Origin of the sequence: Bacteroides oleiciplenus YIT 12058 (assembly GCF_000315485.1) — a bacterium.
Taxonomy (GTDB): Bacteria; Bacteroidota; Bacteroidia; order Bacteroidales; family Bacteroidaceae; genus Bacteroides; species Bacteroides oleiciplenus.
Genome location: NZ_JH992944.1, coordinates 1 through 57671 on the forward strand (window position 1 = coordinate 1; position 57671 = coordinate 57671).

At 50.2% G+C, this 57671-nt stretch carries 58 protein-coding genes and 2 pseudogenes (1 of these 60 running past the window's edge); 44 read left to right on the plus strand and 16 right to left on the minus strand.

All coding sequences use genetic code 11. The features are described from left to right. Positions 1-73: 73 nt before the first annotated feature. The 3 genes and pseudogenes from HMPREF9447_RS19615 to mobA form a co-directional block, all read right to left on the minus strand. Positions 74-994, minus strand: a pseudogene (locus HMPREF9447_RS19615) (YWFCY domain-containing protein); the annotation flags it as partial. A gap of 37 nt (positions 995-1031) precedes the next feature. Next, a complete protein-coding gene (mobB, locus tag HMPREF9447_RS19620) occupies positions 1032-2336 on the minus strand; it encodes a conjugal transfer protein MobB (RefSeq protein WP_009131525.1) in 1305 nt (434 codons plus the stop codon). After that, on the minus strand, positions 2333-2761 hold the full coding sequence (gene mobA / locus HMPREF9447_RS19625) for a conjugal transfer protein MobA (protein ID WP_009131526.1): 429 nt from the start codon (positions 2759-2761) through the stop codon (positions 2333-2335). Before mobA ends, mobB begins: the two co-directional genes overlap by 4 nt. A 44-nt stretch (positions 2762-2805) precedes the next feature. On the opposite strand from mobA, the gene HMPREF9447_RS28935 reads away from it, so the two are divergent. The 19 genes from HMPREF9447_RS28935 (at position 2806) to HMPREF9447_RS19720 (ending at position 17597) form a co-directional block, all read left to right on the plus strand. Further along, positions 2806-3060 carry a hypothetical protein gene (locus HMPREF9447_RS28935; protein ID WP_044138479.1) on the plus strand — a complete coding sequence of 85 codons (255 nt, stop codon included), beginning with the start codon at positions 2806-2808 and terminating at the stop codon, positions 3058-3060. A 475-nt stretch (positions 3061-3535) separates the two neighbouring features. Further along, the gene (locus HMPREF9447_RS19635; protein ID WP_009131527.1) at positions 3536-4318 is read left to right on the plus strand and encodes a ParA family protein; all 783 of its coding nucleotides are present in this window, start codon (positions 3536-3538) and stop codon (positions 4316-4318) included. Next, on the plus strand, positions 4296-4772 hold the full coding sequence (locus tag HMPREF9447_RS19640; RefSeq protein ID WP_009131528.1) for a DUF3408 domain-containing protein: 477 nt from the start codon (positions 4296-4298) through the stop codon (positions 4770-4772). The genes HMPREF9447_RS19635 and HMPREF9447_RS19640 overlap by 23 nt, the downstream gene beginning before the upstream one ends. 20 nt (positions 4773-4792) lie before the next feature. Continuing rightward, a complete protein-coding gene (locus HMPREF9447_RS19645; protein ID WP_009131529.1) occupies positions 4793-5464 on the plus strand; it encodes a hypothetical protein in 672 nt (223 codons plus the stop codon). 17 nt (positions 5465-5481) lie between these two features. Next, a complete protein-coding gene (locus HMPREF9447_RS19650) occupies positions 5482-5781 on the plus strand; it encodes a DUF4134 domain-containing protein (protein ID WP_009131530.1) in 300 nt (99 codons plus the stop codon). Positions 5782-5793: 12 nt separating this feature from the next. Then, the gene (locus HMPREF9447_RS19655) at positions 5794-6114 is read left to right on the plus strand and encodes a DUF4133 domain-containing protein (RefSeq protein ID WP_009131531.1); all 321 of its coding nucleotides are present in this window, start codon (positions 5794-5796) and stop codon (positions 6112-6114) included. Then, complete coding sequence (locus HMPREF9447_RS19660; RefSeq protein ID WP_009131532.1) at positions 6111-8612, plus strand: TraG family conjugative transposon ATPase; 2502 nt, start codon at positions 6111-6113, stop codon at positions 8610-8612. The genes HMPREF9447_RS19655 and HMPREF9447_RS19660 overlap by 4 nt, the downstream gene beginning before the upstream one ends. 188 nt (positions 8613-8800) lie before the next feature. Continuing rightward, positions 8801-9160, plus strand: a complete 360-nt coding sequence (locus HMPREF9447_RS19665) for a DUF3876 domain-containing protein (RefSeq protein ID WP_009131533.1) — start codon at positions 8801-8803, stop codon at positions 9158-9160. 4 nt (positions 9161-9164) lie between these two features. Beyond that, positions 9165-9797 carry a DUF4141 domain-containing protein gene (locus HMPREF9447_RS19670; RefSeq protein WP_009131534.1) on the plus strand — a complete coding sequence of 211 codons (633 nt, stop codon included), beginning with the start codon at positions 9165-9167 and terminating at the stop codon, positions 9795-9797. 39 nt (positions 9798-9836) lie between these two features. After that, on the plus strand, positions 9837-10841 hold the full coding sequence (gene traJ, locus HMPREF9447_RS19675; protein ID WP_009131535.1) for a conjugative transposon protein TraJ: 1005 nt from the start codon (positions 9837-9839) through the stop codon (positions 10839-10841). A 20-nt stretch (positions 10842-10861) separates the two neighbouring features. Beyond that, a complete protein-coding gene (traK, locus tag HMPREF9447_RS19680) occupies positions 10862-11485 on the plus strand; it encodes a conjugative transposon protein TraK (protein WP_009131536.1) in 624 nt (207 codons plus the stop codon). Positions 11486-11490: 5 nt separating this feature from the next. Continuing rightward, positions 11491-11760 (plus strand): TraL conjugative transposon family protein, encoded by a 270-nt coding sequence (locus HMPREF9447_RS19685; protein WP_009131537.1) that lies wholly within the window; start codon positions 11491-11493, stop codon positions 11758-11760. 3 nt (positions 11761-11763) lie between these two features. Continuing rightward, a complete protein-coding gene (gene traM / locus HMPREF9447_RS19690; protein ID WP_009131538.1) occupies positions 11764-13170 on the plus strand; it encodes a conjugative transposon protein TraM in 1407 nt (468 codons plus the stop codon). Between the two features lie 39 nt (positions 13171-13209). Next, positions 13210-14148, plus strand: a complete 939-nt coding sequence (gene traN / locus HMPREF9447_RS19695; RefSeq protein WP_009131539.1) for a conjugative transposon protein TraN — start codon at positions 13210-13212, stop codon at positions 14146-14148. Positions 14149-14151: 3 nt separating this feature from the next. Continuing rightward, positions 14152-14733: a conjugal transfer protein TraO gene (locus HMPREF9447_RS19700; protein WP_044138534.1), complete on the plus strand. Its 582-nt coding sequence runs from the start codon at positions 14152-14154 to the stop codon at positions 14731-14733. Between the two features lie 22 nt (positions 14734-14755). Next, positions 14756-15202 carry a DUF3872 domain-containing protein gene (locus tag HMPREF9447_RS19705; RefSeq protein ID WP_009131541.1) on the plus strand — a complete coding sequence of 149 codons (447 nt, stop codon included), beginning with the start codon at positions 14756-14758 and terminating at the stop codon, positions 15200-15202. Continuing rightward, positions 15202-15789, plus strand: coding sequence for a hypothetical protein (locus HMPREF9447_RS19710; protein WP_009131542.1), 588 nt, complete (start codon positions 15202-15204; stop codon positions 15787-15789). Before HMPREF9447_RS19705 ends, HMPREF9447_RS19710 begins: the two co-directional genes overlap by 1 nt. Next, on the plus strand, positions 15774-16613 hold the full coding sequence (locus tag HMPREF9447_RS19715) for a hypothetical protein (protein WP_009131543.1): 840 nt from the start codon (positions 15774-15776) through the stop codon (positions 16611-16613). The genes HMPREF9447_RS19710 and HMPREF9447_RS19715 overlap by 16 nt, the downstream gene beginning before the upstream one ends. Positions 16614-16835: 222 nt before the next feature. Continuing rightward, the gene (locus HMPREF9447_RS19720) at positions 16836-17597 is read left to right on the plus strand and encodes a response regulator transcription factor (protein WP_009131544.1); all 762 of its coding nucleotides are present in this window, start codon (positions 16836-16838) and stop codon (positions 17595-17597) included. On the opposite strand, the gene HMPREF9447_RS27900 is transcribed toward HMPREF9447_RS19720, so the two are convergent. Beyond that, positions 17538-17888: a hypothetical protein gene (locus HMPREF9447_RS27900; protein WP_009131545.1), complete on the minus strand. Its 351-nt coding sequence runs from the start codon at positions 17886-17888 to the stop codon at positions 17538-17540. The two genes, HMPREF9447_RS19720 and HMPREF9447_RS27900, sit on opposite strands and share 60 nt — an antisense overlap. Before the next feature lie 9 nt (positions 17889-17897). Beyond that, positions 17898-20192, minus strand: coding sequence for a TonB-dependent receptor domain-containing protein (locus tag HMPREF9447_RS19725; RefSeq protein ID WP_009131546.1), 2295 nt, complete (start codon positions 20190-20192; stop codon positions 17898-17900). 208 nt (positions 20193-20400) lie between these two features. On the opposite strand from HMPREF9447_RS19725, the gene HMPREF9447_RS19730 reads away from it, so the two are divergent. Further along, entirely contained in the window at positions 20401-20649 is a 249-nt protein-coding gene (locus HMPREF9447_RS19730; RefSeq protein ID WP_009131547.1) for a hypothetical protein, read from the plus strand. Between the two features lie 258 nt (positions 20650-20907). On the opposite strand, the gene HMPREF9447_RS19735 is transcribed toward HMPREF9447_RS19730, so the two are convergent. The 8 genes from HMPREF9447_RS19735 to HMPREF9447_RS19770 all read right to left on the minus strand — a co-directional run bounded on the left by HMPREF9447_RS19735 (position 20908) and on the right by HMPREF9447_RS19770 (position 26566). Further along, a complete protein-coding gene (locus tag HMPREF9447_RS19735; protein ID WP_009131548.1) occupies positions 20908-21129 on the minus strand; it encodes a DUF7688 family protein in 222 nt (73 codons plus the stop codon). Then, positions 21126-21728: a hypothetical protein gene (locus HMPREF9447_RS19740; protein WP_009131549.1), complete on the minus strand. Its 603-nt coding sequence runs from the start codon at positions 21726-21728 to the stop codon at positions 21126-21128. The genes HMPREF9447_RS19735 and HMPREF9447_RS19740 overlap by 4 nt, the downstream gene beginning before the upstream one ends. Before the next feature lie 113 nt (positions 21729-21841). Then, complete coding sequence (locus HMPREF9447_RS19745; RefSeq protein WP_009131550.1) at positions 21842-23554, minus strand: ParB/RepB/Spo0J family partition protein; 1713 nt, start codon at positions 23552-23554, stop codon at positions 21842-21844. Between the two features lie 124 nt (positions 23555-23678). Then, positions 23679-24380 (minus strand): SLOG family protein, encoded by a 702-nt coding sequence (locus tag HMPREF9447_RS19750; RefSeq protein WP_009131551.1) that lies wholly within the window; start codon positions 24378-24380, stop codon positions 23679-23681. Positions 24381-24403: 23 nt separating this feature from the next. Continuing rightward, positions 24404-24598 (minus strand): hypothetical protein, encoded by a 195-nt coding sequence (locus tag HMPREF9447_RS19755; RefSeq protein WP_009131552.1) that lies wholly within the window; start codon positions 24596-24598, stop codon positions 24404-24406. Between the two features lie 3 nt (positions 24599-24601). Beyond that, positions 24602-24811, minus strand: coding sequence for a hypothetical protein (locus tag HMPREF9447_RS19760; RefSeq protein ID WP_044138483.1), 210 nt, complete (start codon positions 24809-24811; stop codon positions 24602-24604). Between the two features lie 43 nt (positions 24812-24854). Continuing rightward, positions 24855-25523, minus strand: a complete 669-nt coding sequence (locus tag HMPREF9447_RS19765) for a hypothetical protein (protein ID WP_009131553.1) — start codon at positions 25521-25523, stop codon at positions 24855-24857. Positions 25524-25588: 65 nt separating this feature from the next. Then, complete coding sequence (locus HMPREF9447_RS19770) at positions 25589-26566, minus strand: ArdC family protein (RefSeq protein ID WP_009131554.1); 978 nt, start codon at positions 26564-26566, stop codon at positions 25589-25591. Between the two features lie 266 nt (positions 26567-26832). On the opposite strand from HMPREF9447_RS19770, the gene HMPREF9447_RS19775 reads away from it, so the two are divergent. The 4 genes from HMPREF9447_RS19775 (at position 26833) to HMPREF9447_RS19785 (ending at position 28365) form a co-directional block, all read left to right on the plus strand. Further along, on the plus strand, positions 26833-27189 hold the full coding sequence (locus HMPREF9447_RS19775) for a hypothetical protein (RefSeq protein ID WP_009131555.1): 357 nt from the start codon (positions 26833-26835) through the stop codon (positions 27187-27189). Between the two features lie 89 nt (positions 27190-27278). Continuing rightward, positions 27279-27416, plus strand: coding sequence for a hypothetical protein (locus HMPREF9447_RS28555; RefSeq protein ID WP_157225284.1), 138 nt, complete (start codon positions 27279-27281; stop codon positions 27414-27416). A gap of 336 nt (positions 27417-27752) precedes the next feature. Further along, positions 27753-28046, plus strand: a complete 294-nt coding sequence (locus HMPREF9447_RS19780) for a helix-turn-helix domain-containing protein (protein WP_009131556.1) — start codon at positions 27753-27755, stop codon at positions 28044-28046. Between the two features lies 1 nt (position 28047). Next, positions 28048-28365: a helix-turn-helix domain-containing protein gene (locus tag HMPREF9447_RS19785; protein WP_044138538.1), complete on the plus strand. Its 318-nt coding sequence runs from the start codon at positions 28048-28050 to the stop codon at positions 28363-28365. A 93-nt stretch (positions 28366-28458) separates the two neighbouring features. Here HMPREF9447_RS19785 and HMPREF9447_RS27910 read toward each other — a convergent pair. Continuing rightward, a pseudogene (locus HMPREF9447_RS27910) lies at positions 28459-28707 on the minus strand (tyrosine-type recombinase/integrase); the annotation flags it as partial. A 289-nt stretch (positions 28708-28996) separates the two neighbouring features. On the opposite strand from HMPREF9447_RS27910, the gene HMPREF9447_RS19795 reads away from it, so the two are divergent. The 3 genes from HMPREF9447_RS19795 to HMPREF9447_RS19805 are packed head-to-tail and all read left to right on the plus strand — an operon-like array spanning position 28997 to position 31837. Next, complete coding sequence (locus HMPREF9447_RS19795; protein ID WP_009131559.1) at positions 28997-30226, plus strand: site-specific integrase; 1230 nt, start codon at positions 28997-28999, stop codon at positions 30224-30226. 11 nt (positions 30227-30237) lie between these two features. After that, a complete protein-coding gene (locus HMPREF9447_RS19800) occupies positions 30238-31452 on the plus strand; it encodes a site-specific integrase (RefSeq protein ID WP_009131560.1) in 1215 nt (404 codons plus the stop codon). Positions 31453-31459: 7 nt separating this feature from the next. Then, positions 31460-31837 (plus strand): hypothetical protein, encoded by a 378-nt coding sequence (locus HMPREF9447_RS19805; protein WP_044138540.1) that lies wholly within the window; start codon positions 31460-31462, stop codon positions 31835-31837. 82 nt (positions 31838-31919) lie between these two features. Here the strand turns inward: HMPREF9447_RS19805 and HMPREF9447_RS19810 are convergent, their stop codons facing one another. Continuing rightward, entirely contained in the window at positions 31920-32213 is a 294-nt protein-coding gene (locus HMPREF9447_RS19810) for a helix-turn-helix domain-containing protein (protein WP_009131562.1), read from the minus strand. Then, complete coding sequence (locus HMPREF9447_RS19815) at positions 32210-32494, minus strand: helix-turn-helix domain-containing protein (RefSeq protein WP_009131563.1); 285 nt, start codon at positions 32492-32494, stop codon at positions 32210-32212. The genes HMPREF9447_RS19810 and HMPREF9447_RS19815 overlap by 4 nt, the downstream gene beginning before the upstream one ends. 217 nt (positions 32495-32711) lie before the next feature. Here HMPREF9447_RS19815 and HMPREF9447_RS19820 point away from each other — a divergent pair, with 217 nt between their 5' ends. The 17 genes from HMPREF9447_RS19820 to HMPREF9447_RS19905 all read left to right on the plus strand — a co-directional run. Then, on the plus strand, positions 32712-33068 hold the full coding sequence (locus tag HMPREF9447_RS19820) for a helix-turn-helix domain-containing protein (RefSeq protein ID WP_009131564.1): 357 nt from the start codon (positions 32712-32714) through the stop codon (positions 33066-33068). 25 nt (positions 33069-33093) lie between these two features. Then, positions 33094-34926, plus strand: a complete 1833-nt coding sequence (locus HMPREF9447_RS19825; RefSeq protein WP_009131565.1) for a DUF4099 domain-containing protein — start codon at positions 33094-33096, stop codon at positions 34924-34926. A 41-nt stretch (positions 34927-34967) separates the two neighbouring features. Then, entirely contained in the window at positions 34968-37124 is a 2157-nt protein-coding gene (locus HMPREF9447_RS19830) for a type IA DNA topoisomerase (RefSeq protein ID WP_009131566.1), read from the plus strand. 185 nt (positions 37125-37309) lie between these two features. After that, positions 37310-37750, plus strand: a complete 441-nt coding sequence (locus tag HMPREF9447_RS19835; RefSeq protein WP_009131567.1) for a DUF1896 family protein — start codon at positions 37310-37312, stop codon at positions 37748-37750. Next, positions 37740-43613 (plus strand): N-6 DNA methylase, encoded by a 5874-nt coding sequence (locus HMPREF9447_RS19840; protein ID WP_009131568.1) that lies wholly within the window; start codon positions 37740-37742, stop codon positions 43611-43613. Before HMPREF9447_RS19835 ends, HMPREF9447_RS19840 begins: the two co-directional genes overlap by 11 nt. Positions 43614-43823: 210 nt before the next feature. Further along, a complete protein-coding gene (locus tag HMPREF9447_RS19845) occupies positions 43824-44936 on the plus strand; it encodes a tyrosine-type recombinase/integrase (RefSeq protein WP_009131569.1) in 1113 nt (370 codons plus the stop codon). Between the two features lie 410 nt (positions 44937-45346). Then, a complete protein-coding gene (locus HMPREF9447_RS19850) occupies positions 45347-45718 on the plus strand; it encodes a hypothetical protein (RefSeq protein ID WP_009131570.1) in 372 nt (123 codons plus the stop codon). A 21-nt stretch (positions 45719-45739) separates the two neighbouring features. Continuing rightward, positions 45740-47047: a DUF3575 domain-containing protein gene (locus HMPREF9447_RS19855; RefSeq protein WP_009131571.1), complete on the plus strand. Its 1308-nt coding sequence runs from the start codon at positions 45740-45742 to the stop codon at positions 47045-47047. Then, positions 47044-48144: a DUF5119 domain-containing protein gene (locus HMPREF9447_RS19860; RefSeq protein WP_009131572.1), complete on the plus strand. Its 1101-nt coding sequence runs from the start codon at positions 47044-47046 to the stop codon at positions 48142-48144. The genes HMPREF9447_RS19855 and HMPREF9447_RS19860 overlap by 4 nt, the downstream gene beginning before the upstream one ends. An 87-nt stretch (positions 48145-48231) precedes the next feature. Then, positions 48232-49530: a fimbrillin family protein gene (locus HMPREF9447_RS19865; RefSeq protein ID WP_009131573.1), complete on the plus strand. Its 1299-nt coding sequence runs from the start codon at positions 48232-48234 to the stop codon at positions 49528-49530. Between the two features lie 3 nt (positions 49531-49533). Further along, entirely contained in the window at positions 49534-49905 is a 372-nt protein-coding gene (locus HMPREF9447_RS28840; protein ID WP_052315217.1) for an HU family DNA-binding protein, read from the plus strand. 172 nt (positions 49906-50077) lie between these two features. Then, complete coding sequence (locus HMPREF9447_RS19875) at positions 50078-51979, plus strand: fimbrillin family protein (RefSeq protein ID WP_081589797.1); 1902 nt, start codon at positions 50078-50080, stop codon at positions 51977-51979. A gap of 264 nt (positions 51980-52243) precedes the next feature. After that, entirely contained in the window at positions 52244-54673 is a 2430-nt protein-coding gene (locus tag HMPREF9447_RS19885; RefSeq protein WP_009131575.1) for an ATP-binding response regulator, read from the plus strand. Further along, positions 54670-55965 carry a sigma-54-dependent transcriptional regulator gene (locus tag HMPREF9447_RS19890; RefSeq protein ID WP_009131576.1) on the plus strand — a complete coding sequence of 432 codons (1296 nt, stop codon included), beginning with the start codon at positions 54670-54672 and terminating at the stop codon, positions 55963-55965. Before HMPREF9447_RS19885 ends, HMPREF9447_RS19890 begins: the two co-directional genes overlap by 4 nt. Before the next feature lie 324 nt (positions 55966-56289). Continuing rightward, positions 56290-56691: a hypothetical protein gene (locus HMPREF9447_RS19895; RefSeq protein WP_009131577.1), complete on the plus strand. Its 402-nt coding sequence runs from the start codon at positions 56290-56292 to the stop codon at positions 56689-56691. Positions 56692-56908: 217 nt separating this feature from the next. Beyond that, complete coding sequence (locus HMPREF9447_RS19900) at positions 56909-57529, plus strand: RteC domain-containing protein (protein ID WP_044138487.1); 621 nt, start codon at positions 56909-56911, stop codon at positions 57527-57529. A gap of 85 nt (positions 57530-57614) precedes the next feature. Then, a protein-coding gene (locus tag HMPREF9447_RS19905) for a Panacea domain-containing protein (protein ID WP_009131579.1) crosses the window boundary here: on the plus strand, positions 57615-57671 show its beginning. It continues 423 nt past the right edge of the window; 57 of the gene's 480 nt are visible here — the first part of the coding sequence; its start codon is at positions 57615-57617; its stop codon lies off the right edge, out of view.

Below are 57671 nucleotides of genomic sequence, written 5' to 3' on the forward strand. Positions count from 1 at the left end.
CTGACGGAACAGCGGGTTAAATCTTGCAATATACATTGCTGTTTAACAATCAATTACGTGACTTTTCAGGTCACACCCACGTGCGGTTCAAATTCAACATGATGGTGTACGCACTTTCGTAAGCATCGGATATGTCCGTCATAAAGTCCGGGTGAATGGGATTGCAACGGTGGCTACCTGCCGGATCATCGAAATTTATCACGTAGAATTTCGGTTTGACCTTGTAACCGTCCAGATTGTTAATCAGATGGTTGTAAGCAATCTCGGAAAGGTCGGGATATTTGAAATCATACAAAAAAACGGAAAATCCTTTTTCGATAACCTGCTTAATATACTGATTGATAATCGCATAGGACTTCCCGCTGCCCGGAGTTCCCAATACCATTGTCGCACGAAAAATATTAACGAGGTTAATCCATCCGTCATATGTCTTTCCCCTGAACCAGAAACGGGTGCGGAGATTGACGGAATACTCGTTCTCCTTCAGTTCGGTTTCCTGCATAAAGGATTCGTTCTCCACGTTGAACATGTCTTCAAGCAAGTTGGTTTTGAGCAGGCGGGACATCCATAGTCCTGCCATGAGTAGAAAGATATATCCGGCTGTAAGGGTGGCGATGTAGAACACCGTGTTTGCCGACAAGGGCAAAGGGAGTGCCAAGAGCCACCAGTTGAAAAAGAACAGCAACAAGCCCGTCACGCCGTAAAGGATTATTTTGCGCCAAGTGATTTTCTGCTCTTTCACGCCCTTTGTCCCCAAACAGGAAAGGGCGAGGAACAGCACGGCAAAGAGCTTCGTCCAAAAGATACTGGAAAACAGCCCGGCGGTACGCTGGAAACCGAGCAGGATTCTATCGACTACGCCGATATTGATGCCCCACTCCTGAATAGATTGGAAACAGAACCAATAAATATTGATTACTACAAATAAAATGCTGATAGCACGCATGAACTCCATTACTTTGGCAAGTCCACGCAAATCATCTTCGTTTTGCATATTGATATACTTTTAAAATTGTGAATACTGCGGAAGGTTACTGCTGCCTGCCGTACCTGCGCCTTTTCTTCTTTTTCCGCTGCTGCGGTGCGGGCTGGTCGCCGGATGCGCCGCCCTGTACGGGTGCGAACAGGCTGAAAGCGTCCGCCACGTTTTGGGTGGTGCTGTCCTTATGGTCGGGGTGGTACTCGGTATCATGCCCGTTCCCGTTCCACTGGGATGCGCCCGTATGCCCTTGCTGCTGTGCGGGACGTTCCACTTCGGCGGATTGCTGCGGCGGGTGAATACCGTCCTGTCCGGCGAAAAGGTCGTTGAATACATTGGCGGAAAACTCCTTACCCAGACGGGAACCGTTGAAAACGGTCTTGTCGGCATGGTCGATGAAGGTCGCCCCATAGATGCGCCCCGCATCGTTGGTGCGGAATACCACGCCGATACCCTGCCGCATGAGTTCACGCTCGAAAAGTGCCCGGTCACGCCCTGCGGTCTGCATGGCGGACGCTATGCGGGCGGCGGTATCGGTGGCAATGTCCTTGTGGTTCTTCACCCATGCGTTGGCAGAGAGCATACGCTTTTCCAGTGCGGCAATGCCCGCTTCCTTACCGAACACGGAAGACTTGAAGGGTTTGCCGACCTTGTTGCCGTCCTTGTCCGTCGCCGAATAGGACAAGCCGTGATACTCCCGTCCGCCATATTCCCCTTTGACTTCATCCACCGTTATGCCGTAGAGCGAAAGTACCGCACGGTATTCGCCGAGCGACTGGAAACGCCACTCACGGGCTATCGGTCGGATCACTCCCGCCAACTGCCCTTTGAGGTTGCCGCCCTCGTAATCGACGGGCGATAAGGGCAGCCCTTCCTTCCACTCCTTTTGGGTAGCCGGGGTAAGGTCGAACTGCTGTTCCAGTTCCCGGCAGACCTTCATCGAACGCTCGTGTTCGTAGCTGTCGGAAATCGCCCGCCCGGTTTCGTCCACACGGACGGAAACGATATGCAGGTGTTCCCTACCGATGTCGTTGTGGCGGTAAACGATATAGGGCTGGTCGCCGAAGCCCATGCGCTGCATATACTGCTCCGCCAATTTTATGAACTGTTCCTCGGTCACGCAATCCTTCGGATCGGGATTGAGCGAGATATGCAGGATGGGTTTCTCGGTCTTGCGGTTGGCGGTCAGGTAGTCCACGAACGAACGGGAAATATGCTCTATCGTATAAGGGGTGTCGCCCGGCGGTTCGATAATCCGGTTACCGAAAAGCACGTCCGCATGAAGTTCGTCCACCTTGATCTGGTTGTAGGCAAGCACCCCGTACAGGCTGCTGCCGTGTGAAATCTTGGCTATCATCGCACCGGGTATTTGGTTTGAAACTCCTCCGCCAGTGCGGAAATCTGTTTGCTAAGTTCCACCAATTCGAGGGTGTGCTGTTCCAGTTTGTAGAGGAAAGCGAGTGCCTTCTTCTCCGAAAAATTGGATTTGAGCGCACGCACGCATTGGTTGTAATTCACGCCGATGCTGCGGAACTGGGAATGAAAAGAGGTCAGGCGCATGTAGAAATCCTGCGTGCCCTTATCGAGTTTGACGACCTTTATCTCCCTGCCGAAGAGTGCGGAAACGATAAACTCGGCACGGGTTGCCTTGCCGGATTCATCGAAAAGGGCAAGGAAACGGGCGTTGTCTTCATCGTCCAGACGGAACACGTAGCGGTGGCGCATCTTGTCGGGTTTGGGCTTTCGCCCGTGGTTGTTGGAATACTTCTTCTGACTATCCATAGTCCTATCAAATTTTAAGTGAAACATGGGTTGAAAACTGCCGTATGCTTACGGCTCTCCCCCGCAAAGGAAAATCCAACTCCGGCGGATTTTTCACCAGCGGGGCAAGGTGGTGGTGTGGCACGGAAAGCGAAGCGAGTGCCGCAGCACACAACTTGCTAATTTCGGTTGAAATTAAAATCCGTCCTACCGGACAGATTGGGGATGCCCTTGTCTGTTGCCGACTGCCGGGGCAGTCCTTCGGGCGGTTACTATTCTTGTTCATTCTCACGGAATTTTGGTTCATGGCTGCAAAGTAACAGCCCTTTTCCCGTCCGGTCATTATGCCCGGATGCGACAAACCTACGGGTGGAAAGACAAGGTGCGACACGCTGATAATCAAACGAATAATCTACCGATATTTTGATATTCCTTTGCGCCGTGGAAGCGGTAAAACGGCTGTTCAACCGGACGGATAAACGGACGCTCAAACGAGTGGATGATTGACTGAATGTACAGCCGGACGGATGATGATTTTGCCGGATGAACGAACGGATGGACGAACGGCTAAACGGTTAGCCGGATGAATGACTAAACAGCTAAACGGTTAAACGGCTAAACAGCCGGATGAACGGTCGGATGAATGAGCGAACGGACAAACGGATGATGAACTGACCGGATGAACAAATGGCTGGCTATACGGCTGACCGATTGAATGACCGATTGGCTGATTGATTGAATGAACAGATAACCGATTGCTTAGGCAACCGAATGAATAACTAATTGATTGACGATATGGATAAACAGACTTTGAACGTGGCTTTCGCCACACAAAAGGGCGGTAGCGGGAAAACGGCTATCACGGTGCTGGTGGCGAGTTACCTGCACTACAACTGCGGGTGTCCGCTGGCGGTGATCGATTGTGACTTTCCGCAACACAGCCTGTATGAAATGCGGGAACGGGACAGCCGGGCGGTACTGGAAAACGAGTACCTGAAACGGATGGCATACGAGCAGATGCGTGAACCGGGACGTGCCGCCTATCCGGTGCAGAAGTGCCGGGTGGAACGTGCGCCGGACATGGCGGCGGAACTGGCGGGCAATGGAAACTATGACCTGCTGTTCTTCGACCTGCCCGGAACGGTGAACTCGTCGGGTATATTGCGCACCATTGCGCAAATGGATTACATCTTCGCTCCGGTGAGTGCCGACCAAACGGTACTGGAAAGCACGCTCGCCTTTCTGGACGTGTTGCAACGGATGATGTTAGGAAAGGAAACAAGCCGACTGAAAGGGCTTTACCTCTTCTGGAATCTGGTGGATAAACGGGAAAAGAGCGAACTGTACGGACGGTATGAAAAAGTAATCGCCGGAATGGGGCTGCCGATGCTCACCACACAGATACCGGACACGAAACGCTTCCGCAAGGAACTGGATGCGGAGAACCGGACGGTGTTCCGTTCCACGCTGTTCGCTCCCGACAAGCGGATGGTTGCGGGCAGCGGAATCCCCGAACTGGCACATGAAATAATATCCATCCTCAAACTATCAGGCTATGAAGAAACAGCAAACAGATAAGCCCATCGACGAAGAACTGCTTATGCGGATGATGGCGGGCGAAACGGAAAAGCCGCAAGGCAACGGTGATGCACCGGAAACAGAAGAAACAGGACAAGAGGCGGAAGAACCGGAACAGGAAACAGAGAAAAGGGAAACTGCCGTGCCAATGGAAAACAGGGTTGCCGGGAAGGTGGCTGACGGGAAAGTGCAAGACGGGAAGCGGCGCAAGGTGAAGCAGGCGGCGGACTACGACACGACCTTCCTCAAAGGGATGGATATACCCGCCCGTTACGGGAAGCCCGTGTATGTGCGGCGTGAATACCACGAGCGGATCGCCAAAATCTCCATGATGCTGACGGGCGGCAAGGTGTCGCTATCCGCCTACATAGACAACGTGCTGGAGCAACACTTCGAGCAGTACCGGGAAGAAATCGAAGCGGCATACGCCGGAAAGATGGAAAAACTCTTCTAAAGCGGAAAGGAGAAAGGGACATGATACTGAAACTGATACTCTCCGTCCTGCTGCTGTACTACCTCTGTGTACTGTGGAAATATTACCGCACCGACATAGCCGGACTGCTGAGAAAAACGGATGCGGAAGAAAGGACGGACGAACCGGACGAAGAAGCGGAAAAGCCGGGCGAACCGTACACGGTTATCGGCAAAAGCACCTACCGGAGCGGACAAACCTACGAGCCGAAAGACAAGCAAGGACACACTGAAAATCAAGCAGATAAAACAGATAATTTCGCACCCGGAACGCCGGAGAGTACCCCGGAAACGGCTACGGGTAACGGCACGGAACAGGCGGAAGAATCCGCTGCGGACGAGGATGCGGACTACTCCGACATTGAGGTAGAACCGGAAGAGGACGAGCCGGAAGAAGAGGGATATGTACCCACGGCGGAAGAGTTGGAAGAGGAAGAGGAACTGGGGGCGTACTATCCCGACAGCAATCCCGACTTTGCCACCGGGTACACCTTCGAGGACTTGAAGATGGTACACAAAGTTATCGCCACGGACGAAGTGGACGAGGAAGAGAAAAGGCAAGCCCGTGAGGTGCTGCCTGCCGTGATGGGATCGGACGTGTGGGACGAGATGCTGGATGAATTTGAAGGGGCACGGCAGCGTGTCGCCCGACTGATGAATAATAGTAATGTTTAATTTAATCTTAAAAGACAATGACAAAAAAGAGATTCTTTTTGATGGCAGCCTGTGTGATGGCTGCTGCTGGTGCGATGGCACAAGGTAACGGACAAGCGGGTATCACCGAGGCTACGCAGATGGTGACTTCGTATTTCGATCCGGGAACGAAATTGATTTACGCCATCGGTGCGGTGGTCGGGTTGATTGGCGGGGTAAAAGTTTATGGAAAATTCAGTAGCGGCGATCCCGATACGAGCAAGACAGCGGCTTCGTGGTTCGGAGCTTGTATTTTCCTGATTGTCGCCGCTACTATCCTGCGCTCTTTCTTCCTGTAAAAGAAGCGGGTTATGAACTTTGAAATTAACAAGGGGATTGGCAGGAACGTAGAGTTCAAGGGCTTGGAAAGCCAGTACCTTTTTGTGTTCGCCGCCGGGTTGCTTGCCGTGTTCGTGGTGTTCGTTATCCTGTACATGGCGGGCGTGAACCAGTGGGTGTGCATCGGCTTCGGCGTGACTGCGGCTACGCTGCTGGTATGGCTGACGTTCCGGCTCAATGCCAAATACGGCACGCACGGGCTGATGAAAGCTGCCGCCCGGAAACGGCATCCGAGGTATGTATTGAACCGACTGAAAATTCCCCGATTATTTACCAAAAACAAGAAAGAATGAGAAATGTAATGAAAGCGGCGACGCTGGAAAGCAAATTCCCGCTATTGGCAGTAGAGAACGGCTGCATCGTGTCAAAAGATGCGGACGTGACGGTAGCCTTCAAGGTGGAACTGCCGGAACTGTTCACCGTTACCAGTAACGAGTACGAGGCGATACATTCGGCATGGCACAAGGCGGTGAAGGTATTGCCGGACTTCTCCATCGTGCATAAACAGGACTTCTTCATCGAAGAGAAGTACCAGCCGGAGATCGACAGGGACGAGCTTAGTTTCTTGTCCCGCTCGTTTGAACGGCATTTTAACGAACGCCCGTTCCTGAATCACTTCTGCTACCTGTTCCTCACCAAGACCACGAAGATGCGCAGCCGTCAGGAAAGCACGTTCAGCACGCTGTGCAAGGGCAAGATTATCCCGAAGGAGATCGAGGACAAGGAAACGGTAACGAAGTTCCTCGAAGCGGTCGGGCAGTTCGAGCGGATCATGAACGACTGCGGGTTTATCACGCTCCGCCGCCTGACAACAGACGAGATTGTCGGGACGGAAACGTCGGCGGGTATCGTGGAGAAATATTTCGCCCTCTCGCAAACCGATACCACTGTCCTGAAGGATATTTCACTGAACCCCGAAGAGATGCGGATAGGTGACGACTTCCTTTGCCTGCACACCCTTTCGGACGTAGAGGATTTGCCGGGAAACGTGGGTACGGACAGCCGCTATGAACGGTTATCGACCGACCGTTCGGATTGCAGGCTATCGTTCGCCGCCCCGGTGGGCGTGCTGCTGACGTGTAACCATTGTTACAACCAGTACATCTTTATTGACGACCATGCGGAAAACCTGAAACGGTTCGAGCAGACCGCAAGGAATATGCAGTCGCTATCCCGCTACTCACGCTCGAACCAGATCAACCAGGAATGGATAGAGGAATACCTGAACGAAGCGCACAGCAAGGGGCTGGTTTCGGTACGCTGCCACTGTAACGTGATGGCATGGTCGGACGACCGGGAAGAACTGAAACACATAAAGAATGACGTGGGCAGCCAGCTTGCCCTTATGGAGTGCAAGCCACGGCATAACACTACGGACGTGCCTACGCTTTTCTGGGCGGGCATACCGGGGAACGAGGGGGATTTTCCTTTCGAGGAAAGTTTCTACACGTTCATCCCGCAAGCCCTGTGCTTCTTCACGGAAGAAACGAATTACAAAAGTTCGCTCTCGCCCTTCGGCATCAAGATGGTGGATCGGGTGACAGGCAGACCGTTGCATCTGGATATATCGGACTTGCCGATGAAGAAGGGAGTAATTACCAATCGCAACAAGTTCGTACTTGGGCCGAGTGGTAGCGGGAAATCGTTCTTTATGAACCATTTAGTCCGGCAATATTACGAACAGAACAGCCATATCGTACTGGTCGATACGGGAAACTCGTATCAAGGTCTGTGCGAAATGATACACCGGAAAACAAAGGGGGCGGACGGGATTTATTACACGTATTCGGAAGAGAAGCCGATCAGTTTCAATCCTTTCTTTACAGACGATTACAAGTTCAACGTGGAGAAAAAGGACAGCATAAAAACGCTGTTGCTCACCCTCTGGAAGAGTGAGGACGACAAGATCACGAAAACGGAAAGCGGCGAGTTGGGAAGTGCGGTATCGGCTTATATCAAGAAGATACAGCAAGACCGGGGCATCGTTCCCTGCTTCGATACCTTCTACGAATATATGCTGAATGATTACCGGGCGGAACTGGAGAAAAGGGACATCAAGGTAAGCCGGGAAGATTTCAATATCGACAACTTCCTGACTACGCTACGGCAGTATTACAAGGGCGGACGGTTCGACTTCCTGCTGAACTCCCGTGAGAATATCGACCTGCTGCATAAACGGTTCATAGTATTTGAAATTGACAGTATAAAGGATAATGCCGAACTTTTTCCGGTGGTGGTCATCATCATCATGGAAGCCTTTATCAACAAGATGCGGCGGTTGAAAGGGATTCGCAAGCTCCTGATTGTGGAAGAAGCGTGGAAGGCTCTTACCACGGAGAATATGGCAAATTATTTAAAATATATGTATAAAACGGTCAGGAAGTATTTCGGTGAGGCGATTGTCGTCACGCAGGAAGTGGACGATATAATATCGTCCCCCGTGGTGAAGGAAAGTATCATCAATAACTCGGACTGCAAAATCCTTTTAGACCAGAAAAAGTACATGAACAAGTTTGACGGCATACAGGCGATGCTCGGACTGACGGAGAAGGAGAAAGCGCAGATACTATCCATCAACCTTGCCAACCATCCCGGACGAAAATACAAAGAGGTCTGGATCGGACTGAACGGGGTGCAGTCAGCGGTATATGCAACGGAAGTTTCGCCCGCCGAATACCTGACGTACACCACCGAAGAGAGCGAGAAAACGGAAGTGTTCAACCTTGCGGAAGAGTTGGGCGGTGACTTGGAGCTTGCCATCAGGCGGCTGGCGGAAACGAAGTACAAGTAGTTGCGCCGGAAAGAATATGTGAAAATGAATGGCTGAATGTACGGATAGCCGGATGGTTGATTGGCTGGCTAATCGACTGAACGGTTGAGCAGTCAAACGGCTGGCTAAACGGTTGGTTGGCTAAATGACTAAACGGCTAAACGTACAAACGGCTGGTTGTACAAATCATCATTAAAAACGAAATCAGTATGAAACGATTGAAACAGATTATACTACTGCTGGTGGCAGTGGTATCGGTGGCGGTACTGTCTTCCTGCAAGGAAACGAACGCCGACCGACTGGAAAAGATGCGGGGCGACTGGGTAAGCACGGGCAGCAAGCCGCCCTTCACCCTTTCGGAAGAGAACGGGCAATACCGGGTAACGGTGATAAAGAAAAGCCATGCGGGAAGTACCCGGATGGAAACGTATCTGATACGGGAAACGGACGGCTACCTCTTTATCGAAACGGGGCTGGCGGTAATGCTGACCTACGACAAGGAGAAAGACCGCATACACCTGTCGCCCGGCGGAGAATATAAACGGAGTAACCATCAATTAAACAAGTAAGAACATGAAACAGATAAAAGCAATGGTCATGGGGTTGGCGTGCCTGCTGGCAGCGGGTACGGCTAACGCACAATGGGTTGTGAGCGATCCGGGAAACTTGGCGCAAGGGATTATCAATACCGTCAAACAGATTGCACAGACCTCTACAACGGCGAAAAACACATTGGACGGTTTTAAAGAAACCGCCAAAGTTTTTGAACAAGGAAAGCGGTACTATGATGCGCTAAAGGATGTACACGACGTGATAAAGGGCGGCGTAAAGGTGAAGAAGAGCATCGAGATGGTGGCGGATATTTCGGAAATCTACGTGCGGAACTATCAGAAGATGTTAGGCGATCCGAACTATACGCCGGATGAATTGAGTACTATCTCGTTCGGGTACGCAAAGTTGTTAAGCGAGAGTGCGGACGTATTGCAGGATTTGAAAAATGTGGTGAATATCACCGGAATGTCGCTATCGGATGCGGAACGGCTGGCAATCATCGACCAGAGCTATAAGCGGTTACTGGAATACCGTAATCTGGTGCAGTACTACACGAACAAGAATATCTCGGTAAGTTACCTGCGGGCGAAAAAGAAGAACGATACCGACCGGGTGATGGCGTTGTACGGTTCGGCGGACGAACGCTATTGGTGAGAACGGATTCCTATACATATATATAAATAAGGTAAGACGATGTTATTATCAATAGACTTTGAAAACCTGCATCAGATATTGCACACGCTATATCAGGAAATGATGCCGCTATGCTCGAATTTGACGGGCGTAGCCAAAGGGATAGCCGGGTTGGGTGCGCTGTTCTATGTTGCCGCCAAAGTGTGGCAAGCCCTTGCCCGTGCCGAACCTATCGACGTGTACCCGCTGCTCCGCCCCTTTGCTGTCGGGTTGTGCATCATGTTCTTCCCGACCTTCGTACTGGGTACGATCAACACGGTTCTCTCCCCCGTGGTGAAAGGCTGCCACGGGATGCTGGAAACACAGACCTTCGACATGAACAAGTACCGGGAACAGAAGGACAAGCTGGAATATGAGGCGAACAAACGGAATCCGGAAACGGCGTACCTCGTGGATAAGGAAGAGTTCGACAAGAAACTGGATGAACTCGGATGGTCGGCGGGCGACCTGATTACGATGGGCGGGATGTACATAGACCGGGCGGAGTACCGGATGAAACAGAATATCCGCAGGTGGTTTCAGGAACTCTTGGAACTGCTGTTCCAGTCCGCCGGGCTGGTGATAGACACGATACGGACGTTCTTTCTGATCGTCCTCTCCATCTTAGGGCCTATCGCCTTTGCGATAAGCGTCTATGATGGATTCCAAAGCACCCTGACGCAGTGGATCACCCGGTATATCTCCGTCTATATGTGGCTGCCCGTGAGCGACCTGTTCAGCTCGGTGCTGGCAAGGATTCAGGTGTTGATGCTCACCAAGGACATAGAGGCAATGAGTGATCCCACCTTTATACCGGACAGCAGCAATACGGTGTACATGGTATTCCTTATCATCGGGATATTCGGGTACTTCACGATACCGACCGTTGCGAACTGGATCATCATGGCGGGCGGCGTAAGCGGTGCGAACCGTGCGATGAACACGACTGCCGCCAAAGCGGGGAATGTAGCCGCTGCCGGGGCGGGTGCTGCCGTGGGGAATGTTGCCGGAAAACTTATCAAGTAACTAAAAAATCAAGAAAAGAAATGGAATTTAAGTCATTAAAGAATATCGAAACGAGTTTCAGGCAGATACGTTTGTTTGCGCTGGTGTTCATCTGCCTGTGTGCGGTGGTGACGGGCTTTGCCCTCTGGAAGTCGTACAGCTTTGCCGAAGCGCAACGGCAGAAGATTTATGTGCTGGATAACGGGAAGTCGCTGATGCTGGCACTCTCGCAGGACGTGCAGCAGAACCGCCCGGTAGAAGCACGGGAACACGTGCGCAGGTTTCACGAGCTGTTTTTCACGCTCTCGCCGGACAAGTCGGCTATCGAGGGCAATATCAAACGCTCGCTGATGCTGGCGGACAAGAGCGCATTTAACTACTACAAAGACCTTTCGGAAAAGGGGTACTATAACCGGGTGATCAGCGGGAACATCAACCAGATGGTACAGATTGACAGCGTGCGGTGCGACTTTGACAAGTACCCGTACAACGTGCGGACGTTCGCCCGCCAGATTATCCTCCGTGAAAGTTCGGTGACGGAAAGAAGCCTTGTCACCCGTTGCCGGTTGTTGGATGCCGTCAGGAGTGACAACAACCCGCAGGGGTTCATCATCGAGGGCTTCGAGATTACCGAAAACAAGGACTTGCAAACCATCAAACGCTAACGGGTATGGTCGGAAAATTAATGGCGAAGGTCATTGCTGAAATACAGGACTGGGCGGACGTAAAGCTCCGCCGCCTGTGCGGGCGTATCACGCCGGATCAGCGGGTGGTGGTTATCCTTGTGATGTTCGTGGTATTCGGCGGGTTGTCGGTGTACATGACCGTCGCAGCCATCTACAACATCGGCAAAAGTGACGGTCGGGAACTGGGGATAGAACATATTGATCCCATCCGGCTAAAGAATGACAGTATAATCAATCCTTTTAACAACGAGTAAATCATGGAAGAACAGAATCAGGAAAAAGAAACGGTAACGCAGCACGTAACGGTGACGGATGCCGCAGCCCCGGACACGGGGAAAGGGGACAAAGGAAAGAAAGGTGGCGGGAAGGACAAGAAACCTGCCAGAGAGCTGACACCGAAACAGATGCAGCAGCGGAAAAAGCTGTTGGTGTACCCGTTGATGGGGTTGCTGTTCCTCGGCTCGATGTGGCTGATCTTCGCACCTTCGGACAAGAAGGACGAAGGCGGGGAAACGGTCGGGGCGTTCAACGCCGATATTCCCCTGCCGGAGAATGACGGGATTATCGGCGACAAGCGGAAAGCCTACGAGCAGGCGCAGGTAGAAAAGAAACAGGCGGACAAGGTTCGCTCGTTGCAGGACTTCACTTTTGCGGCTGATAACGGGACGGACGAGGTGGAAATGGAACTGCCGGACAGCGAGCCGGAACGGGAGCCGTTCAGGGATTATTCGGGTTCGTCACGGGGAAAGGGCGTGAACTCTTCGGCGGTTGCCTACCGGGACATCAACCGACAACTCGGCACGTTCTACGAAACGCCGAAGGTGGATGCCGAAAAGGAAGAACTGAAACGTCAGGTGGAAGAACTGACCGCCCGGCTGGATGCGCAGCAGGGACAGGCGGGCGGCATAGACGAGCAGGTCGCCCTGATGGAAAAGAGCTACGAACTTGCCGCCAAGTACATGGGACAGAACGGGCAGGCAGGACAAAGCGGTGCAATCGTGCAAGTTCCCGTTACCGGACAGAGTACCGGGCAAGGGACGGGAAAGCCCGCCGTTGCGGTACAGGCGGCACGGCAGCAAACGGTGTCGGGGCTGCAACAGCCGATGAGCGATGCGGAGTTCATGCGGGCGTACAGCCAGCCGAGAAACTACGGGTTCAATACGGCGGTCGGCAGCGGGTACGCTATGGGAAAGAATACCATACGGGCGTGCATCCACCAAGACCAGACAATCATGGACGGGCAGACGGTGAAGCTCCGGCTGCTCGAACCTTTACAGGCAGGTGGTCTGATTATTCCACGTAACACGGTGGTTTCCGGTACGGGAAAAGTACAGGGGGAACGGCTGGATATTGTAGTGTCGTCTATCCATTACCGGGGAAACATACTTCCCGTTGAGTTGGCTGTATATGATAATGAGGGAATGAAAGGGTTATCCATAGAAACTTCACTGGAACGGGAAGCGGCGAAGGAAGCAATGGCGAATATCGGTAGCGGATTAGGAACAAGCATTTCGTTTGCACAGAGTGCCGGGCAGCAGGTGGCAATGGATATCACCAGAGGGCTGATGCAGGGCGGCAGCCAGTATCTTGCCAAGAAATTCCGAACGGTCAAGGTACACTTGAAAGCAGGTAATCCCCTGATGCTGTATGCTAAACAGCAATAACGGATAAACAGATTATAAAACCATTAAAAAGAAAAGACAATGAAAAAGATTTTTGGATTGGTCGCCCTGCTTATGGGCGCAGTAATGTGCGTGAACGCACAAGTGAATGACACAATACGGACGGTTGCCGGAAATGACCTGTATCAAGGGATCACGCAAAAGTTACCGTATCGGCAGATGATTACTCCGTTCGGGGTACAGGTGACTTTTGCCAAGACGGTACATATTATATTCCCGTCGGCGGTGAAGTACGTGGACTTGGGTAGTAACCGGATTATTGCCGGAAAAGCGGACGGGGCGGAGAACGTGATCCGGGTGAAGGCTACGACCGAAGGGTTTCCGGGGGAGACGAATTTCTCGGTGATTTGTGAGGACGGAAGTTTTTACAGTTTCAATGCGAAGTATGCGCATGAGCCGGAAATGCTGAACATCGAGATGAAAGACTTTTTGGAGAACGAGGACACAACGGACTTTTCACATACCCGCATGAATATCTATTTCCGTGAACTGGGCAGCGAAAGCCCGCTGCTGGTGAAGCTGATTATGCAGAGCATCTATAAGGCGGACAAGCGGGAAATCAAACATCTGGGTTGTAAACGCTTCGGGGTGCAGTTCCTTTTGAAATCCATCCACTCGCATAACGGGCTGTTCTATTTCCATACGGAAACAAGGAACAGGTCGAACGTGGCTTTCAACACGGACTTTATCAAGTTTAAGATTGTGGATAAGAAAATGCCGAAGCGCACCGCCATTCAGGAACGGGTACTCGATCCGGTACGCAGCTATAACGAGGTGCTGGTAACAAACGGGAAAAGCAATGTGCGCACGGTGTACGTCGTTCCGCAGTTCACCATACCGGACGACAAGATTCTAATTATCGAACTGTTCGAGAAGAACGGCGGCAGGCATCAGACGATACGGGTGGAGAACGCCGACCTTGTGGCGGCGAAAGTGATTAACGAACTGAAAATAAAGTAAATGATGAAAAGGGTATTGTTGATTATCATGTTCTTCGGGGTGTGCCTGCATTTTAACCAGGCACACGCTCAAAGATGCCTGCCCGGAATGAGGGGAATACAGTTCATGGGCGGACTTTCGGACGATCTGCGCTGGAAAAACGGTAACGGTTTCGGCTACCATGCCGGGATAGCGGTAAGCACTTACACGAAGAACGCCCATCATTGGGTGGTCGGTGCGGAGTATCTGGAAAAGCGGTACGACTATCGGAGCAGCCTTTATCCGGTCAGCCAGTTCACGGGGGAAGGCGGGTATTACCTGAACTTTCTTTCGGATAGGAAGAAAACATTTTTTGCTGCACTGGGATTGTCCGCCCTTGCCGGGTATGAGACAGTGAACTGGGGCGAACAGATGATGCCGGACGGTTCACGGCTGACGGACGGGGATAATTTCATTTACGGGGGTGCGCTGACGCTGGAATTGTCCGCATACCTGACGGATAAGATTGTATTGTTGGTAAACGGACGGCAAAGGATGCTGTTCGGGGGTGATTGCGGAAAATTCCACTCGCAGGTCGGTGTGGGAATTAGGTTTATGATTCGATAATAACTAATTGATTGCAAAGTATATGAAGAAGATAATTTATCAAATGCTCGTGGGCTGCTACATAGTGGCCGCCCTCGTGCTTGTGTGTGCCTGTAATAGCCAGTTGGATATTCAAACAAGATACCCGTTCACGGTGGAGACGATGCCCGTCCCGAAAAAACTGAAGGTGAACGAAACGGCGGAAATAAGGTGTGAACTCAAACGGGATGGACGTTGGGAAGATACGGAGTACACGATTCGGTGGTTCCTGTATGACGGGAAAGGCACATTGAAAACAGAGGATGGCACGGTGCTGTTACCGAATGACCGTTACCCGCTGGAGAAAGAAACGTTCCGGCTGTACTTTACTTCGCAGTCGGACGATCAGAGCAGTTTGAAGGTGTGGGTGGAAGATTCGTTTTCGCAAACCTTCGAACTGGAGCTAAGTTTCAATAATGACAATTCGGAAGATAAGGGGGACGGGATATAATGGACTATTCAAAATATCTGGGGAGCAATAAGAGTGACGAGAAGTACACGCCCCGCTATGCGGTGCTGCCGATCATCAAGTATCTTTCCCGAAAGGCAAGGGTATGGTGTCCATTCGATACGGAACACAGCGAATTTGTACTGACACTGAAAGAACACAGGTTTAAAGTGGTTCATTCCCATATCTGCACCGGACAGGATTTTTTCGAGTATGAGCCGGAACGTTGGGACGTTATCGTATCAAATCCTCCGTTCAGTAACAAGGTAGCGATATTCGAGCGTTGTCTTGGTTTCGGTAAGCCGTTCGCCCTGCTGATGTCAAACTTCTGGCTGAACGATTCCGCACCCTGCCGACTGTTCAAGGAGAAAGAACTGGAATTGCTGCTGTTCGACAAACGGATACAGTACAATGACCTGAACAGAGTGCCGTTCGGTTCGAGCTACTTCTGCCATCGGCTGTTGCCGAAGCAGATTGTCTTTGAGAACCTGACAGTAGAAAAGGGATTGAGCCGGATGCACGGCGATATGGACGAAATGGTGGAATCATTAACCAAATACAGGGATAAAATCGAATGGGAGAAGAAATGAAACAAGTTCCTTTGGAATTTATATGCAGGTATGAGCGCACGGCGGAAGTATGCCGTGCCGCCATTGAAGAGGACGGCTGGCAGTTGGAGCATGTGCCGGAAGAGGTGAAAACACCCGGACTGTGCCGCCGGGCACTCGATACGGGTGCGGATTTGGGAAATGAACATCTGGGATTGCTACACTACATTCCGTTTCCGGATGTGTGTCTGGATGTGTTGAAAGAATGTCACGAAAGCGGCATGACGGATATTTACGAAGTGGCAACGGCTATCCGTGCCGAAGTAATGAACGATGCAATAGCGGATTACTTACTGCCGATTGACGGAATTTGCCTGAGTATTTTACCTGTACACTTGCAAACACAGGAAAGGGTGAAGCTGGCGGTGGAAACATCGGGGACGTTCGCCATTGAACGGGGTGGAGTACCGAAAAGCCTGCTCACGCCGGAAGTATATGTAGGATGCGCCGCCCATAGCTGGCAGTCATTCGCCATGATCCCGTGGGCGGAACGCTCGCCGGAAGTCTGCCTGATGGCAAAGACGCTGTTCCCGGAAATGTTGGAAAAAAGACCGGAACTTGTGCCGGAAAGTGTGGAAAACGGATGCAACGTGTATTCGCTCTGCAAAATGATGGAAGCACGGACAGGTGAAAAGTTCACATATCAGCAAATGACGGACTTCTACAATGGGAAGCCGCTGAACGTGCGCCGGATGGAAATGCCGGACGGGGTACAGAAAGACAAGGCGGTGAAGTTCGACAAGGAGAAACAGGACTTTTCTTTCTCGGCTATCCGGCAGGAACGGAAACGGGGGGTGAGAATGTAGAGTGAGCCGCTAAGGAACTCCGAAGGGGAAAACGGGATGCAATAAAATCTGCATCTTGGCGTAAAGGTGCGGTTTGCTGTAAAAGCCGAAACGGATGAGCTTTACTCTGTTCGTTTCGGCTCTTATATAGTATAGTTGCTGAAAACAAGCTGATTAAAATAGAAATCAACCGTTTATTCAAAGCAATGTGCTATTTTTGCAGTAAATTTATGAAAAAGTTATATGCAACAAGAACAGAAGCCTTTTTTCTCACCATTGCCCAATAACCTGCAAATCAATGAGAGCGAATACGTAAAAGCAGAGATTTGCATAACAATGGCAGATGCTATTGCCCGTACAACAAACAATAGTGTATATATTATCGACTATAATCGGAAAAACTTTTTGTATGTCTCTTCCAATCCGTTATTTCTATGTGGTCGTACAACGAAAGAGGTAAAGGAGAAAGGGTACGGGTTCTATTTTGAAGTTGTTCCTCCCGAAGAAATTCATAAATTGATGGAAATTAACGAAGCAGGATTCCGCTTTTATTATGAACAGCCATCGGAAAAGCGGCTTGCACTGACAATCGAGTATGATTTTCATATATGCACGTCCCAACGGCATAAACATCTTATCCACCATAAACTGACTCCCATCCTTCTTAGTGACAAGGGAGATATTTGGTTAGCACTCTGCACCGTATCTCTGTCTCCTAATAAAGACTCCGGTGAAGTGCTTGTTTCGGACAATACTTGTACAGACCGTTATGTGTATTCTTTTAAGGGGAAACGTTGGCGAAAGCAGCCTGAAATCATCCTTTCCGAACGTGAAAAGGAAATTCTCCAACTTTCAGTCAAAGGTCTGTCCAATGTTGAAATCGGAGAATCTCTTTATATAGATGCCAATACCGTAAAATTCCACAAGAAAAAACTGTTTGAAAAACTACATGCAGAAAACATCACTGAGGCTGTTGGTATCGCAGCCTATTTGAGGCTGATTTAGGAAAACAATGTAGAATTTAGGCAACGTGGCAGCCGGGGGATGTGACCTCACATACCGCTCTATGCTTTTCTTTGCATTTTGGATTATGTGTTCATCATGGCACTCGTTCAGCATTTCTTTCTTGATAAACGCAATATTCCAAAATCCCATATACCCTAACACATACCTTTCAATGGTTTCCTTGACTGGTTCATGTGCTTTCATCATGGATGAAAGGGAAGTATGGGCATCCTTGTCTATGATGCCCACCACTGCCCAAGAGAGATTTATGTAAGAAATTGATTTTTCCATAGACCTGTTTCAATATCCGAATCGTGAAGTATCAACTTCCTTATGTTCCTTAGATTTGAAGCCGCCAAATTTATAAGTAAATGACATGGAGAAGTACCTACTGTCAGCATGTTGGTTCATCTCAAAATGTTGTCCTTTATAATTAACCGTGGCATCAGGAATTGCACTGTCAAATACATCATTGACCTTTAAACGAAGTTCGGCTTTCTTGTTTGCCGAAGTCCATTTCAGACCTGCATCGACTTTCCATATAGAAGAAAGGTCATAAATACCCTGAATGGAAGATGTTACATACATACCGTTTAATTCCAGACTGATAGCCGGATTGGATGCGAGCTTGAAAGTATTGTTCATCATGGCTAATCCCCTCCATGCTGTTTTTTCAAAACTGATGTCGTGATAGTCATGGCAAACATCCTTAAAATAAGAACCGTCAAGCGAGATACGGGAGTTCCAAAAACTACCGACTGCAAAAGGTATTATCACCGAAACGCCGAAGTTCTGTTCATAGTTATAGTTGACAGACTGGTAAATCATGGATAGTTCATCAGGGCTTTGATAAGCCAATTGAGCAAACAAATCCTTAACATGTGTATAGTAAAGGTCAAACATATATTTGTTTTTTAAGACATAGGTAAAATTAGCCGTATAATCGGTTGAAGGACGTAAATTCGGATTTCCTACCAGCTTTGCATATCCATTCAGGTAGCTTGTGATGTCCTGCATTTCCCAATAGTCCGGATATGCCTTGTCGGAAGAAAACGAGAATAGAAGCGCATGGGAAGCCGATGGCATGTAGCTTAACTGCATGGAAGGATAAACAGCCCATCGGGTATAGTCTGCCAGTTTATAGTATTCGCCTGCCACGGACAAAGAGAGTGAAAGATTTTCACCAAAAGATTTCTCAAACCCGCCATAGAAATTATAGGTTCTTTCATCTAAATCCGTATCGGAATTTAGTCCTGACATATCTTTCCCATCTTGTGGACTGTATGCCTGTGAACTTTTCTCGTCAGCAAATGAGAAGTTGACGCCATAATTCAAACTCCAGTCGTTGGCTAACGTATGTGTCTGTCCGGCATATACATTCCAACGATTGATCCGTTGCTTGCTGTTTACAAGAAAATCCTGCCCGGTGTTGCCGTTCTTGTTCGTAAAGTCCTGCACGCTCGGATAAGAGAAGCGGGTATAATCAAGTCCCACATTCATCCCCCAGTGTGAGGTATAGTCGAAATTGAAATTGTGCATCTGTTGATTTCCGGTCTTTGCATTTAGTGATTCGGACAGATTGCCCCTTGAAGTTTCCAGACTTTTAATGCTCGGAGTAATGGCGGCTGTATAAGCCATATTCAGGTTGTCATTCTCCGCAATCTGATAATCCAAAGAAGTACGGATATTGTGCGTGAAGTTTCTTTTTGAACCCTTGTTATATTGTTCCACTTCATATAGTTTGCCATTCAACGTATGGTGCGATATAAAGTCGTATGCCGTTTTTATCTTTGTATAATCTGCGGAATAAAGCATGTCTGCCGTTATTTTCTTACCGACAAAGGAAAGATTCATGTTACCGTTTCCTCTGGCATATTCCCCTTTGGTAAAATTACCTCCGATTTCTCCCCGGACAAAAGCCTCTTCCGATTTTTGTCTTTTCAGTTCAATATTTATCACTGCACCCCTTACCCTATATTTGGCTGGAGCGTTATACATAATCTCCGCTTTTTTAACATTTGAAACCGGAGTGTTTTTCAGTAGATTCATTAACTGTTCATTGGTCATAGAGGATGGTTTGCCGTTCAGGATAACCGTAACTCCCCCGGCTCCCATCAGGGTTAGTTTCTCGTTTTGCTCCATCACACCGGGCAAACGTGTGATAGATTCATACGCATTGCTAATCGTACTTTTTTCAGCCATAGCTTCTACATCGTAAGTTAAAGCTCCTTTTTCAGCCTTTACAAGTGGACGTTCACCATTGACAATAATCCCTTTGAGCATGGTACTTTCCTCTTTTAAAACAATTGTACCTACTTTATCTTTTTGCACATCAAGTATTAAGGTACGATAACCGATTGAAGAGATTTTCAAGCATTGGGAACTACCTTTTTCCGTATGCTTTGATACGGAAAACTCCCCATTCTCTCCGCTGATAGTTCCTGAAACGAAAGCTGAATCAGGAAGCGAGAGCAGTACCACATTGGCATAAGAAAGTGGTACATTCTGTTCATCTACTATTTTACCTGTAATATTCTGCGAATACGCATTTGCTATTATACTACAAGCGGCAGCAAATAAAATTAATCGTTTCATTTCCTTATTGTTTTAATTTTCTGCTGCAAAGTTCATGTCTTCCAAGAACTTTTCCACTACCCTGTAGAGTAGTTTTGATTTAAGTACCATCAAATAGTAAGTGAAATCCGAATGGAAAACCAAAAAGGTGGAGAAGTTCATCGCCAAACCCGTGTATGCCGCACGGAAAATTTCCCTATATTTGTAAGATAACGTAAATTATAAGTTTATGGCAACAATCTATAAGATTACAGGTGGCGGGCAAAGGGTTCAGCAAAATGCACAAATGGGATTAGACACTGAATATATAAAAGTTGAAAATTCAGATTGGGTAGAAAAATGCGGTTGTGACGGGCAGGATTTTGCCACCAATATCATATGGTGTACCAATTTGGAAACCTTGCAACGATGGGCTAATACTTGGGCTGGTTGTAAAGTAAGACTAGTTGAAGCAACCGATAAGAAATCGGATATGTAGCCTTTGGGACTATATATAAAATCAAGATTGCATCAATGGTTCTTTGCTACTTTGCTTTTCCGCCACAGCGTCACGAAGAAAGTAGTGAAAAGATCCGATTGAAAAAGTGGTTTCTTTGCTTCTTGTCTTTTCCGCTACGGCTCACGAAAGAAAGAAGTCCGGCAAAATATCCAGTAAAAAACAAAGGGCGGTAAAAAAAGAAGTCCGGGCGGATCGCTACCCGTCCCGAACTTCCGGCGATGAAACAAAAGGAGAATGTTATGGCTTGATTTCTCCCGTTGTGACTAAATTTCCGTCTGAATAATATTCTATCTTCCCGTAAGTAAATCCCATGTCGGGAATGGCTACATAACCTATATAGTCTGAATATTCTTTCCCTTTAAAGTTCTTTCCCGTGAGATTGTTGAAAATGACGGGAATACTGCAACCGTCCTCGCTGTGAAGAATGGTTATACCGTTTTGCTTGATTTCCTGTTTCATGCCGTTTCTTTGAATAGTGTACCGTCTTTTAAATATTCCCAATTTCTCCGGTGGCTCTCGTCCTTAAAATATTCCTCGCTTTCGCAATACTCGCAATCGTCACGGCATGAACGGAAAAAGGCTTCCAAACAATCGCCCATGAGTTCCTTAAAATTCCGTTTGTCGGGGTGTTGAAGAAATTCCATGAGGGGCTGCAACATGATTTCATCCATGATAAATCCCGTAAGGGGGCACTCGGAAACGACGGAGATACGGCTCTTGCGCTTCTTCTTGTTGTCTTTCATCCAATAGGTTTTGGGATAATATAGCCCGTAATGGAAATTATTATAGATGAATGTCCGCAAGCGGATACCCGAAAGTTCTTCCGTGCTTTCCTCGTACTTGGTGTGAAAACGGTAACGGTAGGTCTGACTGTCGTAACAATAGTACGTGCAGACGACACGGAAAAGGTTGCAGAAGGCTTCGAGTGTGTTGCCGCTGAAAGCTGCATACGGGTATTCCTGCCCTTTGGCAAGCCAATCCGTGTAGGCTTTCTCCACGGCTTCGTCCTCCAGTTCCGCAATACCAAACAGTGTATAGTTTATTTGTACGGTTCGCATAAGTCTAAAAATTAAATGGTTTACAATTAGGTTTCTTTGCTATCTTTCTTTTTCGCTCCGGCTCACCGAAAGAAAGTAGCGGGCGGATTTCTCCGCCCTTGCTTTCTGTTTGGTTAGGCTGCAATCCCTTCGGGTTGCGGTTGTTCTTCGGGTTGGGTGATTTCATGCCCTTTTGCCTTCGTCTTTTCCTGCACCAAAAGAACGGCTTTGCGTTCCTCGATGCGTTGGTGTCGTTTCTCGTAAACTTCGTTATATCCGCTTTCGATGGCTGAAAGTTCTTCGGGCATGTGCTTACGGGCGAAGTCAAGCAAAAGGGATGCTTCGGTATTGTTGCCGTATGCGCTTCGGAAATTGGCTATCAGATAATCCCTGCGGATAATGGTCTTTATCCTAACGGTGAGATTTTCTACGATATTCATTTTATCCTCGTCCGTGAGGTAGTGTTTCCCTTCTTCGGTGATACCTGCGGTTGCAAAATGTTCGCTCCGCAAATTGGAGAGCATGAAGAAATAAAGTATCTTTTCCTCGTCCGCTCCGAACTTACCGCCCGTTATATCGGCTTCCATTATCTGCCGTTTGGTATCTTCAACCGTCCTTTCTACGGCTATCTCCTTGTTACGTTCGTCCTGTTTCTCCAACTTCTGAACGGGTGAAAGGGTGGTTTCGGTGGGCGTTCCGTCCGCTTCGGTTACGTTCTCCACATAACAGAAAGTAATCTCCTGTTTCCCTATCTTGGCGTAAACGGTGATTTCTCCGGCTTCGCTTCTTCGGGTGATTTCTTCCTCTTTCTCCATGTAGTCCGCCCATTGTTGTTCGTAACGGGTGCGGGCTTCCTCGTAACGTTCGGGGTTGTTAAAATTTTCCTCTTTGGGTTCTTGGGGGCTGACGGGGAAAGCGGTGTATCTTTCAAGGTTTTCAACTTCGTAACCTAAAGCGGTCAAACGCTCTATTACAGTGTCGTTTGCATTATAACGGTCACGGCAAAGGGAAACGTTCGGGGTTTGCTGCATGATTTGAACGGCTCTCTCCATGAGAAAAGATGCGTTCATTTCAGCAAGACAAGTGCGGTTGGCGCAATGTCCGCAACCGCCATCGGCAAACAAAAGCAGATTGTTCGTATTGTGGGCGCACGTTGTACACTCGGTCTTGTCAAAGGAGTAATACCGCAAGTCGGTGGTATAGTTGCTCTCTATCCGTTTGGCTACATCGGCAGCTTTCAGCCCCCGCCAACTGTTGTAGTTGTTTCCATCCTGCAAATGTCTCTCGTACACTTCACGCTGTATATCTTGCCCGTAACGGCAGATTTCGGCTGCCACGCTGATGGTGATTTCGTCCGTTTCCAATAATTCAGCTATTTCGAGTATTAGGGCGGTGAATTTCAAACGGGTACGGATATAGTTCTCGTTCTTGCCGAAACGTACCGCCAACGTTTCTACGGTGTGCCTTCCCGTTTCAATCATGCGTTGGTAGGCGTTGGCTTCCTCGATGGGTGTCACGTCCTCACGCTGCAAGTTCTCGGCTATGGCTGCATCTTCGGCTGCATCGTCTGTCAGTTCCGAAACAATGACGGGTATCTGTTCCATTTCCGCAATGACGGATGCACGGTATCTGCGCTCACCGAAAACAATCTCGTAACGGTCTGTGTCGGCTATCGGGCGCACGGTGATAGGCTGCAAAACTCCCTGCTGTTTGATGCTTTCCGCCAGTTCATACAGGGCGGGTTCGCTGAAATATTTACGGGGGTTAAAACAGCTCGGCTGAATGTTTGCCAATGATACCAATGTGATGTTTCTCTCTGCTGCTGATTGATTTACTGCCTGTTTCATAATTCTGTTATTTTTTAAGTTGATTAAAATTCTGTTTGATAAAATGGTTTCTTTGCTATCTTTCTTTCACCGCTCCGGCTCACCGAAAGAAAGTAGCGGGCGGACTGCTCCGCCCTTGTGAGCCTTATTTGCGGTTATAACATACGTTTTGAAATTGTATCTTTCTTTCTATCGCATGGCGTAACGTGTAGGCAGTTCCGCCCGTTGGGGTGCTGTCGTAAAAGACTACGAGATAAGCGGAATTATCCAACAGGTAGTTATTACGCCGCAAGAAACAACGGTCTGAATATTCATCCTGTAATAGTATCACCTCGTCCGCTTGGGCTAAAATAGCGTTATAACGCTGCTTGTCGGCTTGGGTGTATCGGTCTGCCTGCCCTTTGAACGGAAGTACACATTTTAACTGAATGTAAGGAAACGTCTTTTTTGCGTTCAGAACTTCCTCGGCTGCGATAAGGTCGAAGCCGTTCGCCATGCCCGATAAAAACGTATGATAGTCACGTTTGCAAAGTTCGGTTATCGCTGTATAGGTGTCGAAGCCTATATCTGTCAGCCGTTTTTGTGTGTCGGGGCTGTTCCTTGTCATTCTCTCGGCTCGGTGTCCCGAAAAAGAAACGGTCTTTTCCCTTAGCCAAAAATCACGCTCGGCACGGCATTGTACCAACGTCCTGCGTAGGGTTGTAAATTCCTGCCCGTTGGTATGGCGGTATTTATAATCGAAGTATATTTCACCTCGGAACGCTCCCAAACAGCATTGTATATAAGTTTCTTCGCCAAAAAGTTTGGTTTCGGCTGCTCCGTTCTTGATGAATGTCTTTGTTTCCATATTGGTATATTTTTAGATGTTGTTTACTTGGTTGTTTCTTCCCACAAACCACGCTGTTTGTCGAAATCAATGTTGTAATAATAGGCGGTCTTTGTCTTGGGCTTCTTCCGTCCGCCCAAAACTTGGGTTTCTAAAACCTTGTACCCTTTGCGGGTTTCCGCCACAATTTCACAGGTGAGATATGACAAAAATCTGTGTTTAAATTTCTTTCCTTCCATAATTTAGAATATTAAAATAATGATTATCAGCACAAAAACGATACCCACAAACAACCGCCAGACAAGGGCGAGAATAAACCGTGCCACGAAGTAAAACAGGAGTACGGCAAAGAATAAGGCGAAAAACTGCCCTGCGGTGGTGGTGAAAAAGTAAATCACCACAGACCAAAGGATAAGGCGGTATATCAGTTTGTAAATGAGTATCGTTTTCATTTTATTGGGTGTTGCGGGCGGATTGCTCCGCCCTTTGTTTATACTATCTTGTTGCCAGTGAAAGACGGTTATCCGCCAGCTTGGTAAATGTGGCGTAATCGCTTTTTCCGTTTGGAACACACAGTTTTATTTCTTCACGGATATTTCGCCCGTGTATGGAGAATGAGAAAATAAAACCGTTCCTTCTGATTGTCCCTTCCGTGTGCCGTACCGTATCTTTCCACTGGATTTTTTCACCTTTCAGAAGTGCAAAGTATTCGGCTTTCATCCTTTGGATAACTTCGTTTTCCGCTTCCAGTTCCTTGTAAATGTTCAAACCTCGTGTTATCCAGTCCTCTAACTTCCGTTTGGTGAACACGCCTATTCTGTTGGGTTCGGGGTAGTCCTGTTTCACCCGATACAAAATACTGTCTTCGGCTTCTTTGAACATGGAAGTTATCACGTCTAAATAGTATTTGTTATCATTATATATCTTTCTTAGAATGAATGTCACACCGTTGCGGATAAAACCGACAAACACGGTAGAATAGATTTTATATGTGTCATTGGAACATTGCACGTAATAGTAAACGGTTGCTTCGGGTATGAATTTTTGTATCTCCCTGCAAAACGGCTGTATCTGTTCCACATCTTTAGGGGCTTTTTCCGCTCTGTCAATGTAAGACTTTGAATTTTGAAATTCCTCTGCTGTCAAATAAATGTAATTAGTCATCTTCTTATGTTTTTTGCGGGTGGATTGCTCCACCCTTTTGTTAATACTCTTGTTTCTGTTTTCCGTTAGGCTGCAACGGGTTCGTTTATCGGTTCTGTTACCCTTTCCGTTATCATCTTTGCAGCCTTGTTCACATCGCCCAATATATCAATCAGAAAGGCGGGTTCTTGCTTTAACTTGGTGAGCCAGTGTTTCAGATAGGCTGCGTTATTGTCCTGCGGTGTGGTGGCGATACCGAAGAAAGCACCGCAAAGGGCTGACGTTAGTTCCGCAACAAGTTCCTCACGGGCGTATAATTCATCCCCGAAAAAGCTGCCGAACGTGCGGTTTAGGCGTTGGGGGTTGCCTGTGCTGTGTGCCATTTCGTGCAAAAGTGTTCCGTAAAATTCCGCTCCCTGCGGGAACTGCTCTTTTTCGGGGCAAACGATATAATCGGTTGCGGGTACATAGAAAGCACTGTCGGAATACTTTACTTTGATGGGGCAATACCAATTTTGCATATATATCAACTCGTCCAACATTCCGCACTCGATACCGTCCGAATGGTTTTCGGGTTGTTCGCCCTGTTGCATCTTGGCGAAACGTTCGGGGTACTTCTCCGCAAAATTGGTTTGGTCGAGGTTGAACACATTGTAATATTTCATTTGGGGTATTACCTTGTATTCGTCCTTTTCCGCTTTGGATAGCTTGCAATATTCCTCGTAAGGGATGGACTTGTTACTCTCCTTGTGTACCACGAACTTGAACCAATAGTAAACGGGGAACGAGCGTGCGCCCTTGTTTATGCTCACTTCTTCGGCTTTGGCTTGGTTGAATGTAAGGAACACAGGCAAAGTGAATTTCATAAACTCGGTGTAAAACAGCAGCATTAAGATGTTACCGCCATTGTAAACCGTTCCTCGTAAATTGCGGGGAAAACCGTGTTTAAGGCTCGTTATCCACGGTTTTTGCCAGTCGCTTTTCAGACTTTCGATTTTCTTGATAAGTAAATCGGTGAACACGGGAGAAATTTTCTCGATGGTGTTGTTCGTTGTCGTTGCCATAACTCAAAAATTAAATTGTTACTACTTGTTTTTGTTATCATCGCTTGCCGCCCCAACCAAATTTTTTCCCTTTGGCTGATTGGGAAGAACATTGACAATAATCAAGAGCGGAAAGGGAGAATTGCAATTATCTGAAAAAATGGTAAATACTACCCGCAGGGTGGAGATTTGGCATTTTTTGCGGATTTGCTTTCTCCTCCGCCTACCTTCGTCAATGTTTTCCCAATCAGCCCTAAGGGGAAAAATTCAACCCTTCAGTAAATTAAATGAGTGATAGATTACTTATCGGTACAAGCCGGGAAAGTGCTGTTATGAAAGCCGGAAAGTTCCGTTTCCGGAAAGGAAAAGAAAAACGGGTTGGTAATGCGGGGTGGAAAGACAACTCTTTGGCGTGGGGGATTCTTCTTTTGCCGATTTATCGGATTAGAAAGAAGGGTACACCACGACAATGTGTTGTGCGGGTTGGCGAGGTGCTTTTCGTCCGGTTTACGGTAAACGGACAGAGCAATCAGCTATCCGGCTTTTGCGGATGGCCGTGCGATGGCAGTGGCGTAAACGGGCGGAAAGTTCCGCAGACAAAGGATTATCCTTTTAGCCATGGCAAAGCCCTAAGAAGAAAATAACGATTGAAAAAACGGGTAAGACAATAAGGGGCTGCCGGGACAAACATCAGGGGAACTTATTTGAACGGGATGGCGCACGGAAAGTTTCGATGAAATCGAAGCTCCGAGGGACAGCACGGGCGAATGTGTTCCGTTTGTCCCTTCCGGCTTTGCGTACACTTTCGGGCATGGAGCCTGCCGAAGTGCTTGAAGGTGTACGGGAAACCGGAACAGACCTATACCGCTGACGGGTGGGCGGGAATAAATAAAATAAATAGAATAAAGAATGTAATGTAGGCAAGGCGCATTTACACGTTAGGGATTGCAGGGGAAAGCCCACAGCTTCGGCGAGGACTTGTAATGGAAAGCCCGACCGTTTACGGGAACGCCCCAAATTTCCCTGCCAATTCCCAAAAGCTAAAGTTTTGAAAAGTTGTTCGGGTTGCTTGAAATCTCACCCATTTTCACCGTACATGGCACGACAAAGCTACCAGCGTGGAGCAAAACACGGACAAGCGGTACATAAACGCACCGAAGCATCCGTAACAGTCTGTATATTTGCGGGAAACAGTAAATTATCGGATATGGAAATAGTGACTATCGAGAAAAAGACCTTTGAGGAAATGAAAGAGAAGTTCAATCGGTTCAGCGAGCATTTGCAGGAGCTATGCTCACGGTACAGACCGCCGGAAAAGATGAACTGGCTGGATAATGCGGACGTGTGCGAGAAACTCAACGTGAGCAAACGGACATTGCAGACGTACCGTGACAGCGGAAGGCTGGCATACAGCCAGATAAACCATAAGTTGTATTACAGGCTGGAAGATGTGGAAGCGTTCTTAACGGCAATGAGCAAGGAACTGATAGAGGATGAATGACATGGAAGTGATTACAAAGGACATGGAAGAGGTAAAGGCGTACTTCGAGGCTCTGGAACGGGGCACGAAGTACGTGGATAACGTAACGGCGAACTTTCACCCGGTGATGAACGGCGAGGTGTACCTGACGGGGGAAGAGGTATGCAGGATATTGCATATCACTACCCGCACCTTGCAGGATTACCGGGCGCAACGGATTATCCCGTTCATTTCGCTGCCGGGCAAAACGCTGTACCGGCAATCGGACTTGTTGCGTATGCTGGAAGAAAACTATGTGCAGATGAAGCAAAGGAGCAAACGAAGGAAAAGCTCTACTTAACTTTTAGATGCGGTGCATGGGTAAATGCAGCAAAGGCAGGAGTTCCACCGGGGAGTTCCTGCCTTTGCCGTGTTTTGCCTTGCCGGATGGGATTCAGGCGGTTTCACGCATGGCGACTGCCTGCTTCTTGACCTTCTTTTGTGTCTTGTCAAGGACTTTCTTCTGCATGGCTGCAAGGTTGCCGGAGATCGAACGGAAATCGGAGCTTACCATCTTGTTGGTCACTTCGGCGTATATTTGGGTGGTGCTGATATGCTTGTGACCGAGTATCTTTGAAAGTGCCTCAATCGTACCGCCGTTGCAGAGATAGACGGTCGTTGCGAAGGTATGCCTCGAAAGATGAATAAATCTCTAAAAAGCAAGTCTAAGCAACGAAGTAAAATATAACAGGTAATATGTTTATAATGAGCTTATTTACTCCAATTTGCAATATTTGAAAAAATCAGAATGAAGCGAATTTGAGCAGCATTTCAGTTACCAAACCGTTAACCGGTCAGTTACCTAATCGGTAACAGGTAACTAAAAATAGATAAAAGAGTTTTGAGCTTGATTTAGTTTCACTGATACACAGCATTTTGCACACCAATGAACGCTTATACGACGGGTAACTTTGCCCACAAACTATAAGCGTATGAAAGAAGAAAAATTCAAGGTATTGCTCTACCTTAAAAAAAGCACTCCCGACAAGTCGGGTAAAACTCCCATCATGGGACGCATCACCGTTGACTGTTCAATGGTGCAGTTCAGTTGCAAAATTTCCTGTACCCCCTCCCTGTGGAATCCCCGTGAAAGCCGCCTGAACGGAAAAAGCCGCGAGGCAGTGAAAACGAACGGCAAACTGGAAAAACTGCTGCTTTCCATCAATGCGGCCTACAACACACTTTTGGAGCGGAAACAACCTTTCAATGCAGAAGCGGTCAAAGTATTGTTTCAAGGCGGTATGGCAACACGAATGACATTGCTGAAACTTTTTGACCGGCATATCGAAGAGATGAAAGCACGTATCGGCATCGACCGTTCCCCCAGAACGCTACCCAACCATGTTTATACCCGTGACAGGATAGCCGAGTTCATAAAAAAGAAATACAACACCTCCGATATTGCTTTCGGGCAGTTGAATGAACAGTTCATCCGCGAGTTTCAGGACTTCATCTTGCAGGATAAAGGTCTGGCAAACGATACCCTGCGCCACTACCTTGCCATATTGAAAAAGGTATGCAGGACAGCCTATAAGGAAGGACATTCCGAAAAGCATTACTTTGCGCATTACAAGCTGCCCAAACAAAAAGAGAGTACCCCCAAATCCCTCAGCCGTGAGGATTTTGAGAAAGTAAGGGATTTGGAAATTCCCGAACGTCGTCGTTCCCATATCCTAACAAGGGATATGTTCCTGTTTTCCTGCTATACCGGCACTGCGTATCTGGACACGGTGACGATAACCAAAGACAATCTTTCAAAGGACGACAGCGGCGCAATGTGGTTGAAATATGAACGGGGTAAAAACGGACAACTCAGCCGTGTGAAACTCCTGCCGGAAGCTCTTGCCCTGATAAAAAAGTACAAAGATGAAACAAGAAACACCCTTTTCCCGACTATCCATTATCCGGCTTTGCGTAGAAATATGCAGGGCATCCGCGTATTGGCAGGCATAAAGGGTGATTTCAGCTATCACATGGGGCGCCACTCGTTTGCAAGCCTGATTGCGCTTGAAGGAGGCGTACCGATGGAAACAGTCAGCAAGATGCTCGGACACGGCGATATAAAAACCACACAAATATATGCCCGCGTCACGCCCAGGAAGCTCTTTGAAGACATGGATAAATATATCGAAGCAACCGAAGACTTAATACTAATCCTCTAAAATATATCATCATGCGCAGTACATTCAAACTATTATTCTATGTAAACCGCAACAAGGTAAAAGCGGACGGAACCACCGCCATATTATGCCGTATCAGCATTGACGGTAAGAACACGGTAATCACCACAGGCATCTATTGCCTTCCCGATGACTGGAACAGCCATAAGGGGGAAACCAGCGAAAAAAGAACCAACAAGCGTCTGGCTGAATTTCGTACCCATATCGAACAGGCTTACGAACGGATACTCAAGGAACAAGGCGTTATCAGTGCCGAGTTGCTCAAAAGCAACATCATGGGTGCAAATGCCGTACCGGTATATTTGTTGCAAGCCGGGGAAGTGGAGCGTGAACGGCTAAGGGTGCGTTCGCTGGAAATCAATTCCACCTCCACCTACCGTGAATCCAAAACCACCCAACTTAATTTGAGTGACTTTATCCGTTCCAGAGGCATGGAAGATATTCTATTTACGGATATAACCGAAGAGTTTGCAGAGTCATTCAAGTTCTTCCTGAAAAAAGAACGTGGTTACAGCCCTTCCCATCTGAACCATTGCCTTTGCTGGCTCAACAGGCTTATCTATATCGCTGTTGACCGGGAAGTATTGAGAGTCAATCCCATCGAAGATGTGGAATACGAAAAGAAAGACCCGCCGAAGCTCCTGCATATCAGCCGGAAGGAACTAAAACGGATTATGGAAACGCCGATGCCCGGTGAACTTCAGGAGCTTGCACGGAGAACATTCATCTTTTCGTCGTTCACCGGACTTGCTTTTGTGGATGTGCATAACCTGTACCCCCGCCATATCGGACGAACTTCGGAAGGACGGCTTTACATACGGACCCGGCGTGCCAAGACGGACGTGGAGGCTTTTGTCCCCCTGCATCCGGTAGCCGAACAAATCTTGTCGCTCTACAATACAACGGATGATACCGCACCTGTTTTTCCGTTACCGAGCCGTGACATTATCTGGCACGAAATACACGAAATCGGATTCAGTGCAGGTATCAAGGAAAATCTCTCCTACCACATGGCCCGCCACTCTTTCGGAACCCTGACACTCTCAGCCGGCATACCGATTGAGAGTATCAGCAAGATGATGGGACATACCAACATTTCCAGCACACAGATTTATGCGAAAGTGACCGACGAGAAGATATCGCAAGACATGGACAAGTTGATGAAACGCCGGAAATTAACCGGTAAGACGAAAAGAAACAAAAATTGAAATGAATATGGAAAAACATAAAATTACAATCAGTGAAAACGGGACGGTCACGATAACCGGTCCCGTACAAATGACGTTTTTCGAGATGGCGGAATTGTTCGGCGTATTCGTGCAGACCATCCGTTCAAACGTGAAAGCCATACTCAAATCGGAAGTCGTCGCGGCTGACGTGGCAAGCGGCGGAACAATGGACGGAAACCTTATCCTGCCGGATTACTACGGGCTGGATATGGTTACGGCTTTGTCCTTCCGGATTAACTCCCGAAACGCGGGAGTTTTTCGGAAATGGATATTGGGAAAAGCTACCAGAGAAATGGAACAGGAAACCAACCTTCAACTTTTTATATCGGTTGATAATAAAGTTGGCAAATATTGTCTTAATTGACTGCCGTTTCCAATTTTCTTTCCATAACCAAACAGGCACGTCCTTTTCCCGGACGTGCCTGTTTGGTTATGGAAAGAAATTACTATCTCCATGCCTTACGCCGGGAATTTTCAAGCATGGCCTGTACATCGCTTCCCCGATAAAGAATTTTCCCACCAAGCTGGATATAAGCCAACTGCCCGCTACTCCGCCATTCCTGCAAAGTACGGCGGCTGACTTTCAAATGGGCGGAGACTTCCTTGTCAGTCAGGTAATGTTCCCCGTTCAACGCAGGCTTGCATCCCTTTGTCAATCCCTGCACTCCTTCCACCGCCTTGTCCAGTAATTGGAACAGGCGGCTGACACATTCATTTTTACTGTCGAAAATTTCACTCATGCCTCTTTCCGTTTTAATTTATTAATAGCTGCTTCCACGTCCTGCGGTCTATAAAACATCTTGTGCCCAATCTGGCTGAACGGCAACGTGCCGTTATCACGGTAAGCCTGCAATGTACGCTTTGAGATACAGAGAATCTTGCATACCTCCTGATTGTCCATCCACTTTTGCATACTTCTATCGCCATTGATACGACAAAGCATTTCCACTTTTGAGGCAAGGGTTTCAATCCTTTCCACCATAGCCTCGAAGGTCTGTTTTTCTACATTGATGATTTCCATTGCTATCGTTTTTATAGTTCGTAATTCATATTCCGACGGCAAATAAATAATGTTTTTCTGCCATAACAATGGATCGGGATGGTGCTGGCAGCTTGTGGCGCAATACCGTAACGCCATTGGCGCCAATCATTTGAAAATCTTACGTGTGTCACTGATACCTTGTGAAACCACCCGGACACAAATGCTCAATTTTGCCTCAGAAACAAAGAAATAGCCTATGGATATGCTGGATAGAAAAACCTTCGAGGGGTGGATGCGTCGCATCATGGAACGGCTGGACCGACAGGATGAACTGATAGCGGCACTGACGGGCAAGGAACGGAAGCCGGAAAAGGAAGTGAAGTTGCTGGATGGCGAACGCCTGTTCGACAATCAGGACCTGTGCCTGCTGCTGCAAGTGAGCAAACGCTCGCTGCAACGCTACCGCAGCATCGGGGTGCTTCCCTACCACATGCTCCGGCACAAGACTTACTACAAGGAGTCGGACGTGCTGGTCTTCATTACCGAACATGTCAAGGAGTTCAGAAAAGAGGATGTAGAACGGTATAAAGCCCGGATACAGACTCCGATTTAATAATAATCATTTAACCGCATTTAGTATGGCACAGAAAAAGAAAGAGGAAGAAGTGCTGCTCGTCCGGGATGAAAAGACGGGCGAAATCAGCGTGGTAGCCGGACTCAACAAGGACGGCACACCCAAACGGACACCCGCGAAAGCGGAAAACTCACAGGATTTTCTACGGTTTGACAAGAACGGCGACGTGCTGGATAACTTTTTCAGGAACTTCTACCGCCAATACAAGGAACCGAAACGCTTCGGTTTCTACCGCGTGGCAGTGGACGGGATGGAGAAAGTGATAGACGTGCTGAAAGAGTTATTGAAAAAGCCGGAAGACTATAAGGACATGCTCGCACCCCACAAGGTGGACACCTCCGCGTATGAACAGGCGGCGGCACAGGAGCAAGCCGCCTCACAGGGGCAGACGGGAGAAAGGAACGGAGAAGAAGGGCAGGAACAGACCGAAGGTGCTGCCGAAGGACAAAGCGCTGCCGGAGAAGAGGTAGCGGGAGAAGCGCAGACCGAAGGAGAGGCGACAACCGAAGGGCAAGCGCAGGAAACGGATCAGGATGCACAACAGCCAGAAGGACAAGAGGCGGAAGGACAAGAAACACTTGGACAAAGCCCTGCCGAAGAAGCTCCTGCCGGACCTGTACTGGATGAGAACGGCTTCAACTGGGCGGAGCTTGAAAAGACTTGGGGCATCTCGCAGCAGGATTTGGCGGCAAGCGGCGAACTGAAAAACCTGAACGGCAAGGGCTTGTCGGACCTGATTTGGATTAATCCCGAAATCGGCGGGGAACGCTTTGAGATACAGGCACGCCTTGAAGTGAAGACACTGCCGGACGGAAGCAAAGGTTTTGAGCCCCACTTCATACAGAAAGAGCCGAAGCTGGACGTGGAGTACAAGGGCATCACCTTCTCGGAAGAAGACAAAAAGAAACTGCTCGAAAGCGGCAATCTGGGGCGCGTGGCGGAAGTGATAGACAAGGAAACGGGCGAAATCACCCCTTCCTATATCAGTATCGACCGCAAGACGAATGAAATAACGGACATTCCCGTGAGCGAAATCGGTATTCATTCAAAGATTGGAAAAACCGAAATAGCGCAAGAGGAACAAGCCCTGCTTGCTGCCGGACTTCCTTTGAGAAAGGAAATAGAATTGGCGAACGGCAAGAAGTTCACTACTACGCTGCAAGTGAACGTAGAATACAAAGGCGTGGAGTTCGTGCCGAGAAACAAGAATTTGGGGCAGAACAAGTCCCAGCAGCAGTGGAAAAAGGAAAAGCAGCCGGGGGAAAAGCGGACCTATCAGGCGGACAACGGGAACAAACCCAAGCCACAAGTGAACAAGCCCAACCCAACGGGAACAACGACCGGAAGCAATGATAAGGCGGAGCAACCGGAAAAGGGAAACGAGCAGAAGCAGTCCACATGGCTGACCAAAGACGGGAAAATCCGCCCGATTACCCAATGGAAAAAGCAGGCGTTCAGCGACCAGCAGAAGGCGGACTATGTAGCCGGAAGGACCGTGGTACTTGCCAACTCCACCGATAAGGAAGGCAACCCGTGTACGCTGCATATCACATTCGACTGGGACAAACAAAAACCGGTTCCCATTCCCGAATATCCCAACTTGTCACAAGCCAAAGAAATCACCCCTTCCAACGAGAGCCGCACGCAAATGGCGGTCAATAACGAAGGAAAGACCAATGAGGCGACCAAGCACACGGGCGAACCCCTCCAACAAGGACAAGTCGCTCCGGCGAACGGGAAACAGCAGGAACGGCAACAGCAGGGGAAGCAGCAAGGACAACAGCCTGACACGGAAAAGCCGGATGCACCGAAGAAATCCAAAGGGATGAAAATATAACAGAAACAAACCACTAAATCCATATTTAAAAATCAATCCGTATGAACAATCAAATTTGCATTATCGCGGAAAAGCCCAGCGTGGCACGCGAAATCGCCCGTATCGTGGGCGCAACGAAAAGAGAGGAAGGTTATTTGTCCGGCAACGGCTATGTGGTGACATGGACGTTCGGGCATCTGGTACAACCCGCCATGCCTGACGGGTACGGGATAAAGGGTTTCCACCGTGAGAACCTGCCCGTTATCCCTCCCGTGTTTACACTCGTTCCCCGTCAGGTAAAGACGGCAAACGGCTATAAGCCGGATAACGATGTAGTGGCACAAATCAAGGTGATAGCCCGCCTGTTCCGTGAAAGCGACCGTATCATCGTGGGCACGGATGCGGGTCGCGAAGGGGAGCTTATCTTCCGCTATCTGTATGAATATATCGGATGCGCCACCCCTTTCGACCGCCTCTGGATCAGCTCGCTGACCGACAAGGCTATCCGTGAAGGATTGGAACATCTCGAAAGCGGCAACAAGTACGACAATCTCTACTATGCCGCCAAAGCAAGGAGCGAATGTGACTGGCTCGTGGGCTGCAACGGTACGCAGGCAATGACCATCGCTGCCGGACGTGGCACGTATTCCGTCGGACGGGTGCAGACACCCACGCTGGCGATGGTGTGCGAACGCTACTGGCAGAACAAGCGGTTCGTTCCGGAAGCGTTCCGGCAGGTGCATTTCGCCGTAAAGGGATGCACAGGCAGCGGGGGAAAGACAAATGAAAGAAAGGAAGGCCGTGAAAGGGCAAATGACGGAACCGACCCTGTTGTGAAATTTTCCTCCATCGAGAAATGGAAAGAGAAACAGCCTGCGGAGGATGCCTACAGGGCAATGCAGGCACAGCCGACGGCTACCATCACGAAAGTGGAACGCAAGGAAACCGTGCAGGAAGCCCCACTTTTGTATGATTTAACCACGCTCCAGAAGGAGGCGAACACCAAGCACGGGTTTTCAGCGGACAAGACGCTCTCCATTGCCCAAAAGCTCTATGAAGCGAAGCTGGTTACCTATCCGAGAACAGGTAGCCGCCATATCCCCGAAGATGTGTTTGCCGAAATTCCCGCCCTGCTTTCCACGTTGAAAAAACACCCTGTATGGGGAGGTTATATCAGCCTTATGGGAGAGCCGACACACCGGAGCGTGGACGATGCCAAAATCACCGACCATCACGCGCTGCTCATTACGGACATGAAGCCTGTAAACCTTTCCAATGACGACATGACCGTCTATAACATGATAGTGGGGCGTATGCTGGAAGCCTTCAGCGAGAAGTGCGTCAAGGACGTGACGACCGTCACCGCCGAATGTGGCGGCGTAACCTGCACAGTGAAAGGTTCCGTCATCAAACAGGGCGGATGGCGTAACGTGTTCGGTGAGGAAACGGAAGATGTGCAGCTCCCCGACTGGGCGGAAGGCGACACGCTGCCCGTACAGGCGTGTTCCATTACCGAAGGGAAAACGAAGCCGAAGCCGCTGCATACGGAAGCCACCCTGCTCGCCGCTATGGAAACCTGCGGCAAGGACATAGAGGACGAGGTACTGTGCCAATCCCTGAAAGAGTGCGGTATCGGCACGCCTGCCACCCGTGCGGCAATTATCGAAACGCTGTTTTCCCGCGAGTACATGGTGCGGCAGAAGAAGCAGCTTGTGCCCACGGAGAAAGGGCTTGCCCTTTATTCGGTGGTGAAGGATATGCGCATAGCCGACGTGCAGATGACGGGCGAATGGGAACAGGCGCTCGCACAGATTGAGAAAGGTGCGATGAGCGCCGACACGTTCCGCAAAGGGATTGAGGAATACACCACACAGATCACTTCCGAACTGCTTTCGTGCGACAAGCTGTTCTCGCACAAGGGTTCGGACTGCACCTGCCCCAAATGCAAGACGGGCAACATGCAGTTCTACGGCAAAGTGGTCCGCTGTGACAACCCTTCCTGCGCCCTTCCCGTTTTCCGCATCAAGGCAGGCAAAACGCTTTCCGACGGTGAGATTACGGAACTGCTCACAAACGGAAAAACGGGCCTGCTGAAAGGTTTCCAGAGCAAGCAGGGAAAGCCCTTCGACGCCATTGTCGCCTTTGACGCGGACTACAACACCACGTTCGTGTTCCCCGAAACAAAAAGGGGGACGAAACGCCCGCAGAAAAGAAAATAATGCGTATATTCGCCACTGGTTCACAGTCATAAACCGTTCATACTACTCGATAGCGATACGTTTTACCTGTGGATTTAGTGGTGGCACTTCGGGAGGGATACCCGGAGTGCTTTTTACATCTATACCTTATATATTATATCCTTTTCAATTCCTATCCATTTCCAAACCACTAAATCCAACATTATATGAATGTAAAAGACAAGCCCACGGAGTTGTCCTATTACGGGCTGTACCTGCTGAACTACCTGAAAGAAAGCCATCCCGACAAGGCGGAGGATGCCGGATTTGTCGCACAGCGCGCGGACGATGCCGCCGGAGTGTACGAACAGTCGCGTCGCGAAGGCTACCCGCCGGAAGGTGCGCACGAGCTGGCGATGGCATCCCTGCTGAAAGACCTCCATTTCTCCAAGTACGACACGCTGCGCGATGTGCTAGCCACCGAATTTGAGGGTGAAATCAGCGAAGCGGATATTCCTGCCGCCGTGGACAAGCTGCTTCCCCTGCTCGACAATGTATTTTCCATTTACTCACTGACGGACGAGTTCGCCCAATCGTCCGGCTATGACCTGCTCTACACCGAGCTGACCGGTGTGGTAGCCCTCTATCTCGAAGAATATGGCATTTAACCGCAAAGCCAAGTTACGGGACAACATCGAGGCGATACGGACGGCATTTGCATTGGAAAAGGCAGGCAGGGCGGCTGCTCCCGCAGAACGGGAGGTGCTGGAACGCTACTGCGGTTTCGGAGGGTTGAAGTGCATCCTCAACCCTGCGGGCGAACTGACCGATGCCGTCCATTGGGCGAAGAGCGACCTCGACCTGTTTCCCCTGACGGTGGAGCTTCACCGTCTGATCCGTGAGAACAGCAGGGACGAACGGGAATACAAAGACTACGTCAGTTCCCTGAAAAGTTCCGTGCTGACGGCATTTTATACACCGCCGGAGATTGTTGCCGCCATTGCCGATGTGCTGCATGAGAACCATGTCACCCCCGAACATATCCTTGACCCGTCGGCGGGGCAAGGAGCTTTCATTTCCGCCTTCAGCCGGAACGCGCCAAAAACGGAAACAATGGCGTTTGAAAAAGACCGGCTTACGGGCAAGATACTCTCATTGCTCCATCCCGGAGATAAAATACGGATGGAGGGATTCGAGAAAATGGAGCAACCGTTCAACGGGCATTTCGATGTGGTGTCCTCCAATATCCCTTTCGGAGATATGAAGGTGTTCGACCCTGCATTTTCAAACAGCAAGGATGCCGCCCGTCAGCAGGCATCGCAAAGCATCCACAATTATTTCTTCCTGAAAGGTGTCGATGCGCTCCGTGAAGGCGGTGTGTTGGCTTTCATCACGTCGCAAGGTGTGCTTAACTCCCCGCAGAACGAGAACATACGCCGTTATCTGGTGGAACATTGCGACCTCGTGTCATCCGTCCGCCTGCCCAACAACCTTTTCACCGGCTATGCGGGAACGGAAGTAGGCAGTGACCTGATTGTCTTGCAGAAAAACTCAAACAAGCAGGTCATCTCCCGACGGGAGGAAGCCTTCATCCGGACGGAAAAGCAACCGGACGGAACTTGGCAGAACCTGAACCTGCTGCATAGTGGAAATATCGTCCATACCTCGGCAAAGGTGGACACCGACCCCTACGGCAAACCTGCCGTCATTTACAATTTTGAGGGCAGTATGGAGGAAATGGCTGCCAAATTGAGGTTCTTCCTTATACAAGACGTGTGGGAGCACCTCAGTTATGACCTGTACCATAACCATGCCTTGCAGAAAGAAAATTCCCAAAAACAGAACCCCGGCAGGGAACAGCCACAGCCACAAACGGGAGAACAGCCACAAACGCCCTTGCAGGAACAGACGGCAACCTCTTTGGCGGCAAACACCGGACAGGAGGACACCGGAGGGAAGAACGCCGCACCTGTAATGTCGCTGTATGACCTGTTCGGCTTCACCGAAGCGGAACGGAAGCAGGCGCAAAGCGGCGTGAAAGCAAAGAAAAAGATTTCCAAGCGACCGAAAAAGGCGGCTCCCGTACAGAAAAGCCTTTTCGGGCAGCCGGAAAAGAAGCCGGAAGAGAAGCGGCAGGAAGCGGTAACGGAAAAGCCTGCGGTGCAAACCAATCCCGAAGAGGTGTACGCCGCCATCAATTGGGAGAACAACCCGCCCATCAACGGTTTCTACGAAACCATGATGAACCTGACTCCCGAACGGCGGGCGCAGCTACGGCAGAAAGCCGAAGTACACCGTGAGGCGAAAGCCACAAGAGAAGCTGCTCCCGGACAATGGGACGGACAAAGAAGCGGACAAGGTAACGAGCAACGGAACGGGCAAGGAAACGGAACGGGGCAGCCTACGGACAAGGAAACGCTATCGAAAGTACCTCCCGTCAGGCGGACCGGTAAACAGACCGGGACAGACTTCGGCGAAAGACCCGCCTATCCTGTATTCAACGCCGTTGAAGAGGACATGAACCGCCGCATAGCGGAGGTGGAAAGCCGGATACAGGCGGAAGAAGCTGCCCTGACGGAAGAACAGCGACAGCAGAAAAGGGAGGAAGAGATGCAACCGCGCCCGTTCTCCCGTCCATTGGAACGCCATCTGCGTGAAGGCTCGCTGGTGAGGGAATATACCGCCGGAACCCGCTACCAGATAGGCGTGCTGAAAGGCGTGACCCGTTACGGGGCTACCTTCCAGCCGCTCGACTTGGATGACAGGCAAAAAGAGAAGGCACTCCTTTACATCAGCCTGCGTGACGCCTACCAACGGCTTTATACCAGCGAAGCGGAAAAGCGGGAAGAGAACAAGGACTGGCGCAGCCACCTGAACACCCATTATGACGAGTTCCTCATGCGTTACGGCCACCTGAACGCCAGGCAGAACGTGCAACTCGTGCTTATGGACGCTTCGGGGCGTGACGCGCTCGCACTGGAACGGGAGGAAAACGGGCAGTTCCTCAAAGCGGATATTTTCGACCGCCCCGTGTCGTTTGCCACCCAAGAGCTGACGCATACCGGCACGCCCGAAGAGGCATTGTCCGCCTCGCTGAACAAGTTCGGAAAGGTGGATCTGCCCTATATGCAGTCGCTCACAGGCAGCAGTGCCGAAGAATTGACCGATGCCCTGAAAGGACGCATCTACTTCAATCCCCTGCAGGACGGCTACGAGATAAGGGACCGCTTCATCGCCGGAAACGTCGTGCAGAAAACAGAGGATATGGTCCGGTGGATGAAGGACAACGAAGCGGAAGGCAGGGAAAACCCGATGAGACAGGCGGCGGAAGAGTCGCTTGCCGCCCTGCGGGATGCGATGCCCCGCCCGATAACCTTCGACGAGCTGGACTTCAATTTCGGCGAACGCTGGATACCGACCGGAATCTACTCGGCCTATATGTCGATGCTGTACGGCACGGCGGTAAAGATAGGCTACTCGGAGAGTCTGGACGAATTTTCCGCCCACTGCGCCTCCACCAACGCCAAGATTACCGAGCAATATGCCGTCAAGGGGTACTACAAGAAGTATGACGGCATGAACCTGCTGAAACACGCCCTGCACAACACCGTGCCGGACATGATGAAGAGCATCGGCAAGGATGCAAACAACAACGACATCAAGGTGCGCGACAGCGAGGGCATACAGCTTGCCAACAGCAAGATTGACGAGATACGCGGCGGCTTCACCGACTGGCTGGAAGCGCAGTCGCCGGAGTTCAAGCAGCGGCTCGCCGACCTGTACAACCGCAAGTTCAACTGCTACGTGCGACCGAGGTATGACGGCTCGCACCAGACCTTCCCCGGCCTCGACCTGAAAGGGCTGGAACGGAAGTACGGCATCAAGGATATATACGGCAGCCAGAAGGACTGCGTATGGATGGCGCTGCTGAACGGGGGCGCGATTTGCGACCACGAGGTGGGCACGGGCAAAACCCTGATAATGTGCATCATCGCCCATGAAATGAAACGGCTGGGGCTGGCGCACAAACCGATTATCACGGGGTTGAAAGCGAATGTGGCGGAGATAGCGGAGTGCTACCGCACGGCATACCCCCATGCCCGCATCCTCTACGCTTCGGAGAAGGATTTCTCCACACAGAACCGTGTGAAGTTCTTCAACAATATCAAGAACAACGACTATGACTGTATCATCATGTCGCACGACCAGTTCGGCAAGATACCGCAGTCGCCCGAAATGCAGGAACGTATCCTGCAAGCGGAACTGGACACCGTGGAAGAGAATCTGGAAGTGATGCGTAAGCAGGGCAAGGACGTGTCGCGCGGGATGCTGAGAGGGCTGGAAGTGCGCAAGTACAACCTTGAAGCAAAGCTGGAAAAGGTGGAATATGCCATCCGAACGCGCACGGACGACGTGGCGGACTTCGGGCAGATGGGCATCGACCATATCCTGCTGGACGAGAGCCACCAGATGAAGAACCTTACATTCAACACCCGGCACGACCGTGTGGCGGGGCTGGGAAACAGCGAGGGGAGCCAGAAAGCCCTGAACATGCTGTTCGCCATCCGTACCATACAGGAACGGTCGGGAAAGGATTTGGGGGCGACGTTCCTTTCCGGTACGACCATCTCCAACTCCCTGACGGAACTGTACCTGCTGTTCAAGTACCTGCGCCCGAAGGAACTGGAACGGCAGGACATCCGCTGCTTCGACGCATGGGCTGCCATCTTCGCCAAGAAGACGACCGACTTCGAGTTCAACGTGACCAACAACGTGGTGCAGAAGGAACGCTTCCGCTACTTCATCAAAGTGCCGGAGCTGGCGGCGTTCTACAACGAGATTACCGATTACCGCACGGCTCAGGACGTGGGCGTGGACCGACCGGAGAAGAACGAGATACTCTACGACATCGACCCCACGCCACAGCAGGAGGAGTTTATAGAAAAGCTCATGGAGTTCGCCCGGACGGGTGACGCCACGATATTGGGACGTGAAAAGCTATCCGACTCGGAAGAGAAGGCGAAGATGCTCATTGCCACCGATTACGCCCGCAAGATGGCACTCGATATGCGCATGATTGCCCCGGACAAGTACGAAGACCACCCGGACAACAAGGCGAGCCATTGCGCCCGGAAGATAGCGGAATACTACCATAAATTCGACGCACAGAAAGGCACACAGTTCGTCTTTTCGGATCTGGGCACGTACCATGCCGGAGAATGGAACGTGTACAGCGAGATAAAGCGCAAGCTCATGGAAGACCACGGTATCCCCGCCGGTGAGATACGCTTCATTCAGGAGTGCAAGACGGAGAAGGCACGCAAGGCGGTGATAGACGCCATGAACGAGGGGAAAGTGCGTGTGTTGTTCGGCTCCACGAGTATGCTCGGCACGGGGGTGAACGCACAGAAAAGGGCGGTGGCGGTGCATCATCTTGACACACCGTGGCGGCCGTCCGACCTGCAACAGCGGGACGGGCGGGCGGTGCGCAAGGGCAATGAAATTGCCAAACTCTTTGCCGATAACAAGGTGGACATCATCATCTATGCCACCAAGAAAACGCTGGACAGCTACAAGTTCAACCTGCTGCATTGCAAGCAGACCTTCATCTCGCAGCTCAAAAGCGGTGCGATGGGTGCGCGTACCATCGACGAGGGGGCTGCGGACGAGAAAAGCGGCATGAACTTCTCGGAGTACATGGCTATCCTTTCGGGCAACACCGACCTGCTGGACAAGGCGAAACTCGACAAGAAGATAGCGGCTCTGGAAAGCGAACGCAAGACTTTCGGCAAGTCGAGGAATGAGGCGGAAAACACGCTGCGCTCGAAAACGGCGGAGATAGCGAACAACCAAGCGGTGATAGCCAACATGAGCGCCGATTACGAAGCCTTCAACAGCCGTATGCAGACTGACGGGGACGGCAGACGGCTGAACCCGCTCCGTCTGGACGACTTCAAACCCACGGACGAGAAGAGCATCGGGGCACGGTTGCAGGAAATAGCGAAGAACGCCACCACGGGCGGCGCTTACCAGCGCATCGGCGAGCTGTACGGCTTCCCCGTTAAGGTAATGAGCGAAACCGCCCTGAAAGACGGACTGGCATTTATTCAGAACAAGTTCGTGATTGAAGGGAACTATAAATACACCTACAATAACGGTGCAGTGGCGATGGCAGACACCAAAGCCGCCGCCATGAACTTCTTCAATGCGATGGAAAAAATACCCGGCACTATCGAACAATACAGGGAGAAGAATTTCGCCTTGGAGAAGGACCTGCCCGTCCTGCAGGAAATGGCGGGAAAGACATGGAAGAAGGAAGAGGAACTGAAACGGTTGAAGACGGAAGCGGCGGCACTGGACCGCAAGATACAGCTTGAACTGACACCGCCCACGCCACCGGCACAGCAGGAAAAGGAGGTGACGACGGAAATGCCGCATCCGGCAGTTTCGCCACCCTCTTTTTCGGAACGTGTGCCTGTTGCCACGCTGACAGAAGAAAGGAAGGAACAAGGCAGGGGGATGAAAATGTAAAAAAGGTGACGGTAGTTTCAGACAGACTACCGTCACTTTTTTTGTATGGCTGCCTCTTTGTATCGCCGTCTTTTTATATCATTGCCGGACAAATATCCTTTCGTGTTCTTTATAACTTCCTCACATACTTTACTTTGCATCCCTAAACTTTCCCGTCGGCGCGGCTGTTTCAGGGCATACGCAGGATGCGGAACTAAAAATCAGAGTATTATGGATGGAAAAGAAAAGAATGGAGAGGTGGCGGCAGCCATGAAAATACCGGATTTGACATCTTATATGCAGGCGGTGATTGAACAGTTGGAAGCGGACAAAAAGCGTTCGGCGGTACACACATACACGTATGCGCTGAAATCCGTTACGGAGTTTTACGGAGGTGAAGGCACACCGATGCCGGTGGATGAAGTCTTTACTCCGGGCAGGTTGAAGGAGTATGAGGAATGGATGAAGCTGGAAGGAATGAGAAAGAAAAACGGAGAGCCGAAAGGATTGAGTTTGAATACTATCTCGACCTATATGCGGAACCTGAAAGCGGTGTACAACCGGCTTGCCGATGAAAAGGTGCTGCCCTATCAGTCGAAGCTGTTTGATGATGTCTATACGAAAGTGGAGTCGCAGACCAAGCGGGCACTGGAGGCGGAACAGATGAGCACGCTGCTACACGCCGATATGGAGGAACTGCCCAAAGGCGTGCGGTGCGCACTGGCTTATTTCGTGCTGATGTTCCTGTTCCGGGGGATGCCATTCATCGACCTTGCCTACCTGCGCAAGCAGGATGTGAAAGGGAAATGTATCGTATATAGCCGCCACAAGACGGGACGGCAGATGACAGTGCGCATCCCCAAAGAAGCGGAAGAACTGATGGAAGAGTTCAGAAATAAGAATACCGGTTCCATCTACCTGTTCCCGATTCTGGATGAAGAAAACGGGAAAGGAGGATGGAGTAAAAGAGATGGACAAGGCAGGAAGGACGGGCAAGGTGGAGATAACGGGAGAGATAGAAGCAGCGGGAAGGTGAAGAAAGACAAGGAGCTGTATATGGACTACCTTCGGGCGCTCCGCAACTTCAACCTGAAACTGGGAAAGATAGCGGCGTTGCTGCTGCCCGGCGTGAAACTCAGCTCGTACACGCCCCGGCATACATGGGCGACGCTGGCATTTCATTCCGGCGTAAGCATCGGCATCATCTGCAAGGCATTGGGACACTCGTCCATCAAGGTGACGGAAACCTACCTGAAACCTTTCGAGAATGAAAAGGTGGATGCAGCCAATGACGAACTGATAATCTCGGTTACAGCCTGTAACGGGGAAAAGAAAGTAGCATGAAAATGCCGTGTAACGGCTGCTCCGGTAGGGGAAGAATTACTTACCAAGTAATGGATGAGTTGAACGGCAAAGGTCTAAATTTCCCTTCATAAATCCAAATAAAAGTATAAATATCTGTGTTAATCTTTTCATCCTAATCTATTTAAAGGCACACTACACGAGAAAAACACATATTGCCCCGGCGTGTATTCTGAAAAACACACAAAGCCTCCATCCATTTCTGACCCTTCAAAAGCGGAGTGTATCTTTTTACGCTTTATTTGACAGTAAAACGTCTTCTCTGATAAATAATTGATGAAAAAGCTCCTTTTTTCATCCCGGAAGAGAAAGCACCGTCCGTTACTTGGTAAGTAATTCAGGCGGGTATTTCCGTTACTTGGTAAGTAACGGCTATCAAAACAAAAGCATACATGTTGTCTATACGTACACAAACAGCCATTGCCGTGCTGCACGACATTGCCTTGGGCAATAACCTGCAATCGGCTAATTTCCTCCATTCGGAAGAAGAATGGAAAGATTTGTTCGACAAACTGGAACAGGGACGGATTGTCCGCTGCCTGCCGGACCGAGAGTCAGGTAAACTCACTTCGTATGCCTTGTGTCGTCCGCTGCCGGAAGTATCCTTGCTGGATGTGCTTCAGGCATTGAATGAACCCATCCGTTGCAATATGCCCACCCCGGAAGATTTTTATATCCGACATAGCCAGATAGCCAATAAGGTCGGCATTTTCAATGAAGTGGCACGTACGTTTCTGGCGGATATTAAAATAGCTGACTGGTAAAACCCTGCAATCAGCCAAGATATGAATTACCTGCCTATTATATATGCAAGACGCATCGCCCTCAGCCTCGGACTGTTGCTGGGAGTACTGCCGGGCGTGCAGTCACAGGAGAACAGCCACGGTCCGGATGTGCCCGGCAAGCCGATGGTGCTCTACTTCCGCTTTGACAAGGCGGTGGTGGATAAGGGCTATATGGACAATGACCGTACCCTCCGCCATCTGGAAGAACTGCTTTCCGACCGGAGCCTGACGGGGCGGATTGACTCCATCAACATCCTTTCCTTCGCTTCACCCGATGGCGACCGGAAGTACAACGAGCGTCTGGCACAGCAACGCTCCACCGCCGTAAAAGGCTATCTGGTATGGAAATACCCGCATCTCGACCAGTACCGCATCCACCCCCGCCCGCAGGGCGAGAACTGGCAGGAACTGCGCCGGCTGATAGCCGGAGACAGGAGCCTCCCCAACCGGGAAGAGGTGCTGCAAACCATCGACCGCAACCCGGACAGCGACCGCTGCAAGACGTTGCTCAGGAAGCTGGACGGCGGAAATTCCTACCGCTACATACAGGGACGGTTGCTGCGCTACCTGCGTAACGCCGCCGTGTGCATAGTGTGGGTCAGACCGGACAGCCTGCCCGCCTTGCCCAAACCTGTCCGCCCGAACCGGGACCGTCAGCAAACACAAACAGGCACCGCCACAACATCAAGCGTATCACACACAACAGGAAACAACACGCTCCCCCTCTTCCCGCAAGGAACCCCGGCGGCGGCATCTTGCCGCCGTCCGCTGTTCGCCGTAAAAACCAACCTGCTGTTCGATGCGGCACTGATGCCGAACATAGAAATCGAAGTGCCCATCGGCAAACGCTGGTCGGTGAACGGCGAATACATGTTCCCGTGGTGGCTGCTGGACGGCGACAAATACTCCTTGCAGATATTGATGGGCGGACTGGAAGGCCGCTATTGGCTGGGCAGCCGGGAAAACCGGATGAACCGGGAAGTGCTGACCGGGCATTTTCTCGGACTATATGCCGGAGGCGGCAAGTACGACCTGCAATGGAAGGAGAACGGCTATCAGGGCGAGTTCTTCATCGCCGCAGGCATCAGCTACGGGTATGCCCACGAGATAGCCCGCAACCTGCGGCTGGAATACAATATCGGTATCGGACTGCTCCGCACCGACTACCGGCACTACCATGCCCGCGACAACTACCAGACCCTGCTCTGGCAGGAGAACGGGAAATATACATGGTTCGGTCCTACGAAAGTGAAAATCTCGCTGGTGTGGCTGCTGAACCGCAAGGTGAAGAAAGGAGGCGGAAGATGAATACAATTAATCAGTTGATGGAGAAGCAAGAAGACAAGGGGCTACGCTATGCACGCTTTGTTTTCAGACAAAAGAACATAAGAACCTGTTTTTCTTTATCTATCCTTTTGTTCTTATGTCTGGCTCTCTCCGGTTGCGACCGCCGCGAACTGACCTATTACGAATCAGCGGAAATCACCCTTACCGTCGATTGGAGCAAGTCCGGACTGGCAGGCGAGGAAGGAGCCGCCCGCGGTGCTACCGCCGTATTCTACCCCACGGATGGCGGCGAACCCCAAATCTTCCTGATGGGCAACTACTCGCACGAAGCCGTGCGCCTGCCGGAAGGGGTTTACAACGTCATCCTCTTCAACCGCTCGTTTACCGATTTCAGCAACATCGCTTTCCGGGGCAACGACGGCTACGAAACGCTGGAAGCCTACAACAAGCACATAGAAACCCGCACGGACGGCGAGGGTGAAACCCGTACCGTCACCGGCTCCCCCGAAAAGCTCGCCTCGGCATCCGTGGAAGGTTTCAGGGTGACGGAGGACATGCTGGGCAACTACAGCCAGACCACTTACGGCAAATCGGGGTATGCCGCCTCGGCAGGCGACGACCGCTGCTCCCTGCACCTCGTGCCGGAGAAACGGACGTGCGAGGTGATAGCCGTCATTCGTGTGGAAGGGCTGAACAACGTCCGCTCCGCCACCTGCCGGCTGGACGGCATCGCGGAGTCCGTCTTCCTTGCCACGGGCAGGGTGTCGGGGCAGAGCGTGTCGCAGGAGTTCCCGCTCGCCCACCCGGTGTACGACGAAGGCTCGCCCTTCAACGGCACGCTGACGGGCACGTTCAACGTGTTCGGCATCGACTTCACCGATACCCACCGCCTGTATCTGGAAGCGAAGCTGGTGGACGGAAAGACCGTTTTCACGGGCGACTATGACGACGTGAAAGTGACACAGAAGGACAACGGAGAGGGAATCATCACCATCTACGTGGAAGCCGTGACCGGTAAAATCCCCGATGTGGAGCCCGAAGGCGGTGGCGGTTCGGGATTCGACGTGGACGTGGGCGGCTGGGGCGACGAGGTGAATACGGACGTGCCGCTTGAATGACCGGCTTTCCGGTGGTCAATGATAAAAGGTGAATGGACAGGACAAGAGATTAATTAACAATAAAGAATAATTTAAAAATTGAAGAAGATGAAAACTATCAATGTAATGATGGCCTCGTTTGCCGCCCTGCTCATAGCGGGCTGCTCGCAGAATGAAGTGACGGAAGTCAGCCCGGACGCTCATCCGCAGATGAAGTTCGGAGTGTACACAGGAACCCCTACCCGTGGGGTGGACACGGACAATACCAGTATCAAGGATGACCCTACCGATGCCAATAAGTACGGCGGCTTCGGCATCATGGGATATTACACGGGCGGCAAGACATGGGAAGAAGCCAAAGCATCGACCGCCCCCGGCTTCATGCACAACCAGATGGTGAAATGGGACGGAACGCTGAACAGCAATACGGGCGGATGGACATACGAGCCCGTCAAGTACTGGCCCAACAACAAGAACGACAAAATTTCCTTCTTTGCCTACGCCCCGTTTGAAGACAAGTGGAGTTCGGGAGATAAAACGGGCGTGACCGTCTGTGATGCCACCACACAAGGCATTCCCTATATCAAATTCAAAATGAAGGAAGGCGACGAGCTGCCCAAAATGGTGGACCTCGTGGTTGCCAGCGCTACTGACAAGACTTACGACAACAGCAAGAGTGGAGTCACCTTCAATTTCGAGCATACGCTCTCGCGCATCTCATTCCAGGCAAAACTGGGTGACGGTATATACAGTTCCTTGGATGGTACGGACGGTTTTGTCTTTATTACCGAGATGTGGATTGTAGGAAGCAACCACGGTACGACGGCAGCAGAGGGCAATATGTCGCTCATCGACGCTTCAGCGCAGAGCAATCCCAATTCCAAATTCTACACCACCGCCACCTGGAAGGAACTGCACTGGAATTACGGGACAACCGGAGCTACTCCCGAAGCAATCATTCCTGCGAAGGATTTCAACCTGAAACCCATGCTGAAAAAAACAGATGGCAGCATCACGGAATCGAACCCGACTACCGGTCACAGCACGACAGTTTCGGGCGTGAAAATTACCGATGCCTCGCAAGGCACTCCTGTTTCCCTGTTCCCCGACAAGCAGTATCTCTACCTGATTCCCGTAGGCGATAATGGAGCCGACGCGACTAAAAGCGGCTGCGCCGTGGGAGATATATGGTTCGGGTTCCATTACGACATCGTCACTCCGGACAAAACTCATAGTAACCAGTACATTGCCAGCCACGCGGAATCTGTAGTGAAAATTCCGGCAGGACATTTGCAACGCAAAAAGACCTACCAGTACACGCTCGTCATCAACCTGCACGAAATCACGATTGCGGATGCCAAGGTAGGTGACTGGGGAACTGAAGTGACCGAGTCTCCGGTAGAATAAACCGTGACGGTACTCCGTAAAGATACGAACAGAAATTATTTTTTCCCGTCCCCCCCGCAGGAAGCCTCCGTAGAGGGGTCGACTGCAAACCGGCTTTGCGATACCCCCAAGCAAGGACGCGGCAGACACCTGCTGGGAGTGACCCGAAAAAAACAATCGGAATATGGGATTCTACAAAAAAGAAAAAGAGAAAATCAATGGAAAGTGGTATCCGCGTTCCATACCGCCAACTGCGCTGGACACGGTGTAGCCACCGAAGCGGAAGTTTCCGCCAAGCAAATCACTGGCATGCGCATGCGCTTCATCCCCGAAAAGCACCAGAACAGCAGTAACCAAATCACCACCCGCTCCCTCGTCTCCGAAAACATCTTCTGAGAGGAATGGGGCGGAAAACCACCGAAAAGGACGGTGACGATGCGGTAGATCTCACGGAAGCTCCCAACCTAATATTGTAGGACAACAGGGGAAAATTCAAGGCGGGACGGGGTTGAATGTCCCCATCCGGTCACATCTGTTTAATGAGAATAAAAAATATAAATTTACTGTTATGATAAGAAAACGCGTCTGTTTATCAACCAATAAAGTTAAGATTTCCTGCCTTGCATTCCTTGTTTTATTTGCATGCGCTTGTAGTAAAAATGAAAACATGCCCGCTCCGGGAGGCAGCGGTGTGCCCATATCTTTCACTGGTGGCAAAAGCACGACGCGTGTTTCACAGATAACCACCACAGATAACATGGACAATATGGCAATGTTCGCTTTCTCCGCCTCCGATGGACATTTGAATGAGGCAACATCCACACCCGATTTCATGTACAACAAGGAGGTGAAGAAACTGGGCAATGCATGGACATATTATCCCGTCATGTTCTGGCCGTCTGAGCCTTATACGGTTTCCTTCTTTGCCATAAGTCCCATCCCTTCGTCCGCAAACGGTATTAGCGTACTTACAAGCGCAACGGATGCGGGTTATCCAGTTTTTGAGGTGGCACCTCCCGTCAAAGCTTCACAGCAGGTTGACTTGTGTGTAACGTCACCGGTACTTAATGCTACGTATGCCGATCCGGACGGAGATGGAAACAGCACCAATGACACCGACGGAACTGTACCTTTAAACTTTAAGCACGCAATGGCAAAGGTCAACTTCAAAGCCCGCTACACCACAGAAAGCGGAAAAGATGTTGACTTACGGATGGACATGATAGAAATGAAGGGTGTAACAGGAAACGGTAGATTGAAATTTACTCAAGACGGTTATCAATGGACTATTCCTGCAGGCAGCAGTATCGCAGATTATAAGCTTGAATCTTCAAATGACGATTTCGTAAATACTCCTATATTGAAAGAAGGTGCTGAGGGTGACGACCTCATATCGTCCACGACAGGTACGCTATGCCTTGTGCCCCAGACAGTACCTGCGGGAGCCACTATCCATATCAAGACGACAACAGAAGGACTGGGCGACCTGAGCGTTCTTTTGTTTTCCGCACCGTTGACCGGTACATGGAATGCCGGCGAGACATATAGCTACAGTTTTAAAATAAATAATAAGTCAGCCAAACCCGGTTCCAAATGGGAATTTACATATAGCGGTGCTTCCAAGAGATTTATTGTACCCGTGAGCGGTAAATATAAAATAGAAATCTGGGGAAATCAGGGAGGAAGAACCGGAAAAACCGAATACTTGGGTGGCAAAGGCGGATATACGGCAGGCGAGATTGAACTGACTGCCAGAGATATCTTAAAAATATATGTCGGGCAATGGGATTATAGCCATAATTATGTAGAAGGCTGGAATGGCGGCGGAAAAGCGGGCGGATATAATTACTGTTCTCCCGGTGCGGGTTCCATTGATGTGAGATTCGTGAACATTGAAAATAAGCTTGGTTTTAATGTCGTTGATATAGCTACGGATGAAAACCCCTTTTTGGGCTTAACGGGTAATGAAGATACCGACCCGAGAATCATAGTAGGAGGTGGCGGAGGAGGCAATGGCTCTAATGACAATAGTTTTCACTCTTTTAGTTATGGTGGTTACGCCGGAGGTCTTGAAGGTGTAAAAGCTACATATAACGGTGCCGAAGATGGCGGCAGTGGTGGAACACAGACTGCAGGAGGTCTTTCTGACAGGGGGAATTATGGATATACTATAGACTTGACCGATGGTTCTGCCGGTCGTGGAGGCAACACCGGTAAAAAAAGTAATAACGATGGTTCATCCTCCGGTGGTGGTGGTGGCGGCTGGTTTGGCGGTGGTTGCGGCTCTTGGTATGCTAAAACAAGAGGTTCCGGTGGAGGTGGTGGTTCAAGCCATATAAACAGTAAGTTATTTACCAACCCTGTATATAAAGCCGGTAATGAAGAGTTCTTGGCACCAGATGGTGTCACCACCGAAATAGGCCATAGCGGCGCAGGCATGGTAAGAATCACTCTTTTGGAAATACCATAATATAAACAAATACTTTCAGGTTCTTAAAATGGTAGACAGCTTGGTGACGGGGGATGTGTCATCCGGCGTTCACCGAAGAACAAAACGAAAAACCGCTGGGATAACGGGAGGAAAACATACAATAAAAATAAACTTAGTTCGGGGGAGAGAGAGGAGTTTCGACGGCTATCTCCATCTTCTAAAAATCAAAGATAAGTTTGCATTCGGGCATAGACATCCTGACGACAATCAGAGAAACGAATGGAACAATAAAACGAACTTTTGATGATACAGGCAAGATTGAAATTGGAGATTATCATCGGATACCTGATATGGGTATCCTTTTTTGTCCTGATAATCCATATTTTCCATGACAGTTGGCAAAAGAAAAGCGTCATGGAACAACAGGAAGCCCACTGGCAGGGGGAAAGGCAACAGACCAATCAGGCTTTCCTCTGCCTGCTGGACCTTGCCTCCACCGGAGAGCTGATTGCCGGATGGACGGAGGAAGACTACGCCGCCTATCAAGAGAAAAGGTTGGCAACGGTCACACTGTTGCAAAACCTGAAAGCCGAACAGGAAGACAGCCTGCAACGGGCGTGCATTGACTCGGTGTGTAATCTGTTGATAGAAAAAGAGACACAAATGGCTGCCCTGCTGCAACTGTTGGAAAATATGCCGGATGCCGGGGAAATCGTTCATCGGAAAATACCTGTTATGGTGTCGCAAAGTAAAATGCAGGCTACCAGACCGGAAGACACCCCCGTTGTCGAAACCGGTGAGAAGAAGAAAAAGAACTTTTGGAGCCTGTTCCGCAAGCAGGAAAAGAAATCGGCTTATGCCCGGCAACGGGAAGAAGCACGGAAAGAATCCGTCCCTGCCATCACTTCCGGTACGGGAACAGTCGATGCCGTAGTGAAACCTTCGGCATTGCTATACTCCATAGAAAAAGAAATAGACAACGCCACCCGCAACTACGAGGAAACCTTGTCCGCCAAAATGGACAGCCTGAGGATGAACAACCGTATATTGAACAGACACATCAACCTACTGGTGCAGCACTTCGAGCAGAAGGAACGAGAAACCTTCTGTCGGGAAATACGCTGGCAACAGGAAACACGCAATGATACCTTCCGGCTGATAGCAGGGATCGGCATCGGGGCATCCGTGCTGGTTATCCTGCTGTATATGGTGATACACAGGGACGTGAACCGGCAGCACAAGATACGCACGAAACTGGAAGAGTCGAACCGGAGGAATGAAGAGCTGCTCCGCGCCCAGAAGAACATGATGCTGACCGTGAGCCACGACCTGCGCTCCCCACTTACCGCCATTACCGGCTACGCCGAACTGATAGCCCGTGAACGCCGGAAAGAGAAACGCATCCGGTACGGCGAAACCATCCGCCAATCGGCGGAAAGGATGCTGCACCTACTCAATGCCCTGCTGCGTTTCTACCGGCTGGACACAGGGAAAGAACAGCCCAATCCCGTTCACTTCCGACCGAAAGCACTGGCGGAAAGCCTTGTACCCAACTACACCTTACAGGCAGAAAACAAACAGCTTGCCTTCACATGGGAATACATCGGTGATGATGTGGTAGTGACCGGCGACCGCGAACGGTTGTCGCAAATCATCGACAACCTGCTCTCCAATGCCGTGAAATTCACACAGGCAGGAGCCGTCAGCCTGCGGCTGCACTACCGTGACGCCCTGCTCACCATTGAAGTGAAGGACACCGGAACGGGAATGACCGACCGGCAACTGCAACGGATTTTCCAACCGTTTGAACGGCTGGGCAATGCCGGAGAGCAGGAAGGTTTCGGACTCGGTCTGGCTATCACGCTGGGGACCGCCGGACTGCTGGGAGGCAGCATACGGGTGGAGAGCGAGAAAGGGAAAGGCAGCGTCTTCACCGTATGCGTACCCCTCCCCGTCACGGACGAACAGCACCCCATGCCTCCACCCCACGCACCGTACGCCCTTCCTGACAACCTGCGCATCGCAGTGGTGGACGACGACCCCGTGCTGCTGGCTATGACAACGGACATGCTTACGCGCAATGATATATCCTGTGACGGATGCCGGAACGTGCATGATTTGATGGAGCTGCTGCGCAAACACTCCTACGACCTGCTGATAACCGACCTGAGGATGCCGGACATGGACGGCTACCAACTGCTGGAACTGTTGCGCCGTTCCAACGTGGGCAACTCGAAAACAATCCCCGTGCTTGCCGCCACCGCCCGCGCCGACCGGAACACGGAAGCGTTCACCGAGGCGGGGTTTGCCGGATGCCTGTACAAACCGTTCTCGCAGACCGAACTGCTGACCGCCGTGCAGGACTGCGTCCGCAACAAACAACAAATCCCGGCATCTGTAAAAGCAGACTTCTCCGCCCTGCTTTCCGGCGAACGGAACAACAGGGAAATGCTGGAACTGCTCGCCGATGAAACAAGCAAGAACATGGTAGCCCTTGAAGCGTGCATCGGGAACGGTGACCTGCAACGGGTGTCCTTCCTCACGCACCACCTGCTGCCACTGGGCGAGCTTGTGCGTGAGTACAGCTCGCTGAAAAGCCTGCAACGGCTGTTGGATGCCTCGCCCAGCACGATGGACGGGGAAATGGTACAGGCTATCCGCAAGGTGGTGGAGGAAGGAAACTCCGTCATCTGCCAAGCCCTCGCCCTGATAGAAGAGCAAAAAGAAGAATGAACAACAAGATACTGATTATAGAGGATAACCCCGTACTCAGCCGGGTGCTGTGCAACTGGCTGGAACGGAAGGGATGGCAGACAGAACAGACCACGTCCGCCATACAAGCCCGGCGGATGCTCGCCTCCACGGATGCCGGTGTCATCCTTTCGGACATACGCCTGCCCGACGGTGACGGGGTGGAGATACTGGAATGGATGAACAGGGAGCAAATCCGCATCCCGTTCGTCGTCATGACGGAATACGCGGAGGTAGGCTCCGCCGTGCGTGCCATGAAGCTGGGAGCCAAGGACTACCTGCCCAAGCCGGTCGTCCCCGAAAAGCTGTATGCCATCCTGAACGGGTTGTTTCAACAACAGCCACAGGGACAGAAGACTATCTTCCACAGGGAGAGCAAACGGATGAAGGAAGCGGAACGTCAGGCGAAACTGGTTGCCGCCACGGATTTGTCCGTGCTTGTCCGCGGGGAGAACGGAACGGGAAAGGAATACATCGCCCACCTGATACACTCCCTCAGCCGGCGGGCGGAACAGCCCTTTGTCCCTGTGGATTGCGGCGCATTACCGAAAGAATTAGCCGCATCGGAACTGTTCGGACACGTCCGGGGAGCCTTCACCGGAGCGACGGACCACAAGACCGGACTGCTGAACGAAGCGGAAGGCGGCACGCTGTTTCTGGACGAGATAGGCAACCTTTCCTACGAGGTGCAAGCCCTGCTGCTGCGCGTATTGCAGGAACGCCGCTACCGTCAGGTGGGCGGCAGGCGTGAAACGGCAGCGGATGTGCGCATCATCGCCGCCACGAACGAAAATCTGGAACATGCCATACAGGAAGGACGGTTCCGGGAAGACCTGTACCACCGGCTGAACGAGTTTACGATTCCGGTTCCTACGCTGGCGGAGTGCAGGGAAGACATCCTGCCGCTGGCGGAATTTTTCAGGGAACGGGACAACCTGCGGTTCGGAAAGGAAACGACCGGTTTCGATGCGGAAGCCTGCAAAGCCCTGCAAAACCATCACTGGACGGGAAATGTGAGGGAACTGAAAAACTGCATCCAACAAGCCGTCCTGCTGGCTGAGGGGGACACCATCGGCGTGCGGGACCTGAACCTGCAAGCGTCTGAAAAGGCGTGCAGCTTCGCCCTGAAAGCAGAAAACGAGGAACGGAAACGGATAATGAAAGCCCTGGAAGCAGCGGGGAACAACAAGGCGCTGGCAGCCGTGCTGCTTCAAATCAGCCGTCCCACCTTGTATGAGAAGATGAAAAAATACGGGATAGAAACGGAAAAATAACTGTTTGTTAGAAAGATTGGAGGGAAAGATGTACCTTTGAAAGCTGAAATAGAAAGACTTGGCGGGAAACCCGGTTTCCCGTTATAGATAATACATAAGTTCGCAAGACGTTCCAAGCAAAATCTGGTAAATTGAGCAAAGTAAGAACTGATTGCGTGAGGCTTATGCTATGTCGTTACATAGCGTGGGCTCACGTATATTCTTACTTGGGCTTACCAGAGCCTTGCTTGGAGTAGCGTGAGTGCCACGCTACTTTTTTCAGACCTCTTGGAACATTCCTTTGAATTTACACGTTTCACAGTACCCCAAACAAGAGGTTCACCCATGAAGATACAAATCGCAGCCATCTTATCCGCTGACGGCTACCTGTGGGAAAAAGCAGGTGGCGCACCTTCCGCGTTCCATTCCGGCAAATACGGTACGGAACGGTTGGAAGAATATACATTGCCGTTATCCCCGTACAGTTCCCTGATTGAATTGCTGGATGAAAGGCGGCAAGGCAGGGACGTGAGTTATCTTGCCGAAGCCACGCCCGAAACAATGGAGCTGATAAGAGGTCTGCTGCTCTACCGGCTGGCGGATGAGATAATTCTCTATGTATTGCCACACAAACAGGAGAAAGGAATATGCTTTGCCGAACCCACTGCCTTGTTCGGGTGGGAATTGGCAGAAGAGCGTCCGTTGAAAGACGGCATCCGGCGGAAAACGTACCGCAGGAAAGGATAAGAAAGTGTAAGATTGCTTTACAGTGTGTAAGATAATCTTACACTTTATTACGGGTTTGGAACGGACATTGAAAATATTTCTAACAGTATATCGTTGAAAATCAATCCGTTCTTTTTCCGTGTTGCATTTTTTACAGCCGGGAGGTACAGGGTTTGCCCTTTGTTTACTGTGCGCACACAGATAAAACGAAGTATAACAAACCCAAACTGAAAAGAGTATGGACTATCTTATCCTGACGGAGACTGAATTTTTCCACCAAATAACCGACAATAAAGAGTGTTGCAACATGGAAACGGCATACAATGAATTTGTGAAAGAAGTATTCCGGCTGTGCAGCGGATGCCGTGACCTGCTCACGGTATTCTTCACGGCTGCCTATACGGAAACCGAATTGCAATACCTTTGCGAACAGACGGAACCCGATACGGGCGAGAACAGAAAAGCGTTCTATATCCGCAAAGCCTTGTCGCTGCTGCGCAAGACCTTGAAACGCTTCCAATCCCAAGTGCCACCACTAACATCCACCTTAGAGAACCCATTGAAAGAAACATCCACCCCGACACCCTTCCTGCGCTGGACGGGAAACGCCGTAGATTTGGTAGAGGTGATTTACGGACTGGACGAGATGGGCTGTATCAACAACGGGGACGTTCCTCTGGGCGAGCTTGCCGCCTTCTTCTATACCCTGCTGGGCGTGGAGTCCAAAGAGTGTTACCGTTTCTACACGGACATCAAGCACCGCAAGAACGAGAGCCGGACGTATTTCATGGATAAAATGCGGGAACGGCTGAATGAACGGATGCGAAGGGATGACGAGAAGGAGGTGCAGCGGAGATGATGCTTAAAATACATAAATTCAGCTATTTATTTTGTCTGTCTCAATATTCTATTTATCTTTGCGTATCGAATTAAAATGAATAAAGATGAACTCAATACATGATATTGCAGATTATATTATTTCACGAGTAAAATCTGAGGAT

Coding starts and splice junctions, on each gene's coding strand:
- HMPREF9447_RS19890 (WP_009131576.1), top strand. CDS start 54,670: ATGAACAACAAGATACTGATTATAGAGGATAACCCCGTACTCAGCCGG.
- mobB (WP_009131525.1), bottom strand. CDS start 2,336: ATGATAGCCAAGATTTCACACGGCAGCAGCCTGTACGGGGTGCTTGCC.
- HMPREF9447_RS27900 (WP_009131545.1), bottom strand. CDS start 17,888: ATGGAAAAATCAATTTCTTACATAAATCTCTCTTGGGCAGTGGTGGGC.
- mobA (WP_009131526.1), bottom strand. CDS start 2,761: ATGGATAGTCAGAAGAAGTATTCCAACAACCACGGGCGAAAGCCCAAA.
- HMPREF9447_RS28935 (WP_044138479.1), top strand. CDS start 2,806: ATGCTTACGGCTCTCCCCCGCAAAGGAAAATCCAACTCCGGCGGATTT.
- traM (WP_009131538.1), top strand. CDS start 11,764: ATGGAAGAACAGAATCAGGAAAAAGAAACGGTAACGCAGCACGTAACG.
- HMPREF9447_RS19740 (WP_009131549.1), bottom strand. CDS start 21,728: ATGCGAACCGTACAAATAAACTATACACTGTTTGGTATTGCGGAACTG.
- HMPREF9447_RS19760 (WP_044138483.1), bottom strand. CDS start 24,811: ATGAAAACGATACTCATTTACAAACTGATATACCGCCTTATCCTTTGG.
- traK (WP_009131536.1), top strand. CDS start 10,862: ATGGAATTTAAGTCATTAAAGAATATCGAAACGAGTTTCAGGCAGATA.
- HMPREF9447_RS19815 (WP_009131563.1), bottom strand. CDS start 32,494: ATGGAAATCATCAATGTAGAAAAACAGACCTTCGAGGCTATGGTGGAA.
- HMPREF9447_RS19745 (WP_009131550.1), bottom strand. CDS start 23,554: ATGAAACAGGCAGTAAATCAATCAGCAGCAGAGAGAAACATCACATTG.
- HMPREF9447_RS19785 (WP_044138538.1), top strand. CDS start 28,048: ATGGAAGTGATTACAAAGGACATGGAAGAGGTAAAGGCGTACTTCGAG.
- HMPREF9447_RS28555 (WP_157225284.1), top strand. CDS start 27,279: ATGAAATCGAAGCTCCGAGGGACAGCACGGGCGAATGTGTTCCGTTTG.
- HMPREF9447_RS19780 (WP_009131556.1), top strand. CDS start 27,753: ATGGAAATAGTGACTATCGAGAAAAAGACCTTTGAGGAAATGAAAGAG.
- HMPREF9447_RS19855 (WP_009131571.1), top strand. CDS start 45,740: ATGAATTACCTGCCTATTATATATGCAAGACGCATCGCCCTCAGCCTC.
- HMPREF9447_RS19895 (WP_009131577.1), top strand. CDS start 56,290: ATGAAGATACAAATCGCAGCCATCTTATCCGCTGACGGCTACCTGTGG.
- HMPREF9447_RS19875 (WP_081589797.1), top strand. CDS start 50,078: ATGATAAGAAAACGCGTCTGTTTATCAACCAATAAAGTTAAGATTTCC.
- HMPREF9447_RS19825 (WP_009131565.1), top strand. CDS start 33,094: ATGGCACAGAAAAAGAAAGAGGAAGAAGTGCTGCTCGTCCGGGATGAA.
- HMPREF9447_RS19805 (WP_044138540.1), top strand. CDS start 31,460: ATGGAAAAACATAAAATTACAATCAGTGAAAACGGGACGGTCACGATA.
- HMPREF9447_RS19820 (WP_009131564.1), top strand. CDS start 32,712: ATGGATATGCTGGATAGAAAAACCTTCGAGGGGTGGATGCGTCGCATC.
- HMPREF9447_RS19645 (WP_009131529.1), top strand. CDS start 4,793: ATGATACTGAAACTGATACTCTCCGTCCTGCTGCTGTACTACCTCTGT.
- HMPREF9447_RS19715 (WP_009131543.1), top strand. CDS start 15,774: ATGGGAGAAGAAATGAAACAAGTTCCTTTGGAATTTATATGCAGGTAT.
- HMPREF9447_RS19685 (WP_009131537.1), top strand. CDS start 11,491: ATGGTCGGAAAATTAATGGCGAAGGTCATTGCTGAAATACAGGACTGG.
- HMPREF9447_RS19845 (WP_009131569.1), top strand. CDS start 43,824: ATGGATGGAAAAGAAAAGAATGGAGAGGTGGCGGCAGCCATGAAAATA.
- traJ (WP_009131535.1), top strand. CDS start 9,837: ATGTTATTATCAATAGACTTTGAAAACCTGCATCAGATATTGCACACG.
- HMPREF9447_RS19750 (WP_009131551.1), bottom strand. CDS start 24,380: ATGGAAACAAAGACATTCATCAAGAACGGAGCAGCCGAAACCAAACTT.
- HMPREF9447_RS19775 (WP_009131555.1), top strand. CDS start 26,833: ATGAGTGATAGATTACTTATCGGTACAAGCCGGGAAAGTGCTGTTATG.
- HMPREF9447_RS19725 (WP_009131546.1), bottom strand. CDS start 20,192: ATGAAACGATTAATTTTATTTGCTGCCGCTTGTAGTATAATAGCAAAT.
- HMPREF9447_RS19670 (WP_009131534.1), top strand. CDS start 9,165: ATGAAACAGATAAAAGCAATGGTCATGGGGTTGGCGTGCCTGCTGGCA.
- HMPREF9447_RS19665 (WP_009131533.1), top strand. CDS start 8,801: ATGAAACGATTGAAACAGATTATACTACTGCTGGTGGCAGTGGTATCG.
- HMPREF9447_RS19650 (WP_009131530.1), top strand. CDS start 5,482: ATGACAAAAAAGAGATTCTTTTTGATGGCAGCCTGTGTGATGGCTGCT.
- HMPREF9447_RS19840 (WP_009131568.1), top strand. CDS start 37,740: ATGGCATTTAACCGCAAAGCCAAGTTACGGGACAACATCGAGGCGATA.
- HMPREF9447_RS19660 (WP_009131532.1), top strand. CDS start 6,111: ATGAGAAATGTAATGAAAGCGGCGACGCTGGAAAGCAAATTCCCGCTA.
- HMPREF9447_RS19795 (WP_009131559.1), top strand. CDS start 28,997: ATGAAAGAAGAAAAATTCAAGGTATTGCTCTACCTTAAAAAAAGCACT.
- HMPREF9447_RS19830 (WP_009131566.1), top strand. CDS start 34,968: ATGAACAATCAAATTTGCATTATCGCGGAAAAGCCCAGCGTGGCACGC.
- HMPREF9447_RS19640 (WP_009131528.1), top strand. CDS start 4,296: ATGAAGAAACAGCAAACAGATAAGCCCATCGACGAAGAACTGCTTATG.
- HMPREF9447_RS19655 (WP_009131531.1), top strand. CDS start 5,794: ATGAACTTTGAAATTAACAAGGGGATTGGCAGGAACGTAGAGTTCAAG.
- HMPREF9447_RS19900 (WP_044138487.1), top strand. CDS start 56,909: ATGGACTATCTTATCCTGACGGAGACTGAATTTTTCCACCAAATAACC.
- HMPREF9447_RS19735 (WP_009131548.1), bottom strand. CDS start 21,129: ATGAAACAGGAAATCAAGCAAAACGGTATAACCATTCTTCACAGCGAG.
- HMPREF9447_RS19720 (WP_009131544.1), top strand. CDS start 16,836: ATGCAACAAGAACAGAAGCCTTTTTTCTCACCATTGCCCAATAACCTG.
- HMPREF9447_RS19860 (WP_009131572.1), top strand. CDS start 47,044: ATGAATACAATTAATCAGTTGATGGAGAAGCAAGAAGACAAGGGGCTA.
- traN (WP_009131539.1), top strand. CDS start 13,210: ATGAAAAAGATTTTTGGATTGGTCGCCCTGCTTATGGGCGCAGTAATG.
- HMPREF9447_RS19850 (WP_009131570.1), top strand. CDS start 45,347: ATGTTGTCTATACGTACACAAACAGCCATTGCCGTGCTGCACGACATT.
- HMPREF9447_RS19835 (WP_009131567.1), top strand. CDS start 37,310: ATGAATGTAAAAGACAAGCCCACGGAGTTGTCCTATTACGGGCTGTAC.
- HMPREF9447_RS19755 (WP_009131552.1), bottom strand. CDS start 24,598: ATGGAAGGAAAGAAATTTAAACACAGATTTTTGTCATATCTCACCTGT.
- HMPREF9447_RS19770 (WP_009131554.1), bottom strand. CDS start 26,566: ATGGCAACGACAACGAACAACACCATCGAGAAAATTTCTCCCGTGTTC.
- HMPREF9447_RS19635 (WP_009131527.1), top strand. CDS start 3,536: ATGGATAAACAGACTTTGAACGTGGCTTTCGCCACACAAAAGGGCGGT.
- HMPREF9447_RS19865 (WP_009131573.1), top strand. CDS start 48,232: ATGAAAACTATCAATGTAATGATGGCCTCGTTTGCCGCCCTGCTCATA.
- HMPREF9447_RS19710 (WP_009131542.1), top strand. CDS start 15,202: ATGGACTATTCAAAATATCTGGGGAGCAATAAGAGTGACGAGAAGTAC.
- HMPREF9447_RS19885 (WP_009131575.1), top strand. CDS start 52,244: ATGATACAGGCAAGATTGAAATTGGAGATTATCATCGGATACCTGATA.
- HMPREF9447_RS19800 (WP_009131560.1), top strand. CDS start 30,238: ATGCGCAGTACATTCAAACTATTATTCTATGTAAACCGCAACAAGGTA.
- HMPREF9447_RS19705 (WP_009131541.1), top strand. CDS start 14,756: ATGAAGAAGATAATTTATCAAATGCTCGTGGGCTGCTACATAGTGGCC.
- HMPREF9447_RS19700 (WP_044138534.1), top strand. CDS start 14,152: ATGAAAAGGGTATTGTTGATTATCATGTTCTTCGGGGTGTGCCTGCAT.
- HMPREF9447_RS19810 (WP_009131562.1), bottom strand. CDS start 32,213: ATGAGTGAAATTTTCGACAGTAAAAATGAATGTGTCAGCCGCCTGTTC.
- HMPREF9447_RS19765 (WP_009131553.1), bottom strand. CDS start 25,523: ATGACTAATTACATTTATTTGACAGCAGAGGAATTTCAAAATTCAAAG.
- HMPREF9447_RS19730 (WP_009131547.1), top strand. CDS start 20,401: ATGGCAACAATCTATAAGATTACAGGTGGCGGGCAAAGGGTTCAGCAA.